61 protein-coding genes (1 of these 61 cut by a window edge) are annotated in these 57671 nt (G+C 37.9%); 54 read left to right on the top strand and 7 right to left on the bottom strand.

Annotation, left to right across the window (positions count from 1 at the left end):
• Together rpoE and WAX74_RS04545 are read left to right on the top strand one after the other, a co-directional pair.
• Nucleotides 1–385 carry the 3' portion of a DNA-directed RNA polymerase subunit delta gene (gene rpoE, locus WAX74_RS04550; protein WP_413788919.1) on the top strand. Its footprint begins 176 nt before the window's first position, so the window shows 385 of its 561 coding nt (coding positions 177–561); the start codon falls outside the window, past its left edge; its stop codon occupies nt 383–385.
• A 297-nt stretch (nt 386–682) separates the two neighbouring features.
• Nucleotides 683–2278 carry a CTP synthase gene (locus WAX74_RS04545; RefSeq protein ID WP_336496473.1) on the top strand — a complete coding sequence of 532 codons (1596 nt, stop codon included), beginning with the start codon at nt 683–685 and terminating at the stop codon, nt 2276–2278.
• 1261 nt (nt 2279–3539) lie between these two features.
• Here WAX74_RS04545 and WAX74_RS04540 read toward each other — a convergent pair.
• Nucleotides 3540–4058, bottom strand: coding sequence for a DUF2529 family protein (locus WAX74_RS04540; protein ID WP_336496472.1), 519 nt, complete (start codon nt 4056–4058; stop codon nt 3540–3542).
• Nucleotides 4059–4200: 142 nt separating this feature from the next.
• Here WAX74_RS04540 and WAX74_RS04535 point away from each other — a divergent pair, with 142 nt between their 5' ends.
• The 18 genes from WAX74_RS04535 (at nt 4201) to glyA (ending at nt 20717) form a co-directional block, all read left to right on the top strand.
• Nucleotides 4201–4560 (top strand): response regulator, encoded by a 360-nt coding sequence (locus WAX74_RS04535; protein WP_336496471.1) that lies wholly within the window; start codon nt 4201–4203, stop codon nt 4558–4560.
• 182 nt (nt 4561–4742) lie between these two features.
• The gene (locus WAX74_RS04530) at nt 4743–5600 is read left to right on the top strand and encodes a class II fructose-bisphosphate aldolase (protein WP_336496470.1); all 858 of its coding nucleotides are present in this window, start codon (nt 4743–4745) and stop codon (nt 5598–5600) included.
• A gap of 93 nt (nt 5601–5693) precedes the next feature.
• The gene (gene fsa, locus WAX74_RS04525) at nt 5694–6341 is read left to right on the top strand and encodes a fructose-6-phosphate aldolase (RefSeq protein ID WP_336496469.1); all 648 of its coding nucleotides are present in this window, start codon (nt 5694–5696) and stop codon (nt 6339–6341) included.
• A 19-nt stretch (nt 6342–6360) separates the two neighbouring features.
• Nucleotides 6361–7638 (top strand): UDP-N-acetylglucosamine 1-carboxyvinyltransferase, encoded by a 1278-nt coding sequence (locus WAX74_RS04520; RefSeq protein WP_336496468.1) that lies wholly within the window; start codon nt 6361–6363, stop codon nt 7636–7638.
• A 176-nt stretch (nt 7639–7814) separates the two neighbouring features.
• Entirely contained in the window at nt 7815–8777 is a 963-nt protein-coding gene (glpX, locus tag WAX74_RS04515; RefSeq protein ID WP_336496467.1) for a class II fructose-bisphosphatase, read from the top strand.
• A gap of 466 nt (nt 8778–9243) precedes the next feature.
• Complete coding sequence (gene rho / locus WAX74_RS04510) at nt 9244–10527, top strand: transcription termination factor Rho (protein WP_336496466.1); 1284 nt, start codon at nt 9244–9246, stop codon at nt 10525–10527.
• Nucleotides 10528–10686: 159 nt separating this feature from the next.
• Nucleotides 10687–10902, top strand: a complete 216-nt coding sequence (gene rpmE, locus WAX74_RS04505; RefSeq protein WP_336496734.1) for a 50S ribosomal protein L31 — start codon at nt 10687–10689, stop codon at nt 10900–10902.
• Nucleotides 10903–11035: 133 nt separating this feature from the next.
• Nucleotides 11036–11608: a thymidine kinase gene (locus WAX74_RS04500; RefSeq protein WP_336496465.1), complete on the top strand. Its 573-nt coding sequence runs from the start codon at nt 11036–11038 to the stop codon at nt 11606–11608.
• A 580-nt stretch (nt 11609–12188) separates the two neighbouring features.
• On the top strand, nt 12189–13268 hold the full coding sequence (prfA, locus tag WAX74_RS04495) for a peptide chain release factor 1 (RefSeq protein ID WP_336496464.1): 1080 nt from the start codon (nt 12189–12191) through the stop codon (nt 13266–13268).
• Nucleotides 13261–14118: a peptide chain release factor N(5)-glutamine methyltransferase gene (prmC, locus tag WAX74_RS04490; RefSeq protein WP_336496463.1), complete on the top strand. Its 858-nt coding sequence runs from the start codon at nt 13261–13263 to the stop codon at nt 14116–14118. The genes prfA and prmC overlap by 8 nt, the downstream gene beginning before the upstream one ends.
• A 45-nt stretch (nt 14119–14163) precedes the next feature.
• The gene (locus WAX74_RS04485) at nt 14164–14706 is read left to right on the top strand and encodes a stage II sporulation protein R (protein WP_336496462.1); all 543 of its coding nucleotides are present in this window, start codon (nt 14164–14166) and stop codon (nt 14704–14706) included.
• Nucleotides 14707–14774: 68 nt separating this feature from the next.
• The gene (locus WAX74_RS04480) at nt 14775–15806 is read left to right on the top strand and encodes an L-threonylcarbamoyladenylate synthase (RefSeq protein WP_336496461.1); all 1032 of its coding nucleotides are present in this window, start codon (nt 14775–14777) and stop codon (nt 15804–15806) included.
• 83 nt (nt 15807–15889) lie between these two features.
• Nucleotides 15890–16393 (top strand): manganese efflux pump MntP, encoded by a 504-nt coding sequence (locus tag WAX74_RS04475; RefSeq protein ID WP_336496460.1) that lies wholly within the window; start codon nt 15890–15892, stop codon nt 16391–16393.
• A gap of 92 nt (nt 16394–16485) precedes the next feature.
• Nucleotides 16486–16926 carry a low molecular weight protein arginine phosphatase gene (locus WAX74_RS04470; RefSeq protein WP_336496459.1) on the top strand — a complete coding sequence of 147 codons (441 nt, stop codon included), beginning with the start codon at nt 16486–16488 and terminating at the stop codon, nt 16924–16926.
• Nucleotides 16927–16928: 2 nt separating this feature from the next.
• Nucleotides 16929–18233, top strand: a complete 1305-nt coding sequence (locus tag WAX74_RS04465; protein WP_336496458.1) for a methyl-accepting chemotaxis protein — start codon at nt 16929–16931, stop codon at nt 18231–18233.
• 217 nt (nt 18234–18450) lie between these two features.
• The gene (gene rpiB / locus WAX74_RS04460) at nt 18451–18888 is read left to right on the top strand and encodes a ribose 5-phosphate isomerase B (RefSeq protein ID WP_336496457.1); all 438 of its coding nucleotides are present in this window, start codon (nt 18451–18453) and stop codon (nt 18886–18888) included.
• A 28-nt stretch (nt 18889–18916) separates the two neighbouring features.
• On the top strand, nt 18917–19462 hold the full coding sequence (locus WAX74_RS04455) for a TIGR01440 family protein (protein WP_336496456.1): 546 nt from the start codon (nt 18917–18919) through the stop codon (nt 19460–19462).
• Between the two features lie 19 nt (nt 19463–19481).
• Entirely contained in the window at nt 19482–20717 is a 1236-nt protein-coding gene (gene glyA / locus WAX74_RS04450; RefSeq protein ID WP_336496455.1) for a serine hydroxymethyltransferase, read from the top strand.
• Between the two features lie 237 nt (nt 20718–20954).
• Here the strand turns inward: glyA and WAX74_RS04445 are convergent, their stop codons facing one another.
• Nucleotides 20955–21359, bottom strand: coding sequence for a GNAT family N-acetyltransferase (locus WAX74_RS04445; RefSeq protein WP_336496454.1), 405 nt, complete (start codon nt 21357–21359; stop codon nt 20955–20957).
• Nucleotides 21360–22127: 768 nt separating this feature from the next.
• On the opposite strand from WAX74_RS04445, the gene upp reads away from it, so the two are divergent.
• From upp to murA, 12 genes are all read left to right on the top strand, one after another.
• Nucleotides 22128–22757: a uracil phosphoribosyltransferase gene (upp, locus tag WAX74_RS04440; protein WP_336496453.1), complete on the top strand. Its 630-nt coding sequence runs from the start codon at nt 22128–22130 to the stop codon at nt 22755–22757.
• Nucleotides 22758–23226: 469 nt separating this feature from the next.
• Nucleotides 23227–23595, top strand: coding sequence for an ATP synthase subunit I (locus WAX74_RS04435; RefSeq protein ID WP_336496452.1), 369 nt, complete (start codon nt 23227–23229; stop codon nt 23593–23595).
• 32 nt (nt 23596–23627) lie between these two features.
• The gene (gene atpB / locus WAX74_RS04430) at nt 23628–24341 is read left to right on the top strand and encodes a F0F1 ATP synthase subunit A (protein ID WP_336496451.1); all 714 of its coding nucleotides are present in this window, start codon (nt 23628–23630) and stop codon (nt 24339–24341) included.
• Nucleotides 24342–24408: 67 nt separating this feature from the next.
• On the top strand, nt 24409–24633 hold the full coding sequence (atpE, locus tag WAX74_RS04425) for a F0F1 ATP synthase subunit C (protein WP_142537926.1): 225 nt from the start codon (nt 24409–24411) through the stop codon (nt 24631–24633).
• Between the two features lie 128 nt (nt 24634–24761).
• Nucleotides 24762–25289: a F0F1 ATP synthase subunit B gene (atpF, locus tag WAX74_RS04420; RefSeq protein WP_336496450.1), complete on the top strand. Its 528-nt coding sequence runs from the start codon at nt 24762–24764 to the stop codon at nt 25287–25289.
• The gene (locus tag WAX74_RS04415) at nt 25286–25822 is read left to right on the top strand and encodes a F0F1 ATP synthase subunit delta (RefSeq protein WP_336496449.1); all 537 of its coding nucleotides are present in this window, start codon (nt 25286–25288) and stop codon (nt 25820–25822) included. Before atpF ends, WAX74_RS04415 begins: the two co-directional genes overlap by 4 nt.
• Before the next feature lie 27 nt (nt 25823–25849).
• Nucleotides 25850–27358, top strand: coding sequence for a F0F1 ATP synthase subunit alpha (gene atpA / locus WAX74_RS04410; protein WP_336496448.1), 1509 nt, complete (start codon nt 25850–25852; stop codon nt 27356–27358).
• A 44-nt stretch (nt 27359–27402) separates the two neighbouring features.
• Complete coding sequence (locus WAX74_RS04405) at nt 27403–28263, top strand: F0F1 ATP synthase subunit gamma (RefSeq protein ID WP_336496447.1); 861 nt, start codon at nt 27403–27405, stop codon at nt 28261–28263.
• Between the two features lie 34 nt (nt 28264–28297).
• The gene (gene atpD, locus WAX74_RS04400) at nt 28298–29713 is read left to right on the top strand and encodes a F0F1 ATP synthase subunit beta (RefSeq protein ID WP_336496446.1); all 1416 of its coding nucleotides are present in this window, start codon (nt 28298–28300) and stop codon (nt 29711–29713) included.
• Between the two features lie 24 nt (nt 29714–29737).
• Nucleotides 29738–30142 carry a F0F1 ATP synthase subunit epsilon gene (locus WAX74_RS04395; RefSeq protein ID WP_336496445.1) on the top strand — a complete coding sequence of 135 codons (405 nt, stop codon included), beginning with the start codon at nt 29738–29740 and terminating at the stop codon, nt 30140–30142.
• 169 nt (nt 30143–30311) lie between these two features.
• The gene (locus tag WAX74_RS04390; RefSeq protein WP_413788917.1) at nt 30312–30548 is read left to right on the top strand and encodes a DUF1146 family protein; all 237 of its coding nucleotides are present in this window, start codon (nt 30312–30314) and stop codon (nt 30546–30548) included.
• 333 nt (nt 30549–30881) lie between these two features.
• Nucleotides 30882–32177: a UDP-N-acetylglucosamine 1-carboxyvinyltransferase gene (gene murA / locus WAX74_RS04385; RefSeq protein WP_336496443.1), complete on the top strand. Its 1296-nt coding sequence runs from the start codon at nt 30882–30884 to the stop codon at nt 32175–32177.
• 172 nt (nt 32178–32349) lie between these two features.
• On the opposite strand, the gene WAX74_RS04380 is transcribed toward murA, so the two are convergent.
• Nucleotides 32350–33303 (bottom strand): nuclease-related domain-containing protein, encoded by a 954-nt coding sequence (locus tag WAX74_RS04380; RefSeq protein WP_336496442.1) that lies wholly within the window; start codon nt 33301–33303, stop codon nt 32350–32352.
• A 413-nt stretch (nt 33304–33716) separates the two neighbouring features.
• Here WAX74_RS04380 and spoIID point away from each other — a divergent pair, with 413 nt between their 5' ends.
• From spoIID to WAX74_RS04320, 12 genes are all read left to right on the top strand, one after another.
• Nucleotides 33717–34679 carry a stage II sporulation protein D gene (spoIID, locus tag WAX74_RS04375; RefSeq protein WP_336496441.1) on the top strand — a complete coding sequence of 321 codons (963 nt, stop codon included), beginning with the start codon at nt 33717–33719 and terminating at the stop codon, nt 34677–34679.
• On the top strand, nt 34660–35346 hold the full coding sequence (locus tag WAX74_RS04370; protein ID WP_336496440.1) for a M23 family metallopeptidase: 687 nt from the start codon (nt 34660–34662) through the stop codon (nt 35344–35346). Before spoIID ends, WAX74_RS04370 begins: the two co-directional genes overlap by 20 nt.
• Before the next feature lie 236 nt (nt 35347–35582).
• Nucleotides 35583–35858, top strand: a complete 276-nt coding sequence (locus WAX74_RS04365; protein ID WP_336496439.1) for a sporulation transcriptional regulator SpoIIID — start codon at nt 35583–35585, stop codon at nt 35856–35858.
• A 503-nt stretch (nt 35859–36361) separates the two neighbouring features.
• Complete coding sequence (mreB, locus tag WAX74_RS04360) at nt 36362–37354, top strand: rod shape-determining protein (protein WP_336496438.1); 993 nt, start codon at nt 36362–36364, stop codon at nt 37352–37354.
• A gap of 42 nt (nt 37355–37396) precedes the next feature.
• Nucleotides 37397–38236 (top strand): flagellar hook-basal body protein, encoded by an 840-nt coding sequence (locus WAX74_RS04355; protein WP_336496437.1) that lies wholly within the window; start codon nt 37397–37399, stop codon nt 38234–38236.
• A 121-nt stretch (nt 38237–38357) separates the two neighbouring features.
• Nucleotides 38358–39197 carry a flagellar hook-basal body protein gene (locus tag WAX74_RS04350; protein ID WP_336496436.1) on the top strand — a complete coding sequence of 280 codons (840 nt, stop codon included), beginning with the start codon at nt 38358–38360 and terminating at the stop codon, nt 39195–39197.
• Between the two features lie 24 nt (nt 39198–39221).
• Nucleotides 39222–39488, top strand: a complete 267-nt coding sequence (locus WAX74_RS04345) for a DNA-directed RNA polymerase subunit beta (protein ID WP_336496435.1) — start codon at nt 39222–39224, stop codon at nt 39486–39488.
• A 19-nt stretch (nt 39489–39507) separates the two neighbouring features.
• A complete protein-coding gene (gene fabZ / locus WAX74_RS04340) occupies nt 39508–39948 on the top strand; it encodes a 3-hydroxyacyl-ACP dehydratase FabZ (RefSeq protein ID WP_336496434.1) in 441 nt (146 codons plus the stop codon).
• Between the two features lie 150 nt (nt 39949–40098).
• Nucleotides 40099–40260, top strand: coding sequence for a hypothetical protein (locus WAX74_RS04335; RefSeq protein WP_336496433.1), 162 nt, complete (start codon nt 40099–40101; stop codon nt 40258–40260).
• Nucleotides 40261–40482: 222 nt separating this feature from the next.
• Complete coding sequence (locus WAX74_RS04330) at nt 40483–40836, top strand: hypothetical protein (RefSeq protein WP_336496432.1); 354 nt, start codon at nt 40483–40485, stop codon at nt 40834–40836.
• A gap of 103 nt (nt 40837–40939) precedes the next feature.
• A complete protein-coding gene (locus tag WAX74_RS04325; RefSeq protein WP_336496431.1) occupies nt 40940–41293 on the top strand; it encodes a hypothetical protein in 354 nt (117 codons plus the stop codon).
• 115 nt (nt 41294–41408) lie between these two features.
• On the top strand, nt 41409–41789 hold the full coding sequence (locus WAX74_RS04320) for a hypothetical protein (protein WP_336496430.1): 381 nt from the start codon (nt 41409–41411) through the stop codon (nt 41787–41789).
• A gap of 24 nt (nt 41790–41813) precedes the next feature.
• Here the strand turns inward: WAX74_RS04320 and WAX74_RS04315 are convergent, their stop codons facing one another.
• A complete protein-coding gene (locus tag WAX74_RS04315) occupies nt 41814–42254 on the bottom strand; it encodes a YwpF family protein (protein ID WP_336496429.1) in 441 nt (146 codons plus the stop codon).
• A 270-nt stretch (nt 42255–42524) separates the two neighbouring features.
• Here WAX74_RS04315 and WAX74_RS04310 point away from each other — a divergent pair, with 270 nt between their 5' ends.
• The gene (locus WAX74_RS04310; protein WP_336496428.1) at nt 42525–42923 is read left to right on the top strand and encodes a single-stranded DNA-binding protein; all 399 of its coding nucleotides are present in this window, start codon (nt 42525–42527) and stop codon (nt 42921–42923) included.
• Nucleotides 42924–43153: 230 nt separating this feature from the next.
• On the opposite strand, the gene WAX74_RS04305 is transcribed toward WAX74_RS04310, so the two are convergent.
• From WAX74_RS04305 to WAX74_RS04295, 3 genes are all read right to left on the bottom strand, one after another.
• Nucleotides 43154–45868: a DEAD/DEAH box helicase gene (locus WAX74_RS04305; protein WP_336496427.1), complete on the bottom strand. Its 2715-nt coding sequence runs from the start codon at nt 45866–45868 to the stop codon at nt 43154–43156.
• Nucleotides 45865–47445 (bottom strand): hypothetical protein, encoded by a 1581-nt coding sequence (locus tag WAX74_RS04300; RefSeq protein WP_336496426.1) that lies wholly within the window; start codon nt 47443–47445, stop codon nt 45865–45867. The genes WAX74_RS04305 and WAX74_RS04300 overlap by 4 nt, the downstream gene beginning before the upstream one ends.
• Nucleotides 47446–48157: 712 nt before the next feature.
• Nucleotides 48158–48550, bottom strand: a complete 393-nt coding sequence (locus WAX74_RS04295) for a helix-turn-helix domain-containing protein (RefSeq protein WP_336496425.1) — start codon at nt 48548–48550, stop codon at nt 48158–48160.
• Nucleotides 48551–48716: 166 nt separating this feature from the next.
• Between WAX74_RS04295 and WAX74_RS04290 the strand changes: the two genes are divergently transcribed.
• The 9 genes from WAX74_RS04290 to WAX74_RS04250 all read left to right on the top strand — a co-directional run bounded on the left by WAX74_RS04290 (nt 48717) and on the right by WAX74_RS04250 (nt 57546).
• On the top strand, nt 48717–49103 hold the full coding sequence (locus WAX74_RS04290; protein ID WP_336496424.1) for a hypothetical protein: 387 nt from the start codon (nt 48717–48719) through the stop codon (nt 49101–49103).
• A 128-nt stretch (nt 49104–49231) separates the two neighbouring features.
• On the top strand, nt 49232–49687 hold the full coding sequence (locus WAX74_RS04285; RefSeq protein WP_336496423.1) for a transcriptional regulator: 456 nt from the start codon (nt 49232–49234) through the stop codon (nt 49685–49687).
• Between the two features lie 438 nt (nt 49688–50125).
• Nucleotides 50126–50941 (top strand): flagellin N-terminal helical domain-containing protein, encoded by an 816-nt coding sequence (locus WAX74_RS04280; protein ID WP_336496422.1) that lies wholly within the window; start codon nt 50126–50128, stop codon nt 50939–50941.
• Nucleotides 50942–51263: 322 nt separating this feature from the next.
• A complete protein-coding gene (locus WAX74_RS04275; protein ID WP_336496421.1) occupies nt 51264–52646 on the top strand; it encodes a S41 family peptidase in 1383 nt (460 codons plus the stop codon).
• Nucleotides 52647–52661: 15 nt separating this feature from the next.
• The gene (locus tag WAX74_RS04270; protein ID WP_336496420.1) at nt 52662–53339 is read left to right on the top strand and encodes a hypothetical protein; all 678 of its coding nucleotides are present in this window, start codon (nt 52662–52664) and stop codon (nt 53337–53339) included.
• Nucleotides 53336–54595: an efflux RND transporter periplasmic adaptor subunit gene (locus WAX74_RS04265; RefSeq protein ID WP_336496419.1), complete on the top strand. Its 1260-nt coding sequence runs from the start codon at nt 53336–53338 to the stop codon at nt 54593–54595. Before WAX74_RS04270 ends, WAX74_RS04265 begins: the two co-directional genes overlap by 4 nt.
• A gap of 303 nt (nt 54596–54898) precedes the next feature.
• Nucleotides 54899–55159, top strand: a complete 261-nt coding sequence (locus tag WAX74_RS04260; protein WP_336496418.1) for a YhdT family protein — start codon at nt 54899–54901, stop codon at nt 55157–55159.
• Nucleotides 55156–56601 (top strand): sodium/pantothenate symporter, encoded by a 1446-nt coding sequence (gene panF, locus WAX74_RS04255; RefSeq protein WP_336496417.1) that lies wholly within the window; start codon nt 55156–55158, stop codon nt 56599–56601. The genes WAX74_RS04260 and panF overlap by 4 nt, the downstream gene beginning before the upstream one ends.
• A gap of 15 nt (nt 56602–56616) precedes the next feature.
• Nucleotides 56617–57546, top strand: coding sequence for a DMT family transporter (locus WAX74_RS04250; protein ID WP_336496416.1), 930 nt, complete (start codon nt 56617–56619; stop codon nt 57544–57546).
• Nucleotides 57547–57671: the final 125 nt, after the last annotated feature.

Genomic DNA, 57671 nt, shown 5'->3' with positions numbered 1-57671 from the left:
TACAGATATGAATATTGATGGGCGCTTTTTAGCTACTGCAGAAAACCAATGGGGTCTAAGAGAGTGGTACCCTGTAGAACAAATTGAAGAAGAGACTGCTCCTACTGTTAAAGTCCGTAAAAAGAAAGCTAAAGTTGCAGACGGTGACGATTTAGACGAACTGGAACTAGAAGAAGATGAAATTATCTTCGAAGAGGAATTCGATGAATTTATCGAAGAAGATGATGAAGATGACGACGAAGATGATGATGATCCAGTAATTGATTTCGTAGGAGAAATTGACGAAGTGCCCGAAGAGGACTTAATCGATGAGGAAGAAGAAGATTTTGATATCATCGATGACGAAGAGTTAGATGATGAAGAATTAGAAGACGAAGAAGAATAATTCTTGACTTCTATACGTAAACGCTATAAGATTTTATTGGGCTCTTTTTAAAGAGACATTACTCATGTGCATATGCGCTCCCCTGCCAAAAAGCAGGTGGAGCGCTTTTTGTTATTGTATAGCCTTATTCACCTAAGTCATACTGAATAAGGTTATTGCCTAAGGCGAATGCTACAGATTATGTAAAGAATTCATTGAGCTCGGTGCAATGTTCTGTGTAATAATCTTTACTCAAAAAGTAAATTCTGAGCTTAAAAAGACCAAGGCGAAATAGATATTATATTAGGAGGAACAAGCATGACTAAATTTATTTTTGTTACTGGTGGGGTTGTATCTTCATTAGGTAAAGGTATTACGGCTGCATCTCTAGGTCGTTTATTAAAAAATCGAGGATTGAATGTAACAATTCAAAAGTTTGATCCTTACATTAACTTAGATCCAGGGACTATGAGCCCATACCAACATGGAGAAGTTTTTGTAACTGACGATGGGGCAGAGACAGATTTAGATTTAGGTCATTACGAGCGTTTTATTGACATTAATTTAAATAAATACTCGAACATTACGACAGGGAAAGTCTATTCTTCCGTATTAAGAAAAGAACGCCGTGGCGATTACAATGGAGGAACTGTTCAAGTAATTCCGCATATTACAAATGAAATAAAAGACCGATTATTCTTGGCTGCAAAAGAAACGCATGCGGATATTGTTATCACTGAAATTGGCGGAACAGTAGGAGATATCGAATCTCTTCCTTTCTTAGAAACAATTCGTCAAATGAAACGTGACGTTGGTAGTAATAATGTAATGTACATTCACTGTACATTAGTTCCATTTATTAAAGCTGCCGGTGAAATGAAAACAAAACCAACACAACATAGTGTAAAAGAGCTACGCAGTCTAGGTATTCAACCAAATGTCATTGTTGTTCGTTCAGAAATGCCAGTTCCTCAAGATATGAAAGACAAAATTGCTCTTTTCTGTGACATTAAACCTGAGGAAGTAATCGAATGTATCGATGCGGATTCATTATACGAAATCCCATTAAATCTTCAAGCGCAACATTTAGATCAAATTGTTGTGGATCATTTCCAACTTACTACGAAAGAAGCAGATATGACAGATTGGCATGTACTTGTTGATCAAGTGAAATCTTTATCGAAAAAAGTTCGTATTGGCCTAGTTGGTAAATATGTAGAACTACAAGATGCATACATTTCTGTAGTAGAAGCAATGAAACACGCAGGATACAAATTTGATGCGGATGTAGAAGTGAAATGGGTTAATGCTGAGGAAGTAAATGATGCAAATGTTGCAGAAATTCTTTCAGATGTAGACGGAATTCTTGTTCCTGGTGGATTTGGAGACCGCGGAGTAGAAGGGAAAATTGCAGCGACACGATTTGCTCGTGAAAACAATGTTCCGTTCTTAGGTATTTGCTTAGGAATGCAACTAGCAACAGTTGAATTTGCTCGTAATATATTGGAACTTGATGGAGCACACTCAACAGAACTAGATCCAAAAACTCCACACTCTATTATCGATTTATTGCCAGAACAAAAAGACGTAGAAGATCTAGGAGGAACACTTCGCCTTGGATTATACCCATGTAAGTTAACTCCTGGTTCTAAAGCACACGAAGCATACGGTGAAGAACTTGTATACGAACGTCACCGTCATCGTTATGAATTCAATAACGAATACCGTGAGCAATTTGAAGCAGCTGGATTTATGTTCTCTGGTACAAGCCCAGATGGTCGTCTAATCGAAATCATCGAGCTTCCAGATCACCCATTCTTCCTAGCTTCTCAGTTCCATCCGGAATTTGTGTCACGTCCACAACGTCCACAACCATTATTCCGTGAGTTCATCAAAGCATCCGTTGGAGAATAAGAAAAGTAAAGTAGTTCGTCGAGGCGAACTGCTTTTTTTATGGGATTAAATGATGAGGGGATTAAGTGGGTAGAGCGTTTCATAGCTAGTGGCCATGGAATTAGGTATTAAATGGCAGAGCGAGACCAATTAAAGTGTGAAAGCGACCAATTTAAGCATAAGCGAGACCAATTCTATAGTGAAAGCGACCAATTTAAGCGTAAGCGAAACCAATTCTATAGTGAAAGCAACCAATTCAACGGTAAGAGCGACCATTTCCCAAAGTAAAGAGTTTACTTCATGTGGGAAATGGTAAGAGAATTAAAATTAGACATAAAATGGCAAAGCGAGATCAAATTTAGAGTGGAAGCGACCGATTTAAGCATAAGCGAGACCAATACTATAGTGAAAGCAACCAATTCGTCGGTAAGAGCGACCATTTCCCAAAGTAAAGAGATTACTTCATGTGAGAAATAGATTTCTGAGCTAGTTGCCAGGGCATTAGGTATTAAATGGCAGAGCGAGACCAATTCTAGTGTGAAAGCGACCAATTAGATTATAAGCGAGACCAATTCTATAGTGAAAGCAACCAATTCGTCGGTAAGAGCGACTATTTCTCATAGTAAAGAGATTACTTCATGTGAGAAATGGATTTCATAGCTAGTTGCCAGGGCATTAGGTATTAAATGGCAGAGCGAGACCAATTCTAGTGTGAAAGCGACCAATTAGATTATAAGCGAGACCAATTCTATAGTGAAAGCAACCAATTCGTCTGTAACAGCGACTAATTCTCATAGTAAAGAGTTTACTTGATGTGAGAAATAGATTTCCTAGTTAAAAGTCGAGGAATTAGGCATTAAATGGCAAATCGAGACTAATTCTATCGTGAGGGCGACCAATTAGATTATAAGCGAGACCAATTCTATAGTGAAAGCAACCAATTCGTCGGTATGAGCGACTATTTCCCAGAGTAAAGAGTTTACTTCATGTGAGAAATAGATTTCCTAGCTAGTTGCCATAAAATTAGGGATTAAATGGCAAAGAGAGACCAATTGTAGTGTGAAAGCACCCAATTTGTCACAAAGCGAGACCAATTCTATCGTGAAAGCAACCAATTCGTAGATAAGAGCGACCATTTCTCATAATAAAAAGTTAACATCGCTTTGAGATAGACTTGTAACTAATTCATAAAACCTACGACTAATCGTTAGATAGATACTCTTTGACAAACCAAAAATGCCCACGAAAGATTTTCTCTTCCATGGGCATGTCTATGGTAATTTTAATCTTCGCCTAAAAGCATCTCGTCTAGCTTCATTTTGACAGCCTCGTAGACGAACATTGCGCTTAGTGCATACGGTAAAACAATTCTACTACCATCCTCTGCAGGTAGTAAGCCTTTAGTAAGTTTCAGAGAAATATATGTATAGGCAAGATTCGCAAGTTTGTTTTCGTCATTTTGATTTTCAGCGGCAAGTGCACTGAAGGGTATGAAATCTGCACTTAGTTTTTCAGCAAGTGCTAGTGCTTCTTCATTTTCACTAGATCTTGTAATAATCCATACGCGATCTGCGCTTGTCAGCTTGGTATCTGGTGACCAAACTTTTATACTAGGGAATTTTTCTGCGGCATTTTGTGCATTTATCGTAATGCTTTCCATTTCACCGAATGCTGCGAAATAAATAAAGCCTTCTCTTGCAGCGGCTTGTGCGAGTAGTCTAGCAGTTTCTTCGATATTTTCTTCCTCCGAATTAACTATTCTTTGGAGAAGACCGGTAAGCTGCGTTGTTAACATTTTCATTCTTTTATTCACCTCATTTTTAATTATAATGTAGGAAAAGCTAAACGTAAAATGGGTAATTTTTAGAATCCTTAGAAGGAAAATGTATATTAATAGCGAATAGTATAGAAGGGGAAAATTTAATAAAAGGGGTTTGTACATCATGAAACACATTTTAATCGTAGACGATCAACTAGGAATACGAATGCTCTTAAAAGAAGTTTTTTCACAGGAAGGCTATGAAGTGAGCCTAGCCGCGAACGGCCCTGAAGCATTGGATATTGCTAGCGAGGAAAGTTTAGATGGTGTATTATTAGACATGAAAATTCCTGGGATGGATGGAATTAAAATCTTAACCTTGCTGAAAGAAAAGTATCCAAATTTACCTGTCATGATGATGACAGCATATGGAGAGTTAAACCTGATCCAAGAGGCAAAGGATTTAGGTGCTTCTCTTTACTTTACTAAGCCTTTTGATATATTCGAAGTGCGAGATGCAGTAAATAATATATTACAGAAGTAGTACATAGGCAGGCAGTGGAAAACATGGCCTTTTTTTGTTATGATTAAAAGTGAAGGACGCCGTTTAGTTATTACAACAACGTATTCCTGTAACTAGAATCGCAGGCGCCTACAACAGCTAAATCAGAAAGAGAAAAATGATGTACAAATGAGAGTGTATGATAATAGAGGAGGTCTATTGGAATGGCTTTAGTATCGATGAAAGAAATGCTTGAAAAAGGAAAAAAAGAAGGTTATGCAGTAGGACAATTCAATATTAATAACCTTGAATTTACTCAAGCTATTTTACAAGCGGCAGAAGAGGAAAAATCGCCAGTTATTTTGGGTGTATCCGAAGGTGCGGCAAAATATATGGGCGGCTTTACAACAGTTGTACATATGGTAAAAGGACTAATGGAAGACTATCAAACGTCAGTTCCAGTGGCAATTCACTTAGATCACGGCTCAAGCTTTGAAAAATGTAAAGCAGCAATCGATGCTGGATTCACGTCTGTCATGATTGATGCTTCTCATCATCCATTTGAAGAAAATGTAGAAATTACTTCTAAAGTGGTGGAATATGCACATGCACACAACGTTTCTGTAGAAGCAGAGCTTGGTACAGTTGGCGGCCAAGAAGACGACGTGATAGCAGATGGCGTTATTTATGCAGATCCTACGGAATGTGCGGAATTAGTGAAACGTACTGCTATTGATTGCTTAGCACCAGCACTTGGTTCTGTTCATGGACCTTATAAAGGTGAACCTAACTTAGGTTTTAACGAAATGGAAGAAATTTCGAAATTAGCGGACCTTCCATTAGTATTGCATGGTGGAACAGGTATTCCTACACATGATATTAAACGTTCAATCTCTTTAGGGACAGCAAAAATCAATGTAAACACGGAAAACCAAATTGCTGCTACTAAAGCGATTCGCGAATATTTTGAGGAAAACCCAAAACAATATGATCCACGTAAATACCTATCACCAGCACGTGATGCTATTAAAACGACAGTTATCGGTAAAATGCGTGAATTTGGAAGCTCTAATAAAGCATAATTCAGAAAGATAAAATAGAATGTGGGGAGAAGTCTTCTAGTTAAAATACTGAAGCTTCTCCTATTTTTCCATACTGAGGAGGATATTATTAAGATGAAATTTTTTATAGATACAGCTAATTTTGAGGAAATTAAAGAAGCACACGCATGGGGTATTTTATCCGGTGTTACGACGAATCCTTCGCTAGTAGCGAAAGAAAATATTTCTTTTCACGATCGTCTTCGTGAAATTACTGCTTTAGTAGACGGTTCTGTAAGTGCAGAAGTAATTGCATTAGATGCAGAGGGCATGATTAAAGAAGGTAGAGAACTTGCAGCAATTGCACCGAATATTACGGTGAAATTACCGATGACACCAGAAGGGCTAAAAGCTTGCGCTGTTTTTTATTCAGAAGGAATTAAAACAAATGTGACACTTATCTTTAGTGCAAACCAAGCGTTATTGGCAGCACGTGCAGGAGCAACTTATGTATCTCCGTTTTTAGGCCGCTTAGATGATATCGGCCATGATGGAATGGAATTGATTGCGAAAATAGCTCAAATCTTTGCTATTCACAATATTGATACAGAAATTATCGCAGCTTCAATCAGACACCCTCAGCATATTACGGATGCAGCTTTAAATGGTGCACATATTTCTACAACTCCATTTAAAGTATTAAAACAACTTTTCCATCATCCTTTAACAGATAAAGGAATTGAAGGATTTCTAGCGGATTGGAACAATCGTAAGAGCGAGTAACAAGACGAAGGAGAAACGTATGGAAGTTTATAAAATTAATGGAGCTAAGCGTTTACATGGTACGATTAAGGTAAGTGGGGCAAAGAATAGTGCAGTGGCGCTAATTCCTGCTTCCTTGTTAGCGAACTCTCCTGTAACTATTGAAGGCCTGCCAGAGATTTTAGATGTTTGGACATTGAAAGAAATTTTAGAAGAATTAGGAGCAGAAATCACATTTGAAGATGGAACAATGACAATTGATCCTACAAATGTGGTGGATATGCCTTTACCAAATGGCAATATTAAAAAGCTTCGAGCATCGTATTATTTAATGGGTGCACTTCTTGGGAAATTTAAGAAAGCAGCTATTGGATTACCAGGAGGATGCCACTTGGGACCTCGCCCAATAGATCAGCATATTAAAGGGTTTGAGGCTTTAGGGGCTAATGTTTCGAATGAGCATGGTGCCATTTATTTACGTGCAGATGGATTAGTTGGAACGAAAATTTATTTGGACGTAGTAAGTGTTGGCGCGACTATTAATATCATGCTGGCTGCAGTACTTGCAAAAGGTAGAACCATTATTGAAAATGCTGCAAAAGAACCAGAAATCATTGATGTTGCCACATTGTTATCAAATATGGGAGCAAATATAAAAGGTGCTGGGACGAATGTTATTCGTATCGACGGTGTCGAAGAATTGCACGGGACTAAGCATACAATTATTCCAGATCGAATTGAAGCCGGAACATTTATGATTATGGCTGCTGTAGCAGGCGATGGTATTACGATTGACAATGTGATTCCATTTCACGTAGAAGCTTTAACGGCAAAACTACGAGAAATGGGAGTAAAAGTGGAGGAATATGAAGAAAAGATTTTCATTCCGAAAGCACAAAATTTACAAGCAGTCGATGTGAAAACACTTGTGTATCCTGGGTTTCCAACGGATTTACAACAGCCATTTTCGGTTTTATTGACACAAGCAACAGGAACTTCCGTTATTACGGACACTATTTATTCAGCTCGATTCAAGCAAATTGATGAACTACGCCGTATGAATGCCAATGGTCGAGTGGATGGAAGAACCGCTATTGTTACCGGTCCTGCCAAGTTAGAAGCAGCTACAGTTCGTGCAAGTGATTTGCGGGCTGGAGCAGCGCTTATACTTGCTGGCTTAATCGCTGAGGGAGAAACAGAGATTCAAGATATATTCCATATTGAACGTGGATATAGCTCCATTATTGATAAGCTTCGAGGACTAGGAGCAGATATTAGAAGAGTGGAAATAAAAGAAATAGAAGTAAACGTAGAATAAAGTACATCCATTGAGATTATAGGCGCACTTCAGCACAAGGCGAAATGCCCATTTAAACGGATGCAGACTCGTCGCAAAGACGGTGCGCCTTACTTTTCTCATTGACAAATATGCTACAATGATACAGGAAGAAACACAGACCGGAATATAAACCGTAAAACGGGAGGCAATATTAAATGGAACGTAGTTTATCAATGGAATTAGTTCGTGTAACAGAAGCAGCAGCTATCGCATCTGCTCGCTGGATGGGACGCGGACTAAAAAATGAAGCAGATGACGCAGCAACTACTGCAATGCGCACAGTTTTTGACACAATTCCAATGGAAGGTGTCGTAGTAATTGGGGAAGGTGAAATGGACGAAGCACCGATGTTATATATCGGAGAAAAGCTTGGACATGGAACTGGTGGTCCTCAAGTTGACGTGGCAGTGGATCCGTTAGAAGGTACAAATATTGTAGCTTCAGGTGGATGGAATGCACTTGCAGTTCTTGCAATTGCTGATCGCGGAAATCTACTTCATGCTCCTGACATGTATATGGACAAACTTGCTGTAGGTCCAGAGTCTGTTGGTCAAGTTGATATTAACGCACCTGTTATTGATAACCTACGAGCAGTTGCACGTGCAAAAAACAAAGACATTCAAGACGTGGTGGCAACAATTTTAGGTCGCGACCGTCATCAAAAAATTATTGATGAAATTAGAGCCGCTGGCGCACGCATTAAGCTAATAACTGATGGTGATGTAGCTGGAGCTATTAATACTGCTTTCGATAATACCGGTGTAGACATTTTATTTGGAATGGGTGGAGCTCCTGAGGGAGTTATCTCAGCAGTTGGATTAAAATGTTTAGGTGGAGAAATTCAAGGTAAACTAGTGCCACAAAATGATGAAGAGCTTGCTCGTTGTATTAAAATGGGTCTAGATGTAAATAAAATTTTACGTATGGAAGACCTAGTAAAAGGCGACGACGCCATTTTTGCAGCAACTGGTGTAACAGACGGTGAACTTCTTCGTGGTGTACAATTCAAAGGTGCATTTGGTTCGACTCACTCAATCGTTATGAGAGCTAAATCAGGTACGATTCGTTTTGTTGAAGGAAGACACAGCTTAAATAAAAAACCGAATTTAGTTCTATAAGAATACGCTTGTGATAATTTAGACTCGGAGGAAGCTTACAAAGATGTTGCTTTGTCAACTTAGACTTTGTTTCGTTTCCTTCATAAGAGTCTTTCTAAAAAGCGCTATAAATTAAAACTTCTCACCTGTATACCCTTCATTACAGATTAGGTCTTATTATAGACAAATGCATAAAATTAGAAGGTCGGACCTCAAAAAGTCTTGAAAACGCTTGTCAGTCGAGGTATTCTAAGTTCACGACATCTAAAAACGCATTTGTTAACATTCTGATCAACCAATTTTGATTGGGTAGCCTCTTAACAAACTTCAATCCTATTAACCTTAATTAACAAATACAACTGGATAAATTCGGACAACCCATAAAACTAAATGGTGAAATCAACTTAATCCATATAGACAGTTTTGTATTTTGATTTCCAAAAATAAATAGGAACATAAAAATAAAATAAAGAGTGGTGCAATACCAATGACACAAACAACAATTAATGAGTTAGAAAGTATGACTCTAAAAGAGCTTTATACACTTGCAAGAAAGTTTAAAATTGCAGCGTATAGCAAGCTAACTAAGAAAGAACTTATTTTTGCTATTTTAAAATCTCGTGCAGAACAAGAAGGATTCTTCTTCATGGAAGGCGTTTTAGAGATTATTCAACAAGAGGGCTTTGGATTCTTACGTCCTATTAACTACTCTCCTAGCTCGGAGGATATTTATATTTCCGCTTCTCAAATTAGAAGATTTGACCTTCGTAACGGTGACAAAGTTACAGGAAAAGTTCGTCCTCCAAAAGAAAGTGAACGTTATTACGGCCTACTTCATGTGGAACTAGTAAACGGTGAAGATCCAGAAATAGCGAAAGAACGTGTTCATTTTCCTGCTCTAACACCTTTGTATCCAGACCGCCACATTAAATTAGAAACCGTTCCTGAAAAACTATCAACTCGAATTATGGATTTGGTAGCGCCTGTAGGTTATGGACAGCGTGGTTTGATTGTTGCACCTCCAAAGGCAGGGAAAACGTTATTAATTAAAGAAATTGCAAATGCAATTACTACGAATCATCCAAATGCGGAACTAATTGTTTTATTAATAGATGAGCGTCCAGAGGAAGTTACCGATATTGAACGTTCGGTAAAAGCGGATGTCGTGAGCTCTACTTTTGATGAAGTTCCAGAAAATCATGTGAAAGTAGCGGAACTTGTTTTAGAACGAGCAATGCGCTTGGTAGAGCATAAACGTGATGTTATCATATTAATGGATTCGATCACACGTCTTGCACGTGCCTACAATTTAGTAATTCCTCCAAGTGGACGTACGCTTTCCGGAGGTATTGACCCAGCTGCTTTCCATCGTCCAAAAAGATTTTTTGGAGCAGCCCGTAATATTGAAGAAGGCGGTAGCTTAACGATCCTTGCTACTGCATTAGTAGATACTGGTTCTCGTATGGATGAGGTAATATATGAGGAGTTCAAAGGAACAGGTAACTTAGAACTTCATTTAGATAGAAGTCTTGCAGAACGTCGTATTTTCCCAGCTATCGATATTCGTCGCTCTGGTACACGAAAAGAAGAGCTTTTAATTCCAAAAGATCAGTTGGATAAACTTTGGGCTATTCGCAAAACTTTCTCCGATTCAGGCGATTTTGCAGAGCGCTTCTTAAAGAAACTTCGTCAAACAAAAACAAACGAAGCATTTTTCGAGCAACTGGCAGTAGAAATGAAAGCGCATCGTAGTGGAAAAGTTACTTTATAAACTAAGAACTTGCAATTTAAAAACAGACATGCTATTATGTTCAATGTAAGTTTACAATTTTCTGCTACATATACGGTTGGCAATCAATCGGATCGTGTAAGGTATCAGTTTTATAACCAACTCTGTTCCAGATGGTTCAGGGCGAGAGGAGAGATAGAGATGAAAGCAGGAATTCATCCCGATTACAAAGAAGCAACAGTATCATGTTCATGTGGTAACACATTCACAACTGGTTCTGTAAAATCAGACATTAAAGTCGAGTTCTGTAACGAATGTCACCCATTCTATACTGGACGTCAAAAATTCGCAGCTGCGGATGGCCGTGTTGATCGCTTCAACAAAAAATATGGTATCAAAGAAGAAGCTAAAAACTAATTACCAAATACCTGCAAAGCACATTGTGTTTTGCAGGTATTTTTGATTTTTTGATTATTATCTATGTAGATGCCAGCCTCTTTATGATATAAATATATAGAGGAAAATTAGACGATTCACAAGGAGAATTCAAATGGCACAATTATTTTTTAAGTACGGTGCAATGAATAGCGGAAAATCTATTGAGATTTTGAAAGTTGCACATAATTATGAAGAACAAAATAAACCTGTTCTTATTTTTACACCTGGAATCGATACAAGAGATGAAGTAGGATATGTTTCTAGTAGAATAGGGTTAAAGAGAAAAGCAACAGCTACATATGACGATACGGATTTATATGAATTGGTAAAAGAACAATCACCAAAACCTTACTGTGTGTTAATCGACGAAGTGCAATTTTTGAAAAAAGAGCATGTTTTACAATTAACAAGAATTGTGGACGAGTTAGATATTCCTGTAATGGGCTTTGGATTAAAAAATGACTTTCAAAATGAGTTATTTGAAGGCAGCCGCTATATGCTCATTTATGCAGATAAAATCGAGGAAATGAAGACAATCTGCTGGTTCTGTCATAAAAAAGCAATTATGAATCTACGTGTGGATGAATCTGGAAAGCCTATATATACAGGAGAGCAAATTCAAATCGGCGGAAATGACACTTATTACCCAGTATGTAGAAAATGTCATGCCAATCCACCTTTATAAACAATGGATGCTAAAGAGTTATCTCACGTGAGATAACTCTTATTTTGAGAAATGGTCTCGATTTCTCTGGATTTAGTCTCGGTTAAGAGGGGAATGGTCTCGCATAGCCGTGAATTGGTCTCGGTTGCAACGTATTTAGTCTCGAAGTGCCGTTTTGTTACTTTAAAAGGTAAATAATTACACGCGCAATGTCTCAGAGATTTTTTTTGAGAAATGGTCTCGATTTCTCTGGATTTAGTCTCTGTTAAGAGGGGAATGGTATCGCTTAGCCGTGAAATGGTCTCGGTTGCAACGTATTTAGTCTCGAAGTGCCGTTTTGTTACTTTAAAAGGTAAATAATTACACACGCGCAATGTTTCAGAGGCTTATTTTGAGAAATGGTTGCTAATATAAGAGATTTGATTGCTTTCATTTTAATATGGTTGCTCTTCCAGATGAAATGGTCGCTCCCACAGACAAATTGGTCTCCCTTCGCCATTTTATGTTAAAAATAAACGCTATTCATTAGAAAAAGTAGCGAGGACGAGACTTTTTCTTTATAATAGGAATGATATAGACTTAAACGAACGAGGTGAGCTCGATGTTTGATCGATTACAATCGGTAGAAGATCGTTATAATAATTTAAATGAATTGCTTAGTGACCCAGACGTGGTCAATGATACTAAAAAGCTAAGAGAATATTCCAAAGAGCAATCAGATTTGCAGCATACAGTAGATGCGTACCGTGAATATAAGGATGTAAAAAGTCAATATAATGACGCAAAGCTGATGTTAGAGGAAAAGCTCGATGCGGATATGCGTGATATGGTAAAAGAAGAAGTAAATGATTTGGAGAACCAAATTGCAGAGCTTGAAGAACGTCTTAGAGTTTTATTGATTCCAAAAGATCCGAATGATGATAAAAACGTAATTATGGAGATTCGTGGAGCAGCTGGAGGAGATGAAGCGGCTTTATTTGCAGGGAATTTATTCCGTATGTACAGCAGGTATGCAGAAACTCAAGGCTGGAAAATTGATATTATGGAATCCTCTCCTACAGGACTTGGTGGGTATAAAGAGATTATTTTCATGATTAATGGAACGAGTGCCTTTTCAAAAATGAAATATGAAAATGGTGCCCATCGCGTACAACGCGTACCAGAAACAGAGTCTGGTGGCCGTATTCATACATCTACTGCAACAGTTGCTGTTCTTCCGGAGGCAGAGGAAGTGGATGTCGATATCCATGAAAAGGATGTTCGTGTTGATACATTTGCATCTTCAGGAGCGGGCGGACAATCGGTTAATACGACCATGTCTGCTGTTCGAATGACGCATTTACCAACTGGCATTACAGTTTCGATGCAAGATGAGAAATCGCAAATTAAAAATAGAGAAAAAGCTATGAAGATCCTTCGTGCTCGTGTTGCCGATAAATTCCGTCAAGAAGCACAAGCCGAATATGATGCTGTTCGTAAATCTGCAGTTGGTACTGGTGACCGCTCGGAGCGAATTCGCACATATAATTACCCCCAAAATCGTGTGACTGATCACCGAATTGGGTTAACAATTCAAAAACTAGACCAAATTTTAGAAGGTAAGTTGAATGAAATAGTGGATGCATTAATCTTGGAGGACCAAGCTGAAAAATTAGAAAGAATGAATGATACCAATGTGTAAAACAAATTATGAGGCCATAACCCGGGCTTCTTCTTTTTTAGAAGAGAATAATCGAGAAAAAGAAGTAGCTCGTTATTTGTTGCAGCATGTCCTGAAGAAAAATTATTCCGAATTAATGATGGCGATGTATGAAGAAATATCCCAAGATACGTTCCGAACTTTTTGGGCATATGTGGAGGAACATGCAACTGGCCGTCCTTTTCAATACATTATCGGACAGGAAACTTTTTATGGTAGAGACTTTCTAGTAAACGAAAATGTCTTAATTCCGCGCCCTGAAACAGAAGAATTAATAGAAGATGTAAAAAAACGGGCATTAAAATTGTTCGATGCCAATAAAACCCTTCAAGTCGCTGATATTGGAACTGGTAGCGGTGCGATCGCCATTTCCATAAAAAAAGAAATACCATCTACTATAGTGACAGCAACCGATATTTCAATTGAAGCACTCCAAGTAGCAAAGGAAAATGCGCAGCGTTTAGATGCTGAAATTCAGTTTATACAAGGTGATTTACTCGCACCTATAGCTAATCAAAAATGGGATATTATCTTATCTAATCCACCCTATATTGGGCAACATGAAGCAGAATCCCTTTCCGATACTGTGATAGAATATGAGCCACATCTAGCGTTGTTTGCAGATGAAGACGGTTTGCAATTGTACAGAAAAATGGCAGAAAAGCTTCCAACTATGATGAATATTCCTAGTTTCATAGGCTTTGAGATTGGCTATGAGCAAGGACCGGCTGTCCAAAAGATGCTGCAACATGCGTTTCCTAATGCTGTAGTAGAAGTAGTAAAGGATATTAATAAAAAAAATCGTTTTGTTTTTTGTACAATCAATGAATAAGTTATGAATCTATTGGTAACAATGTTCCTAAGGGAGGAATGTTATATGTTACCAGATTATGAGATAAAAAGAGCACCAAGCATTGGCAAACAAATTGATGCGTTTATTTTATTTGTATGGATGTTGCTACTTATTCAATTTTGTTTATTTATCCTATTTCAACCGATGGACCAAACGGATGGAACACGATTCCGTCTAATTGCAAATAGCAATTCGGTAGAAGATCAACAATTAAAAAATGAAGTAAAAAATAGCATTGAGCCTATTTTACGAACTTACGCAAGTAATCCAGAGAAAACTTATGCACAATTAGAACAAACTGTGGATAATTTATCAGAAAAATATGAAGAAAAAATTATTTTATCCACAGGACAAGCATTATTTCCACCAAAGGTATGGAATGATGGTATTTCAGCACAGACATACGTTGAATCTATCGTTATTACGATAGGAAGTGGTCGTGGGGATAATTGGTGGTGTGCGTTATTTCCAAAAGTTTGTTATAAAGAAGAAATAAAAGAAGAAAAGAAAAAAGAGAAACCTAAATTTTTTGTTTGGGAATGGTTAAAAAAGAAGTTTTCCACATAATAATCCACAAATAGTTGGTAGTTATGCACAAATTGTGGACAACTAATAGAGAAGGGAGTAAAAACGACATGAAAACACAAATTGTGAGTGTGGATAACTTATCCGCAAAAGAACAAAGTTATACACAGGCTGTGGATTTGTTAGAAGCTGGAGAAACAGTCGCATTTCCGACAGAGACAGTGTATGGTTTAGGTGCAGTTGCTACCAATGAAGTAGCTGTTAGAAAAATTTTTGAAGCAAAGGGAAGACCACAGGATAATCCGTTAATTGTACACATTGGTGAAAAAAATGATCTCGATTCATTCACGATGAATATACCAGAGCTGGCAAAAGAATGTATGGATGCATTTTGGCCAGGAGCACTCACATTAATTCTGCCGTTAAAACCAAATACTCTAGCTGTAAACGTTACAGCAGGACTAAATACAGTTGGTGTAAGAATGCCTGAGCATCCAGTTGCGCTTGAATTACTTAGACGTTTAAAACGACCAGTTGCTGCTCCAAGTGCGAATAGAAGCGGAAAACCTAGCCCAACACAAGCAGTCCACGTGCTACATGACTTAGATGGAAAGATTCCATTAATAGTCGACGGAGGTGCAACAGGGATTGGATTAGAATCTACTGTCTTGGATGTTTCAACTGACATACCGACTATTCTTCGTCCAGGCGGTGTTACAAGAGAAATGCTTGAAAAAGTTATTGGTCCGGTAAATGAAACAAAACTTACAGATCAAGTGGAAGCACCTCGAGCACCAGGAATGAAGTATGCGCATTACGCACCGGATGCTCCTGTCTATTTAATAGAAGCTTATATTGAAGAAGTTCAAAAAGCAGTGAAAAGCATACATAACGATAATAAAAAAGTGGCCCTAATTGCAAGTGATTCATATAGTGAATGTCCTGCAGATTACTTTTTTACATTAGGCAAAGAAAATCAACTGGAAGATGCTGCACACCTATTGTATGAAGCGCTGAGAAAATGTGATGAATCTGATGCGGATTTAGTCCTTGTTCCAGCTTTCCCAAAACAAGGAGTTGGAAATGCAATTATGAATAGATTAGAAAAGGCTGCAAAAGGTAATTGGTTCAACTTGGATTGAAAGTGTTTCTCTGACAGTCTGAGTGTATTCTCTCCTAATAGTTTGCATATAGTTAATTATGCAAATGGACGGGGGAGATTTTTTTGTGGCGTGAAATTTTGGCTGGTGTACTAATGTCTGTAGATGTATTAATATTGTTTTCTCTTGTATCTTATAGAAAACAAGTATTCACTCTTGCTGCATGGGTTGCAGCATTACATATGCTTTTTCCTTTAATCGGTTATTATGCCGGGATTATCGTGCAGAATTATTTACAGTATGCAAGCCCATATTTATCTGGAGTTCTTCTATCATTAGTGGGTTTACAAATGATTCTAACGCAATCTCCTAAACAAGCTCCTCTTTTCTCTCCGTTTCTTCTGGCCGTTGTAGCAAGTATTGATACCTTTTCAGTAAGTATTTCATTTGGTATGCTAAAAGTAGAGAAGTTGATATTCATACTCAGCTCTGGAATTTTTTCGTTTTTGGCTGTTTTTATTGCGCAAAATATTATATACAAGCATGCAATAATGAACCGAGCTTTTATCATGAGATTTGCGGGACTGATATTATTGATAATGGGAATTTTAACGTTACAAAATATTTAAAGCAGTTTCACACAATATAGTCAAAATTAATCACAAAATTTAAAACAATTATAGGACTTTTTATTATATAATAGAGATGGGGAATTAGTACGATGAATATATTATTTGTTTGCACAGGAAATACATGTCGAAGTCCAATAGCGGAGGCATTATTAAGAGCACGTCATTTAGATGGTGTGGAGGTTCGTTCTGCAGGTATTTATGCGATGGATGGAGGTAGTATGTCTTCGAATGGGCAAAAAGTATTAGAAAGTGAATCTATCCCATTTGAACATAAATCATCTGCATTAAATGAACAAATAGTTGACTGGGCGGATATCATATTAACGATGACGGCATCCCATAAACAAGCAATTATTTTTGCATTTCCACATGCGATATCAAAAGCCTATATGTACACAGAGTATGTAACTCCCCAAGATGTACATGACGTATCTGATCCATATGGTGGAGATTTACGTACATATGAAACCACATATCAAGAATTGAATACATTAACTGATGAACTAGTGAAAAAACTTCAGGGGGATTAGGGATGAAAGAACAAAAGAAGAAGTATGCTTTCGGGATACAAAAGAAAATTGTATTTTTTGTCACTGTTTTAGCTTTAATTACATACACGACAAGTGCGGTTTTTATTAATTTTATACAACCACTTATTTTTGAGCCTACTACCGAATCTTTACTTTTTGAGATTGCTATGTACGCTCTAGGTATTGTATGGTCGGGAATATTGGCTTACTTTTTTAGTGGATTAATTATTAAGCCTTTATTTAATTTAGAAAAAGTTGCGAATTTAGCTTCAGAAGGAAAAATTGGAGTGGACGTGGAAGTTCCAAAATCCCAAGATGAGATTCAATCCGTAGCAGTTGCATTCCAAGCAATGCTTGTGAATTTAAGAGAAATGGTTCAAAGTATTGAAAACAATTTTGAGAAGACAAATAATACAGTTCAACAACTATCATCACAATCATCGGTGGCATCTGAACAAGCAGAGGCAATTGCAAGTACAATTGCACAAATCTCGCAAGGTGCAGAACAATCAGCGATAGCGGTACAAGAAACAGCTGAATCTGTAGAAGATGTTAGAATGCTTGCTTCAGAAGTGAATAAACGTGCTGAAAAATCTTCCGTGCAATCACAAGAAATGATTCATGGACTAGCCCAAACTACACAAGCTATACAATCACTTGTCGATGGGATCCAGAAGATTGCTTCGGGTAGTGAGGCAGCACTAGGAAACGTGCATCAATTAGAAGAAAACGCTGGAAAAGTAGAAAGTATTATTCAGTTAGTTGGAAGTATCGCTGCTCAAACGAACCTGCTTGCATTGAATGCATCAATTGAAGCTGCACGTGCAGGAGAGCATGGAAAAGGATTTGCAGTGGTAGCCGAAGAAGTCCGCAAACTAGCGGATGAAAGTGCTAAGGCGGTTCAAGGGATCTCTGAGCTTATTCTAGCTATCCAGTCAGATGTACAAACAGTCGTACAACAAATGACGAATCAGGTAAGTTTTGCTGTAGGTGAAGCGAAGCGTGTTTCTGAGACAAACGAGGCGGTTGAAGGTATGTCCAATAAAATTCATGACATGGCCGAATCCGTTGAAGAAATTTCTTCACTTGTTGAAAAGCAGTTAATGAATATTGAAAGTACAGCACGACAATCTCAAGAGGTTGCTGCAATTGCTGAAGAAACATCCGCTGGAGCAGAAGAAGTAAGAAGTGCTACTGATGAACAAGCTCGTTCTATTGAAGAGATTGATCATTTATCAGTTGATCTTAAGAAGCAATCCGAAGAATTATATAAAGTGATTAGCCTGTTTGATTGCAATACAAAATAAATAGATACATTTTGCTTTAATGCAGAAAAAGCGAATAATGTTATTTATTTTTTATTTAATGTTCGGTTTTCAATGTTAACTATTTTGAAATAGCATGTTTTTTAATGAGAATAACAGAAATTCGTCAAAAAATACAATTCACATCGTGTGAATTGTATTTTTTAGTGTAGAATAATGGTATGATGAGTAGGAATATTAACAGAAAAGAGGGAACGAAGTGAAAATAGCGATTTCTTCCGATCACGGTGGTAATAATCTCCGTAAAGAAATTATTCAACAACTAGAAGAACTTGGACTTTCCTATGAGGATTTCGGTCCGAAAAATGATGATTCAGTAGATTATCCCGATTTTGCAATGCCAGTAGCAGAAGGAGTAACAAGCGGGAAATTTGATCGTGGTATATTGATTTGTGGTACAGGAATTGGTATGTCAATTGCAGCCAACAAAGTAAAAGGTATTCGATGTGCACTAGTACATGATGTATTTTCTGCGAAAGCAACAAGATGTCATAATGACTCTAACGTTCTTGCGATGGGTGAACGAGTAATAGGCCCGGGACTTGCAAGAGAGATTGTTGCAACTTGGCTTGCACAAGACTTTGAAGGTGGACGTCACGAGCGCCGTATAGAAAAAATCACAGCATTAGAGAAATAAATTATAAATAGAAGAAGGCGATTTTTAGATGGAAGCAAAAAATTTGTGGAAACAACAAATAGAACAGCTTCTACTCGAAGTTGAGCAGCAAGCGTTCTTAAAAGAGAATGATTTATTTGTTATTGGTTGTTCAACTTCGGAAATTATCGGCGAGAAAATTGGGACTGCTGGTGGCTTAGAGGTAGCAGAGGTTTTATTTGGACCATTGAAAGCTTTTGCGGATCGAAATAAAGTTCAATTAGCCTTTCAAGGCTGTGAACATATAAATCGATCAATAACAATGGAAAGAGAAACGCAACTTCTCTACAGATTACCAGAAGTTTCGGTTATTCCTGTTGTTCGTGCAGGTGGCTCTATGTCTGCCTATGCGTACACTCAATTTCAAGACCCTGTAGTTGTCGAGCATGTACAAGCACATGCCGGCATTGATATAGGACAAACCCTTATTGGCATGCAATTGAAACCTGTTGCTGTGCCGATTCGCGTGTCCACGAAACATATTGGGGAAGCAGTCGTTACGATTGCGAAAACACGTCCAAAGCTAATTGGCGGAGAACGTGCATTTTACGGATGATATTGGAGGAGGATTTAGAGTGGAAAAGATTTTAACACAAGATCCAGCGGTTTATGAAGCTATGCAAGCGGAGAAAAAGCGTCAACAAGCAAATATCGAGTTGATTGCATCAGAAAACTTTGTATCAGAAGCAGTTATGGAAGCACAAGGCTCTGTACTGACAAATAAATATGCAGAAGGCTACCCGGGAAAACGCTACTATGGTGGCTGTGAACATGTAGACGTAGTGGAAAATATTGCTCGTGATCGATTGAAAGAAATTTTTGGAGCTGAGCATGCAAATGTTCAACCTCATTCAGGTTCTCAAGCGAATATGGCGGTATACATGACTGCATTACAACAAGGTGACACAATTTTAGGGATGAATCTTTCACATGGTGGACATTTAACGCATGGTTCTCCAGTTAACTTTAGTGGAATTCAATATAATTTCATAGATTATGGAGTAGATAAAGAAACAGAATTGATCGACTATGAAAACGTTCGTGCAATTGCATTAGAACATAAACCTAAAATGATCGTAGCTGGAGCAAGTGCATATTCACGCACAATTGACTTCGCTAAGTTCCGTGAAATCGCTGATGAAGTAGGAGCATACTTATTCGTAGATATGGCTCATATCGCAGGTTTAGTAGCAGCTGGTCTTCATCCAAATCCAGTTCCACATGCACATTTCGTAACTTCAACAACACACAAAACATTACGTGGACCACGTGGTGGATTAATCTTAACAACAGAAGAGTTTGCCAAGAAAATTGATAAAACAATTTTCCCTGGAATTCAAGGTGGACCATTAATGCACGTAATCGCTGCGAAAGCAGTAGCATTTGGGGAAGCTCAAAAACCTGAATTCAAAGAATACCAAGCACAAGTGATTGCAAATGCTAAAACTCTTGCAGATAGCTTAACTGAAGAAGGCATTCGTATCGTTTCTGGTGGTACGGATAACCACGTAATGCTTTTAGACGTTTCTGCATTAGGCTTAACAGGTAAAGTAGCAGAGCACGTATTAGATGAGGTTGGTATTACAGTGAATAAAAATACAATTCCATTTGATACATCAAGTCCATTTATTACATCTGGAGTTCGTATTGGTACTCCAGCAGTTACATCTCGTGGATTTAAAGAAGAAGAAATGAAAGAAATCGCTTCAGTCATTGCAAAACTTCTGAAAAACCATGAAGATGAAGCCGTAATAAAAGAAGCTAAAGAGCGTGTTGCTGCTTTAACATCTAAATTCCCATTATATAATTAATAGATTACTAATATTAAAGAAGGCAGTTGGGATGAAAACTCATTCCGACTGCCTTTAAAATATTTCTTAAGAGTACTTATTCTCACTCTGTAAATGGACCGTGCCAATTCCGATTTGCCAACTACTTCAAATTTATGGTGGCAAACTAAATGTTTTTGCGAAACAAGTTGTCCAATTGTGACTATCTCTAATTGGTTGCGCTCATGAGTACATCTAATCTGATATTAGAATAAAAAATTACCGATTTATTTGCTTAGTCATTCCAATTGCAAATTTCTCGAATCCCAATTTTTTATAATAGGATTCCAAACTCTCCGTACACATAAGTTGAGGGATTACTCTATTTTGCTCACAATGTTCCACTATCAGTTTCAGCATTTCTTTCCCGACTCCTTTTGATTGATAGCTGGGTAGTACACCAACTCCACATATTATTCCTGTGATTACACCATCTGATATCACACGTCCCATACCTACTAGTTTTTGTTGATCAAAAGCATAAATTGTATACCAACTCTGTTTACACATTCGTTCTAACTCACTGATTGTTAAGTTAAGCGAATTCCATCCTAAAGATTCATATAAAGTTAGTAACTGCTCAAAGTTTTTAGGTGGTTCTATTGAATAATTAATATTTTCCATAATTAGACATCTCCTTATTTTGTATCTTATAAATCTTCACACTCAAATTTTACTGAGGAAACTTCCAAAGTTAGCTGCTTGAGTAACTCCTTCTTCAACAAACCTGCCCAGGTTGCTTAATAAAGTCCAGTTGTTGTTAATATTACTTTAAATTATACTTCCTGAGTATTTAGAAACTAATAAAGTGGCATTTTATTAGTTTGTAGAAGCGTCCGTTTGACTCCTGCGTGAAAAGCGAGACAGACGAAAGCCGGCAGGAGTGTTCTTTCTTCTAGATTAGTAGTATCTACTAACTGGTAAGCCTTTCCTACCTTTCCGTCCGTATAAAATTATTTCTAACCGAATAGATAAACTATGTGTCCGGATAAATGAATTTCTGTCCGTATAAAATTTTTTCTGTCCACATAAAAAGTTTTCTGACCATATAGCATTTTTTTACCATTTTGTACCATTCATTCTTCCGTACTATTACTCTTACTAATCGGTAGACTTCAGAAAGACTAATTTATGTTCAAGTCTTTCTACAGCCTATGGAAAATAGCTTCATACACCTATATTTTATTTTCAAATGAATGTATAAAAAGACTATTGGGCAGTATGTGAGGAGTACGAAATAAAGTTGTCGCATTCAGTCAAGGTCAATATTTTTACAAACCTATGTCAACGAAAAATAGACGCAATATTAAGAACGTAGGATTACTGTATGTAGTCAACTTTTTTTGGTATAATTAATAGAATTGCAAATAAATCGAGAAGGAGATACGCCATATGCCAAAAGTATTTGTATTTGATCACCCACTTATTCAACACAAACTTACATATATCCGTGATGTAAACACTGGAACAAAGGAGTTTCGTGAACTCGTAGACGAGGTTGCGACACTAATGGCGTTTGAGATAACACGTGATTTACCGTTAGAGGAGACAGAAGTAGAAACTCCTGTACAAAACACGACTTCTAAAGTACTTGCAGGAAAGAAAATAGGAATTGTTCCTATATTACGTGCAGGTATTGGGATGATAGATGGGATTTTAAAACTTATCCCAGCTGCTAAGGTTGGACATATCGGTCTTTATCGTGATCCAGAAACATTGCAACCAGTTGAATACTATGTGAAGCTTCCTGCAGATGTTGCAGAACGTGATTTCATATTAGTAGATCCTATGCTTGCAACAGGGGGGTCTGCAATTGAGGCAGTTAACTCTTTGAAAAAACGTGGTGCAACGAGCATTAAGTTTATGTGTTTGATTGCTGCTCCAGAGGGTGTAGATGCATTGAAGAAAGCTCATCCAGATGTAGATATTTACATTGCAGCATTAGATGAAAAACTAAATGATCATGGCTATATTGTTCCTGGATTAGGAGATGCGGGAGACAGATTGTTCGGCACGAAATAAATGGGTAAATCGATCCGATTAGTATTATTCTCAAATCTACTTTCTTTAAATTTGTCGATAAAATGTCAATTGTGAAGTATATGTGAAGAATTTCACTACATCTAATTGACATCATTTTTCCCCTATTGTATGCTTACAAAGGATAACAATGATAGGGGTTTCATGCTCGAAACACTTGTCGTATCAACTTTCTACTAGATTCACAGTTTTTACTTATAAAGGAAAAAACGTGAGGATTCTTTTATGCGTCCAAATAGACGTCCGTTACAAGGGATAGCAATGTATACTGCGATTCTCTCACAGCTTGTAGGTTCCATCTTAATAGGTATATTCACAGTGATGTGAATAGATGAAACCTACGGAACCACTCCGTTTTTTTTAGTAATATGTTTACTTACTGGCCTTTTTGGTTGGTGTGTTTGCTATCATTACTACCATTCGAAAATATGATTCAGGAGACTGAAGACCCATGAAGGAAATGCAACTTATTTTTACGAAGCAGAAAAAGTACATATTTTTTTTGCTCGTAGCATGTGCGCTAGGTTGGGGATTTACCCCATACTCAACAATATTTGCGGGCTTAGCAGTAGGTTCATTATTTGGTCTGTATAATTTCTGGATTCTATTACGTAGAATGGAGAAATTTGATCGAGTGTTGACAAATGGAAAAGGACGAGCAAGTCTCGGTTCAACTATTCGCTTCGCTTCAGGCGTTGCGGTTGCTGCAATCGCTATTTCATTTCCAGAATATATCCATCTTGTCAGCGCAGTTATCGGATTAATGATTCCCTATATTCTACTATTAGTAGAAAGAATTGTGTTTCATGCAAGATATTAACTATGAGATTGTGAAAGAGAGGTGAATGAATCGTGGAACATGCAAATCCAACGTTCAAGTTTTTAGGACTCTATGGAAACTGGTCAAACATTTTAATGCTTGCGATAACTACACTTATCGTATTCTTAATTGCTTATATTGCGACAAGAAACTTGAAAATGAGACCGACTGGTATGCAGAACTTCATGGAGTGGATTATGGATTTCGTCAAGGGCATTATTAAGAGCAACTTTGACTGGAAAACAGGTGGGCGTTTCCATGTACTTGGGATCACGCTAATTATGTTTATTGCAGTAGCAAACGTTTTAGGTCTTCCATTTGCCATCACGTATGATGGGGTTCTTTGGTGGAAATCACCAACAGCAGATCCAACGGTTGCAATGACATTATCCGTAATGATTATCGTTTTAACGCACTACTATGGAATTCAAATGAAAGGTTTTAAACAATATAATGTAGATACATATTTAAAACCACTTCCGTTTTTATTTCCATTAAAGATTATAGAAGAATTTGCAAATACGTTGACACTCGGTCTTCGTCTATACGGTAACATCTATGCGGGGGAAGTTCTTTTAGGACTGATCGCAGGATTAGCAACTTCTAGTATTTTCGGCTTTGTTGGAGCAATTCTCCCAGCAATGGCATGGCAAGGTTTCTCCCTATTCATAGGCGGAATCCAAGCGTTCATTTTCGTTATGTTAACAATGGTTTATATGTCACATAAAGTGTCGTCTGACCATTAATATAACTGTTTAGGAAACTAGGCAGAAATAAATAAAAAAAACAACATTCCAAGGAGGAAATTACACAATGGTAGGTTCAGTTGGTCTTTTAGCAGCAGCTATAGCAATCGGTTTAGGTGCACTTGGTGCAGGTATTGGTAACGGTTTAATCGTTTCAAAAACAGTAGAAGGTATCGCTCGTCAACCAGAAGCACGTGGAGCGTTACAAACAGTTATGTTCATCGGGGTAGCATTAGTTGAGGCGATTCCAATCATCGCTGCAGTTATCGCGTTCATCGTATTAAATCAATAGTATTTACAATAAATCTATAATGGCGGGTACTTATCCGCCATTCTCTTTATGAATTAGAAAACAATGAATAGATGTATAAATTATAAAAGCAAGTTCTCTTATTAGTGTTTGAAAGGAGTGAAACAATCGTGTCTTTTGATTACCTTGTACTGGGTGCTGAAGCTGCCCATAGTGGTTTTAACACTTGGGATATCTTTGCTACATTATTCTTCTTTATTTTACTTCTTGTACTTTTAAAGAAAGTAGCTTGGGGTCCATTAATGGGGATTATGACTCAGCGTGAAGAATTAATCGCAAGTGAAATTGAAGCAGCTGAATCTAGCCGCCAAGAATCAGAGCGATTACTGGAAGAACAACGTGACTTACTTAAAGAAGCACGCACGGAAGCACTAGCGATTGTAGAAAATGCGAAAAAGCAAGGCGAAGCGTCTCGTGAAGAAATTATCACAACTGCTCGTACTGAAGCAACGCGTTTAAAAGAATCTGCTATCCGTGAAATCGATACAGAAAAAGAAAGAGCGATTGCGGCAGTACGACAAGAAGTAGTTTCACTTTCTGTACTTGCAGCGTCCAAAGTTCTTGAAAAAGAAGTTTCGGAAGAAGATAATCGTGCGCTAATCGAGGCAACGATTGCGAAGGCAGGCGAAGTTAATTGAGTAATTCAACTGCAGCAAAGCGTTACGCAATCGCATTGTTCGAACTAGCACAACAAAAAAACGAGCTTCAATCAGTAGAAAATGATTTACGTGAACTTAAAGTTGTCTGGAATGGTAATAAAGATTTGAAAACACTATTCACATCTCCAAAGCTTTCATTAGACAAGAAAAAAGAGTTAATCCGTGAAATTTTCTCAAATGCTAATCCTATTGTTATCAATACACTTTTAGTGCTTATTGATAAAAAGAGATTAGGGGAAGTCTCAAACATTATTTCTGAATTTATGGCACTTTCGAATGAAGCACAAGGTATTGCAGAAGCGAAAGTATATACTACACGTGAATTAACTGAAGAGGAACGTGCAAGCGTTTCATCTGTATTTGCAAAAAATGTAGGTAAACAATCTTTACGTATTCAAAACATTGTAGATCCATCTATTATTGGTGGAATTCGTGTTCAAATCGGAAACCGCATTTACGATAGCACTCTAAGTACTAAATTAGATCGCTTAAAACGTAACTTGATCGGTTAATATTATGAATTTTGAGAGGTGACATACATGAGCATCAAAGCTGAAGAAATCAGTGTCTTGATTAAACAGCAGATTGAGAATTATGAATCTGAGATGAAAGTTAGCGACGTTGGTACAGTAATCACAATTGGTGACGGTATCGCGCGTGCTCATGGCCTCGACAACGTCATGGCTGGAGAGCTTTTAGAATTCTCAACTGGTGTTTTAGGTATGGCACAAAACTTGGAAGCGAACAACGTTGGTATCGTTATCCTTGGACCATACACAGACATCAAAGAAGGCGATGAAGTACGTCGAACAGGCCGTATTATGGAAGTACCTGTTGGTAAAGAATTGATTGGCCGCGTTGTCAATCCACTTGGCCAACCAGTTGACGGACAAGGTCCTATTGCAACTACAAAATCTCGTCCAATCGAAAGTCCTGCACAAGGGGTTATGGCACGTAAATCTGTACATGAGCCACTTCAAACAGGTATTAAAGCGATTGACGCTCTTGTACCAATCGGGCGTGGACAACGTGAGTTAATCATCGGTGACCGTCAAACAGGTAAAACATCTGTTGCGATTGATACAATCCTTAACCAAGCAGACCAAGATATGATTTGTATCTATGTTGCTATCGGTCAAAAAGAATCGACTGTACGTAACGTAGTAGAGACACTTCGTAAAAAAGGTGCTTTAGATTACACAATCGTTGTAACTGCATCTGCATCTGCGCCAGCTCCATTATTATACTTAGCGCCTTATGCTGGTGTAACTATGGCAGAAGAATTCATGTTCGAAGGTAAGCACGTACTAATCGTTTATGATGATCTATCTAAACAAGCTGCTGCATACCGCGAACTTTCATTACTTCTTAAACGTCCTCCAGGTCGTGAAGCATATCCAGGGGATGTATTCTACTTACACAGCCGTCTACTTGAGCGAGCTGCGAAGTTAAATGAAACTTTAGGTGCAGGTTCAATCACTGCATTACCATTCGTTGAAACACAAGCGGGAGATATCTCTGCTTACATTCCAACAAACGTAATCTCGATTACAGATGGTCAAATTTTCTTACAATCTGATTTATTCTTCTCTGGTGTACGTCCAGCGATCAACGCTGGTTTATCCGTATCCCGTGTAGGTGGATCAGCTCAAATTAAAGCAATGAAGAGTGTTGCGGGTACACTACGTCTTGACTTAGCTGCATACCGTGAGCTTGAAGCATTTGCCCAATTCGGTTCAGACCTTGACGCTGCAACTCAAGCGAAACTTAACCGTGGTGTTCGTACAGTAGAAGTATTAAAACAAGACTTGAACTCTCCTATTAAGGTAGAAAAACAAGTTATGATTTTATATGCTCTAACACGTGGCCATTTAGATGATATCCCAGTTAAAGATATCACTCGCTTTGAAGCAGAATTAGGTAGCTGGTTAGATACAAACCACACAAACGTTTTAGATCATATTCGCACGACTAAAGCTCTTCCTTCAGATGAAGATATGAACAATGCTATTTCTGCATTCAAAAAAACTTTCGCAAAATCTGAATAATATCTTTGTCGATGTGAAAAAAACAAAAAGGTGGTGAAATACCAGTGGCATCATTACGCGACATTAAAAGCAAAATTACGTCAACTAAGAAAACAAGTCAAATTACAAAAGCTATGCAAATGGTTTCTGCTTCTAAGTTGAACCGTGCGGAGGAGAATGCAAAAGCATATGTTCCTTACATGGGTAAAATTCAAGAGGTAGTCGGTGCAATTGCTTCAGGTACAAGTGATAGTGGACATCCAATGTTAACTACCCGTCCTGTAAAAAAGACTGCATATCTTGTCATCACTTCTGATCGTGGTTTAGCTGGAGCTTACAACAGTAACGTTATTCGCGCTGTTTCCAATGCAATAGCACAACGTCACGCTACAAAAGATGAGTATGTAATTCTGGCAATTGGTCGTATGGGACGTGACTTCTTCGTAAAACGTGGTTCTAATGTAATCGGGGAAGTTATAGGTTTACCTGACCAACCAGCTTTTTCTGATATTAAAGAAATTGCGCGCAGAGCTGTTGGTATGTTCACGGATGGTTCATATGATGAACTTTATATGTACTATAACCACTTTGTCAGTGCCATCTCCAGTGAAGTAACGGAGAAAAAGGTACTGCCACTTACGGATATTGCAGTAGAAAAAGGCACAACTGCTTCTTATGAATTTGAACCTTCAAGTGAGGCAATTCTAGAAGTGTTACTTCCTCAATATGCGGAAAGCCTAATTTTCGGTGCATTACTCGACGGTAAAGCAAGTGAACATGCTTCGCGTATGTCTGCGATGAAATCCGCGACAGACAACGCATCTGATTTGATTAGTAACTTAACATTAGTATATAACCGAGCACGTCAAGCTGCGATTACGCAAGAAATTACGGAAATTGTCGGCGGTGCATCGGCTCTAGAATAGGTAAAGAAAGTAAGTAAGACAGGAGGGAACAGTAGTGAACAAAGGACAAGTACTACAAGTAATGGGTCCAGTTGTTGACGTAAAGTTTGACAACGGCCAATTACCAGCAATCTATAATGCATTAACTGTAGGGATTGAACGTCCAAACGAAGCACCAACTACGTTAACGTTAGAAGTAGCTTTACACTTAGGAGATGATTCTGTTCGCACAATCGCAATGTCATCTACTGACGGACTTAAACGTGGTACAGAGGTAATAGATGCTGGTGCAGCAATTTCTGTTCCGGTTGGTAATGTAACTTTAGGACGCGTATTTAACGTTCTTGGTGAGGTAATTGACTTAGGAGAAGAAATTCCGACTGAAGAACGTCGTGACCCAATTCACCGTCAAGCACCAACATTTGAAAATCTTTCAACAGAAGTTGAAATTCTTGAAACAGGTATCAAAGTAGTAGACCTTTTAGCTCCATATATCAAAGGTGGTAAAATCGGTCTATTCGGTGGTGCCGGAGTAGGGAAAACAGTTCTTATCCAAGAACTTATCAACAACATTGCTCAAGAACATGGTGGTATTTCGGTATTCGCTGGTGTTGGTGAGCGTACACGTGAAGGAAATGACTTATTCCACGAGATGAGCGATTCTGGCGTTATTAAGAAAACGGCAATGGTATTCGGTCAAATGAATGAGCCACCTGGTGCACGTATGCGTGTAGCTTTAACTGGTCTTACAATGGCTGAATATTTCCGTGATGAGCAAGGTGCAGACGTACTTTTATTCATCGACAATATCTTCCGTTTCACTCAAGCGGGTTCTGAGGTTTCGGCTCTATTAGGTCGTATGCCATCAGCAGCTGGTTACCAACCAACGCTTGCTACTGAAATGGGTCAATTACAAGAGCGTATCACGTCTACAAATACTGGTTCTGTTACATCTATCCAAGCGATTTATGTACCAGCCGATGACTATACGGATCCAGCTCCAGCAACAACTTTCGCTCACTTAGATGCGACAACAAACTTAGAACGTAAATTATCTGAGATGGGTATTTACCCAGCGGTTGATCCTTTAGCTTCTTCTTCTCGTGCGCTTTCACCTGAAATCGTAGGACAAGAGCATTATGATGTAGCACGTCAAGTGCAATATACATTACAACGCTACAGAGAGCTTCAAGATATTATCGCAATCTTAGGTATGGATGAATTAGGGGACGAAGACAAGTTGGTAGTAAACCGCGCACGTCGTATTCAGTTCTACCTATCTCAAAACTTCCATGTTGCAGAACAATTTACAGGTCAAAAAGGTTCTTATGTTCCAGTTAAAGAAACTGTTGAAGGATTCAAACAAATTCTTGAAGGAAAATATGACCATTTACCAGAAGATGCTTTCCGTTTAGTGGGACGCATTGAAGAAGTTGTAGAAAAAGCGAAAAGCATGGGCGTAGAAGTATAATAATTCGGACCAGGAGGAAAAAATATGAAGACACTTATAGTCAATATTGTCACTCCCGACGGCCCGGTATACGATTCTGAAGTAGACATGATTATCGCTAAAACAGCATCTGGTGAAATCGGTATTTTACCTGGCCATATTCCAATGGTTGCGCCACTTGTAATTGGTGCAGTTAAATTGAAAAAAGATGGAAAATCAGAGTACGTAGCAGTAAACGGTGGATTCGTTGAAGTTCGACCTGAAAAGGTAACGATTTTAGCTCAATCTGCTGAAGTTGCTTCAAATATCGATGTAACTCGTGCAAAAGAAGCGGTGAAGCGTGCTGAAGAACGTCTTCAACATAAGCAAGATTCAACTGATTTTAATCGTGCTGAACTTGCCTTGAAACGTGCGATGAATCGTATCAACGTTTATGAGGGTAACATTTAACCTTATTATCCAAGTGATCAATAAGGTCTACTCCGCATGGATTTTGTGGGGAGTCTATCGTGCAGGCGATTGATTTTAAAGATTAAACAAACGGGCAGAACTGTTTCTGCCCGTTTTTATCTTATAAGGCACTTTGCTACTATTCTAGTTTATATGTAGGAGGATGGAAATGTTTTTATTAGATGGCCAACAGGCGATCGTTGCTATTTTAGCAAATGTATTTTTTATTGGAATTTCCTTTTATGCACTTCAGGCAATGATGATTGAAAAAGTAATTAAAAAAAATAAAGTTTTTCAAGCACAGTTACTATTTATTTTAATTAGTATAATGATCGGTTCAACTGTTGCAAATTTTTTCTTAAATCTAACGAATTGGTCAAATCAATTACCATTTTTATTTAATTAATGGTAAAAGATTCTTTATGCTCATGCAAATAATGGAGTAGTTTGTATGAGCATGTAGAATCTCCTCTTATTTCCTGGGAAATTTTTTGTCGATTAGGTTTTATGTGAAACATACTGGGGTAGTTTAAGATTATCTACACGAAAAGTCTGGGTATTACGTATACTATAGCAATTAAATTGAACTAAATTAGCAGTTGAAAATAGTGTTTTTGATGCTTGTATATACGCGAAATTCGTTGTATGATGTATATTGTTTTGTAATTCCTAATGATGACATCATACATATTTTCGATTATATAAGAGCAAATGAGGATAAGAACGTGGAGGGAACGAAGTGGATAAAATCGTTGTTAAGGGCGGTCAAACTTTAAAAGGAAATGTGAGAGTGGAAGGCGCGAAAAATGCTGTTCTACCAGTTCTTGCTGCTGCTTTACTTGCCACCAAAGGACAAAATATAATTAAAGACGTACCTACATTAGCAGATGTTTTGACAATAAATGAAGTATTAAAAAGTTTAAATACACAAGTTATATACAATCCAGAACTAAATCAAGTAATTATTGATTCTCAAGAGAGACTTTCAAGCGAAGCACAATTTGAGTATGTGCGTAAAATGCGTGCTTCTATACTTGTGATGGGTCCAATATTAGCGCGCAATGGATTTGCACGTGTTGCACTTCCAGGTGGCTGTGCAATAGGTTCACGTCCAATTGATCAGCATTTAAAAGGCTTTGAGGCTATGGGTGCAGAAATTTCGTTCGGACATGGCTTTGTAGAAGCAAAAACTAATGGACGCTTACAAGGTGCAAAAATTTATTTGGACGTACCTAGCGTAGGGGCAACAGAAAATATTATGACTGCCGCAGCACTTGCTGAAGGCATCACATTTATTGAAAATGCAGCAAAAGAACCGGAAATTGTCGATTTAGCGAACTTCATCAATGAAATGGGTGGATCCGTGAAAGGTGCCGGAACGGATACAATCCGTATTGAAGGTGTTTCCGAATTACACGGTACAGAGCACCATATCATCCCTGATCGTATTGAAGCAGGAACATTCATGGTTGCAGCTGCAATTACTAAAGGCGATGTACTAATCGAAAATGCTGTACCAGAGCATATGACTGCTCTAATTTCAAAAATGCAAGAAATGGGCGTAGAAGTAACGGAAGAAAATCATGGTCTGCGTATACGCTCATCAGTACCATTAAAATCAGTTGATATTAAAACAATGCCACATCCTGGTTTTCCAACGGATATGCAATCTCAAATGATGGCATTGATGATGACTGCTCATGGAACAGGAATCATCACAGAAACTGTATTTGAAAATCGTTTTATGCATGTGGAAGAATTCAGACGTATGAACGGCAACATGAAGATTGAGGGACGTTCCGTAATTATGGAGTCTCCATCTAATTTACAAGGTGCAGAAGTTGCAGCAACAGATTTACGCGCAGCAGCAGCACTTATTATCGCTGGTCTTGTAGCTGAAGGTATAACACGTGTAACTGAACTTTATCATTTAGACCGCGGCTACGTTGATTTCGACAAAAAACTTGCAGCACTTGGTGCAGATATTGAAAGAATCGGTAGCGAAAGCCCAGAGAAAGCAATTCAACTCGTATAATATATGTAAAGCACTGTGCATTCATACATGCATGGTGCTTTTTTTGTCGAAGGAATTTTTTGGTCTCGATTACTCAGGAAATGGTTGCTATTATGCTAGGAATGGTCTCGACCTTAGGATAATTGGTCTTGGTTTGGAGTTGTATTGTCTCGAAGTGCTATATAATGGAATTTTATTGAGGAGATCTGATATTATATTTTGTATTTCTAGATCGACCAGTCTTTACGAGCATAGTGTTTTTTAAAATTCTTGTAGCTTGATGTTTGTTGTCGAGTTTTAAAAAGTGTTGGCATTCTATGTTAGACATCGTGTTCTTGTAAATTAAGAAATAATCTATCAAAGTTTTTTCATGAGCATTCCTTTGATAGTTTTTACATTTTGGGCAAAACCAGTTGTGTTGGACCTTTTTCATTCCAATTAAGCTACAATAACTGCATTCGACTCCCTGGATAATCGAATCAGGATTAATAGAAATGTAACTTATTAATGGAAAAGGTTGAAATTCCTTATGTGCCTTTAAAATATAGTTCTTGAGATTATCTAGTTCATTATTTGTAAGGAGTGGTTTTCCAGTCTTCATTTTTCTAAGGAATGGTTTGATTTGTTTTCTTGTTAATATAGTTGTTTTTAATGGAGAGGCTTTTATGTAGCTTGTTGAAAATGCGAATGTAATTGCTCCGAAGATTGGCAGGGGAATATTATTTTTCTGGAAAAGAAGGTTTAGTTGGTATTCATATTCCTCTAATTGTATTACAGGACTATCAAATACATTAATTTCGCCATTTTCTAGCTGACGAATGAGTTGCGAAGGGTTTGTTGTGAATGTTAATTCTCCTCTTATGTTTTTAACTTCAAGAATCAATGCATAATAAGGTGTAATAATAAGAACGTCCATTTGAATTAGAGATTCGGAAAATAGTGAAATATTGTGGAATACGTAGAACCTATATGGCAATTTTACTTGTTCTAGGATACGCATCACTGCTTCTTCTCCTATGTCTCCCGCAGTTTTTTGCCGTATTTCTTCTTTAATATCAAGGTACCTTGGATGATTTCTGTTCAATCTCTTTATTAGAACTTTTAATGCTTCCGTGTAGGGTGTTGTGGAATATTTTTTTACTATCATATGATCACCTCAAATTTAGATTATCATATTTTCTTTAAAGTGCATAATTCCCATTTTAGTGCGTGTTTTTGGGCATTTTAGGCCTTTTTAGGCTCCAAAATTTAATTGTTGATTAAAATATCGTTCTAAAATCAAATTCTTGGTTAGCTTAATAATAAAAATATTTTTTTATTGCATTATCTATCTCACTTTAAGCCAACTCTTTACTTAGAGAAATGGTCTCGGCTTTATCCAAATTGGTCTTGGTTCGTGTCGAAATGGTCTCGAACATTTGATAAATAGTCTCGGTTTGCTTTCAATTGGTCTTGAAGTGCCACATTACGTTATTTAATGTTAAATATTTCCTCATCGGATTATATCACCTTTAATACAGCTTGTTCATTTTCCCTCTAGCTCCCGCATATAGTACCTCTATGAAACAAAACATACTCTTATTATTCATTGTCATATGCCTCTTGTTATTACCGTTCTTATTAATCAAAGAAAAGCATGACGCAAAATCACCACCTGCATTGGAACTAGATTTTGAAATTGAATGTCCAATACTAATCGAAGTGAAAGGGGAACAACAGAAAATTCCTCTCGAAACGTACGTTTTAGGAGTTGTAGCTGCGGAGATGCCAATTTCCTTTCATGAAGAGGCTTTAAAAGCACAATCTATTGCTGCTCGGACGTATGTGTTGCGCGAGACGAATTATGGGGAAACACCTATTGACAAAACGGTTCAGAAGCAAGTGTATGCAAGCGAAGAAGAGCGTAAGAAAAAATGGGGAGCATCCTTCGAAGAATATGAGGAAAAACTCCGTGATGTTGTCGCTTCTACTGAAGGAGAAATTATTGTTTATAAGGACCAGCTAATCACTGCAATGTTCTTTTCGACTAGTAATGGACAAACAGAGAGCGCAGAAAATTATAGCGGATATACGATTCCGTATTTAGTTTCTGTTCCTAGTAAAGAGGAAGAGCTATTTGCACCAAATGTAAATAAGCAGTTTGAGTATACAAAGAGTGAATGGGCAAATGCTTTTGGATTGCAATGGTCTGAAAGTATAGTGAAAACATTTCAAGTGACGAAGACGGATTCTGATCGAGTAGAGTCTGTTCAAATGAATGGCAAAACATGGACAGGTCGTGAAGTTCGTACATTATTGGGATTACCATCAACGGATTTCGAAGTTACTTTTAAGAATGATAAAGTGATAGTAGATACGGTCGGATATGGACATGGAGTTGGAATGAGCCAGTATGGCGCAGAGGTACTGGCCCACAATTCAGTAGGTGCTCACGACATTCTCCTTCACTATTATAAAGGAACAAAAATAAAAAGTTTTTTAACATGTTTAAAATCTCCTTCAAATGCAAAGAATAGCAATTGAGGTGATGAAAATGAGAGAAGAACAATCAAACAAGCCTTCTCAGAAGAATAAAAATCCGAAGAAACCGTGGTTTTGGCCACTAATTTATGCGGGGTTTTCGGTAGCATTCGTTGGAATGATTTGGGGGTACAACGTGTTTGTTGACACGGATACAGCAGGGGAGTCTAAATGGACCGATGCTGGTAAAGACAAAGTAACTATCGAAACGAATGCACAAGCAGAATCTATGAAATATCCTTTCAAAGAAACTTTGTTGGATAGCATGGAAATCGTACAGCACTATTATGACATGGAAGCAGACGAAGCGACACGTGAAAAATCATTACTCGTGTTCAATCAAACATACGTAGCAAATACGGGTGTATCCCTGTCGATGAATGGAGAACCATTCGAAGTTGTTGCAGCTATGAGTGGAAAAGTTGAAGAAGTCAATGTAGATCCTTTTGTAGGAGATGAAATCGTCTTATCTCATGCAAATGGTATGCAAACAAAATATCGCTCTGTCACTGGCATTCTAGTAAAAGTAGGAGATGTTGTGGAGCAAGGACAAGCACTTGCAACTTCATCTGAAAATGAATGGAACCCTACTGCAGGTGTTCACTTGCAATTTGAAGTTTATAACGAAGAGGGTATCCTCATCAATCCGGAATCATTACTAGCGTTTTAAATCTTATGTGAGAAAAGTATTTTATTGGGGAACTCTGGCGACGCCTGAGTACTAAGCATCTTGGTTGGCTAGAGCCTTCAGAGGATGATCGTTGGGACTACATTGAATAAATTCGATGTAGTCTTTTCTGCGTTTTGCTGAAGTAAATTCCCCAGGTCGAATTTGGAATTCATAAAAACCTTTACGAATGCATAAAGTGATGGAAAGTGTTCCTTTACTAACGAAAGGAAGAGTTAGTGCACGAAACGATACGTCATAGATGCATACGTTTAGGTGAAATGGTAATTGAAACAAAGAAAACTGTCCGTGCCATCGCGAGCACGACCGGACACTCTAAAAGCACTGTTCATAAGGACTTGACGGAGAGGCTCCATTTAGTGGATCCTCAAATGGCAAAAGAGGTCAAAGAAATACTTGCGTATCATAAATCGGTCAGGCATTTACGCGGTGGAGAGGCAACGAAACGAAAATGGAAAACTAAAAAGGAAGATGGGAAAGGTCGTGATTTGTAACAATCACGGCTTTTTTCTTTGAATGAAATAAAGAAGTGTTCCTGTTTAATATAGAAGTAGATTCTTTATTGTGAGAAATGGTCTTGGTTAGCATGGAAATGGTCTTGGTTAAAATGAAATTGATCTCGGTTAGGCTGTGATTGGTCTCGCTTGTCACTGAACTGGTCTCGTTCTGACAATTCGTAACATATTGAGTAAAATAATTCCAAACAAAACTAGCTAACTCATAATAATAATCACTGCTAGAACATTTTTAATCACTCTTCCGAACGGACTGTTTAACTAGAAATTAATTCCGTTACTCAATTGATATAGAACTAGTCACAAGGAACTATTAAATTACTTCGAAAAATGTATAAATAACAAAAACAGGGAGAATAGTAGGGGTTTATTTGTCAATAAAAAAAGTGTTTTTATGTCAAAACTGTGTTAAAATTATAAGTTAGAGACGTATGGAATTATACATATAAAAAGGTTTAGGCAGGGAAGGAGAAACATTGGTAATGTTTGCGAAGGATATAGGAATTGACTTAGGTACAGCGAACGTATTAATTCATGTAAAAGGTAAAGGGATTGTTTTAAACGAACCATCCGTTGTTGCTATAGATAAAAGTTCAAACAGAGTGCTTGCAGTTGGAGAAGAAGCACGTCAAATGGTAGGTAGAACACCAGGAAATATCGTAGCTATTCGTCCACTAAAAGATGGAGTAATTGCTGATTTTGATGTGACAGAAGCCATGCTAAAGCATTTTATTAACAAATTAAACGTAAAAGGATTTCTATCTAAGCCTCGCATTTTAATTTGTTGTCCTACAAACATTACAAGTGTAGAACAGAAAGCAATTCGAGAAGCAGCAGAAAAATCGGGCGGTAAAAAAGTGTATTTGGAAGAGGAACCTAAAGTTGCTGCAATTGGAGCAGGGATGGATATTTTCCAACCAAGCGGTAATATGGTTGTCGATATCGGTGGGGGTACAACTGATGTAGCTGTACTTTCGATGGGAGACATCGTTACTTCTGAATCTATTAAAATTGCCGGAGATGTTTTCGATAATGACATCCTTCAATACATTAAAAAAGAGTACAAGCTCTTAATAGGGGAACGTACAGCGGAAAACATTAAAATTACGATCGGTACAGTATTCCCAAATAGCCGTCATGAAGAGATGGATATTCGTGGCCGTGATATGGTGACTGGTCTTCCAAGAACGATTACCATTCGTTCAGAAGAAATTGAAAAAGCGTTACGCGAATCAGTTTCAGTTATTGTACAAGCTGCAAAAAATGTTCTAGAAAAGACTCCGCCTGAATTATCGGCCGATATAATTGACCGTGGCGTAATCATTACTGGTGGGGGAGCACTTTTACATGGAATGGATCATCTTCTAGTAGAAGAATTGAAAGTTCCAGTATTTGTAGCTGAGCACCCTATGGATTGTGTAGCAATAGGCACGGGAATCATGTTAGATAATATTGATAAAATCTCAAGAAGATAACTAGCTGTTGTTGCAGCTGGACAAAAGAGTGGAGGCCTTCTAATGTTTCGTGGATTTCATACAGTTGCATCCGGAATGATTGCGCAACAGCGTAGAACGGAATTACTTACAAATAATATGGCAAATGCAAATACGCCTGGATATAAAGCCGATCAATCCGTAATTAGATCTTTCCCAGAAATGTTTTTATCCAAATTAGGACCTTCTAATATACCAACTGAAGCCCCTATCAACGGGAAGTATGCAACAGGTGTTGGAGCAGTAAGCACTGGAGTATATATGCAAGAAACAATCGCTTTAATGCAGCAAGGTCAGCTTCAAGAAACTGGCTTAAATACGGATATTTCATTGATTGATGGTTTACTACCTGAAGATGCAGAAACGGGGCAAACAGGTGCCATTTTTTATCGTTTACAGCATCCAGTGGAAGGAGAAGCGTACACTCGTAATGGGAGCTTCACATTAGATGCAGAAGGATTTTTAACAAATCCTCAAGGGTTATATATTCTCGATTCAAACGGGCAACGTATTCAGCTTCAAAATGATGATTTCCGGGTTGCAGGTGATGGGCAGATTTATGTGAATGATGCGGCTATCGGGCAAATCGGTGTTTCCTTTGCTTCTCAGCCTGAAACTTTGATCAAACAAGACAATGGTTTATTTAAAACAGCGGACGGCACAAACTTGCCTTCTGCTTACGATACGGAAAACGTTAGTTTTTCGATGCAACAAGGATATATCGAACGTTCCAATGTAGATTCTGCTAAAACGATGACGGAAATGTTAACAGCATACCGTGCTTTTGAAGCAAATCAAAAAGTACTGCAAGCATACGACCAAAGTATGCAAAAAGCAGTGAATGAAGTAGGACGCGTGAATTAGAAATGCGGCAGTAGAAAGTTTGCCGTGGCAAAGTTCTTCTGCGACGAGCTTTCCGTAGGAGCCTAAAGCTAGACAAGTAAAATTCATTCTTCTTTCTAATTTTTAGAGGAGGCACTCATAAATGCTACGTACAATGGTTACAGCTACGAACACAATGTCACAGCTTCAAAGTCAAATAGATATTATCGGAAACAATCTTGCGAACTCCAATACCCATGGCTATAAAGCAAAAGATGTTAAATTTCAAGAGCTTCTATACCAACAATTTAATAATGACAAATTAGACAAAGTGGACCGACAATCTCCAGTGGGAATCCGTTATGGTGTCGGAGCGTCGCTTGCACAGGCGTCGATGAACTGGAAGCAAGGAAGTCTCCAATCGACAGGTCGTGATTTAGATTTTGCTTTTCAGGAACCAAAGCAATATTTTAATGTTTTAATGCCAAATGGTGAAGATGGGCAGCAAACGGCTTATACCCGTCAAGGTGCATTTTATGTTTCTCCTATGGAAAATGGTAACTTAATGCTTGTTACAGGAGATGGTTATCCAGTTGCGGATGCAGAAGGACAAGCAATTACGATTCCAGAGAACGTATCAAGCTTTTCGGTAAACGAATCTGGTGTACTAACAGCAAATTATCCAGATGGTACTACTGTCCAAAGAGAATTAGCGGTTTCGGTTTTACAAAAACCTCAGCTAATGGAGCAGCTTTCTGAAACGTACATTGCTTTGCCAAATAATTTGGCCGAGTTAGGTGTAAATGCACAAGATGTGATAACTGATCTTCAAGGTGCTGGTCGTGGGGAGATAGCGTTAACGAATCAAGTATTGGAAATGTCCAATGTGGATATGTCAAAAGAGATGACCGAGTTGATGACAGCTCAACGTTCATATCAGTTCAGTGCAAGATCAATAACGATTGCAGACCAAATGCTTGGATTAATAAATGGGATAAGATAGTCTTATCCGTAAGGAGTTGGACTCATGACAGAAGAAGTTAAAATTTCTGGCAGACAACAACGAAAGATAGAAAAAGCTAAAGAAGCCGAAACTGAAACGAAAAAATTCAATTGGGTTCAAATTCGCATGTTCCCTATATGGCTGCGTATACTAATAGTCATCGCTCTCCTTGGTGGAGCAGCTGCAGCTGGTTTAATGGTAGGGTACGGGGTTCTTGGAGAAGGATCAGCGAAAGATGCACTTAAATGGGAAACGTATCAGCATATTTTTGATATAAAAGACGGCAAATAGTGAATACCGGAGGGAAACCATGTTAACAACAGAGCAAGTACAAGCAATTTTACCTCATCGTTATCCATTTTTAATGATTGATCGAATTCTTGAAGTAGAAGAAGGAAAACGAGCAGTTGGTCTTAAAAATGTGACAATCAATGAAGAATTTTTTAATGGGCATTTCCCGGGGTACCCAGTAATGCCAGGAGTATTAATAGTAGAGGCTTTAGCACAAGTTGGAGCAGTAGCAGTTCTACAAATTCCTGAAAATAAAGGAAGACTCGCTTTTTTCACTGGTATCGATAATTGCAGATTTAAACGCCAAGTTAAACCGGGTGATCAATTAAAATTAGAAGTAGAACTAGTTAAACTACGTGGAGCGATGGGTAAAGGACACGGAATCGCAACAGTAGACGGTGAACTTGTTTGTGAAGCTGACATCCTTTTCGCTTTAGGACCAGTAGTAGAGAATCAATAATAGTATCCCGCTTTAAGAGAGGGATATACTTCTTTCATATTTCAATGAAAAAACGGCATTAATGCCACGGAATACTTCCTTCCTTTCCTGGACAATCTATCGTAAATCACCATGTGTGATGAACATAATCCAGAAAGGAGGATTTTTTTTATGTGGAAAAAAGTCGTTCTTACATTAGCAATGAGTTCCTTCTTATTGGTTGGTTGTAATTACAATAATAATGCAGCTCCGAATAATAACGAAACACCGATGGAAGAATTTCATGAGAATGTAAACGACCTCACACATGATGTGTATGATAACAATGGTTAAGGTATCAATGAAGACTTAGTTCCGAATGTAAATAACGATTCAGGTCAAATGTATAAACAAAAGATAAAAGAAATAACGAAGTAATACCTTCTGAAAGGTGTAGGTCATTAAAGAAATGAAAAAACAGGTTTTATTGCCATAGGATACTTCTTTCCTTTCCGGAGCAATCTATTGTTAGTCACCATAGTGTGATGAACATAATCCAGAAAGGAGGAATTTTTAATGTGGAAAAAAGCTGTTCCAGTTGTAGCATTAAGCTCATTTTTATTGGTGGGATGTAATAATAACGATAATGCAGCTCCGAATAAAACTGAAACACCTATGCAAGAAGTTCGAGAAGGTGTGAATGACCTTACACCAAATATGAACAATAACAATCGCAACGGAATAAATGGAACAGGTGGAACTAATGCCAACGACAATTACAATAATAATGGCCTAAACAACAATCCGGCTGGCTATAATGGTGGTGCGGGTACCGGTACTAATAATGGAGTAAATGACGAGACTGTTCCGAACGCAAACAACTATAATGGTCAAACGACAAAACAAAAAGTAAAAGAAATAACGAAGTAAAAAACAGGCATTATTGCCATAGGATAGTTCCTTCCTTTCCTGGATAACCTATTGTAAGTCACCATAGTGTGATGAACAATATCCAGAAAGGAGGAATTTTTTTATGTGGAAAAAAGCCGTTCCTGCTGTAGCATTGAGTGCATTATTATTAGTTGGATGTAATAACAATAATGGAGTTCCAAACGATAATGAAACTCCAATGCAAGAAGTTCGAGAGGGAGTGAACAATGTCACACCTGGCGGGAATAATAACAATTATAATGGTACAAACGGACATGGTATGGGTGGAACAAATACTAATAACCGTAACGATTTAGACCTTAATGATAACGTTGACCACGGTAACGATGGCAAAATCGGAGACAACGACAACAACAGAAACAATGGCATCAACGGAAATAATGGCATTAACAACAATAACAACAATAACATGGATGGAACAATCAACGGAAAATGATTAACTAAATAAAAAAATATCTTAAAAAGTAATGTTTTACCCAGCCAATATTGCCATGGGATAGTCTCTCCCATCTTGTAACCTTGTGATGAACATAAAAAGGAGGAATTCATTTATGTGGAGAAAAGCCGTTCCTGCAGTAGCAATGAGTGCTCTCTTATTAGTTGGATGTAATAACCGAAATGAAGGTGCTGCTCCTAACTATAATAACACACCATTAGAAGATGTTCAGCGAGGTGGGGACAACTTGACACCTAACTGGAATAACAATGGTACTAACGGTTATGGTGGGACAACAGGACCAAACGGAATGAATGGGACAGGTGGAACAAATGGGACAAACAATGGTTACCAAGATACAGTTCCAAACCACACGAATGGTTTTAATGGTGTTAATGAAACTGTAGTTCCTGAAACTGTAGTTCCTGAAATGAAAGGTGCAAACAACGAAGCAAGGCAAACGATTAAGCAAGACATAAAGGAGAAAAACTATTAATTAAAAAGTGCTGACTCCATTGAGTCAGCCTTTTTTTATTTGATCCTTCTTAAGGTTTGGTCTTATTTTCATATCTTTTTCAAATTTGGCTAAAAGCTCTTCTCCAGTTAGCCCTTCTTGTATCAATTCTGAAAGTAGCGACTCCGCATATTTTCTTCGGCCATGCTTCAATGTTCCTTTTAATAATACCGAAATATGTTGTCCAATTTCTTTCACTGAGTAGGTAACGACTTCAAAATTAGCTGGCTCGTTTTCAGGATAAGAAATAATAACCTGCACATTCAGGAGCTCATTCGTTGATTGCAATTCTTGAAAAATATTTTCATATTTTTTATCAATAAAAAGTTCCAATATCCAAGAACGGCTTGTATTTTCTTGATTGATCACAATACCATCCTCAAGAGGAATTGAAACTACCTCATCTTCGCGAATAAGATCAATCGAAATCATTTTAAATGTTTTCATCTGCATTCTCCTTATGAAGGATTTAATTAAACCATATTATAACATACGAAGGAGACACGGATAGTCTGAACTCATTTGAAAAAGAAATTAAGAAAATACGAAATTTCCATTTTTGATTTTGACAAAGCGCGTATTAAGAAGGTTTCGAGAAAATTAATTGATCAATAATCGCATTTTGAATGAAAAAACGAGCTTAAAATGCCATTTTCGACTTTTGCTAACAATTTGGAATAGCTTTATGATGGAGCTAATCAAATAGAAGGAGGTGAAATGGTGAATACAGTTTCATTAATCGGACGAATGACAAAAGCTCCACAGCTCAAATATTTAACTGAAGGAAGACTACAAACTAGTTTTGTTATTGCAGTAAATAAGGGATATAAAACAGATGAAGCGGACTTTGTGCTATGCACGATTTGGGGAAAGCTCGCGGAAACGACCGTAAAGTATTGTGGGAAAGGCTCACTTGTCGGGATAACAGGTAGGCTTAATACAAGGTCATATGAAAAAGGAGAAGGGAGGGTATTCGTAACAGAAGTAGTTGTGGAGGACATCCGATTTTTAGTAACGAAGAAACGGGATGATCAAGAACCAATTCCGCAACACGAAAAGAAAGTAGAATCAGACTTCGAATTTCCAACATCACATACAAATCAACTTCCAGTATAAATACTTAACAGACCGCACGCATTATCGCTGAATCAAGAGAGAAAAACCTGACCGAAGAAGCGCGGTCAGGTTTTAGTTTTTCAAAAATTTAAGAAGCATTTAACCAATAAATGGCACTTCGAGACCAATTAAGTGATAACCGAGACCAACAATTAAGAAACCGAGACTATTTTCAAAAAGTCGAGACCAATTTATGAAAAATCGAGACCAATGTGAACTTTCACTCCCAGTTAAATCGATAACGTCAATAAATCCTGTATATCCGAATCTGACATTTCGGTAATCCATTGGCTCGAATGGATTAATTCTTCCGACAATGCTTGCTTCTCAACAAGCAGCTTGTCAATTTTTTCTTCAATTGTACCGATGGTTATAAATTTATGCACATGGACAAAGTTCGTTTGGCCAATACGGTATGCACGGTCCGTTGCTTGATTTTCAACAGCAGGATTCCACCAGCGATCGGCATGTAATACATGGCTTGCCGCGGTTAAATTTAATCCGGTTCCACCTGCTTTTAATGATAATAGGAAGACTGGAAACTCTTTGGCTTGGAAAGCTTCAACAAGATGATCTCGTTGATTTTTTGGCATACTACCTGTTAAGAATGGAGCATCAATATCATAGAGCTCTGTTAGGCAATGCTGTATCAAGTGGCCCATTCCAATATATTGCGTAAAGATTAAACACTGTTCTCCACTAGCTGCGATTTCTCCCGCCATCGTTACGATACGTGCGAGTTTCTCCGATCGATCGAGCATATCTTCTGCATTATCAAATGGCTCCTTTAAATAAAGGGAAGGGTGATTACAAAGCTGTTTAAGCTTGCTTAACATTTTCAATATAAGTCCTTTTTTCTCGAAACCGCTAAGTGTATCGAGTTTACTAACCGTTTCTTGTATAAGTGATTCATATAGAGCAGCCTGCTCGGTTGTTAGCGCACAATATTCTCGTTGTTCCAGTTTTTCAGGCAAATTAAGAAGTAGCTCTGGATCTTGCTTCGTTCTTCTTAATAAGAATGGCTGAATTTTTACACGTAGTTTGTGCTTAATGGATTCTGAATTATCACGTTCAATCGGTACAATGTAATTTTCCTGGAACTTACGGAAAGAGCCTAAATATCCTTTATGAATAAAATCAAAAATTGACCATAACTCAGACAATCTGTTTTCAACAGGTGTCCCAGTTAGCGCAATATGGTGTGCACCATTTAGTTTACGAATAGCACGTGATTGTTTTGTATGCATATTTTTAATATTTTGAGCTTCATCCAATGTGACGCTAGCCCAAACTATTTCTTCCAAAGACTCGATATCTTGCATTGCAGTACCAAAAGTGGTGATGACAACATCAGCTGTCATATCAATTTCTTTCGTACGGCCAGATCCATAATGTGTCTGTACTTTTAAAGAGGGTGCAAACTTTACAAGCTCTTTTTGCCAGTTTCCAAGAACAGAAGTAGGACAGATTATTAAAGATGGAGTAGGCTGTTCTTCTTTTTCATGCACATGTAACAAATAAGATATTAACTGAACTGTTTTCCCAAGTCCCATATCATCTGCCAAACAAGCTCCAAATTTTTCATTTCGCATAAATACTAGCCAGTCAAGACCTAGTTGTTGATAAGGACGCAATGTTGTCAACAAATTAGGGGAGATTGGGATTTCTGGAAATCCTTTTTTCTCAGATAACTGATCCATCAATGACTTCAAAGATTTTTGCATTTCAAATTCGAATAGAGGATCTTCATTCGCTTGATCATTATCATCATCTAAAGCGAGCGCTATTTCTTCTGGAATCTCTCGGAATAAAAGCTCCTTGACGGTCCAGTTTTCATCTTCTGATTTCTTCATTAATTCTCTTATTTCATGCATCCATGCAGCATCAATACGGAACCATTCATTGCCTGCTTGAATATATGAACGGTTTTCATTCACAAGCGTTTGGAAATCCTCTGGAGAAATTTCTTGACCATTTAAAGAAAAGCTCCAGTTAAATTTTAATATCTCATTAAGACCAGCAGCTGTTTTGTACGTATTTGCTGTTTGAGCAATCGTTTTAACACGCATTTTCGTTTCTTTCACTGCCTTCAACCAAGCAGGAAGAATGACCTCGAATCCAAGCGCCTGTAATTTCACTAAGTCATCTCTAAGAAAGACACGTACTTCCTCATCTGCCAATGGAGAAGTAAAGAAAATGTCTAGGTTGGATGGATCAATAGAAGAAATTAGCGAGAAGATTTTCGCTTGTGTCTCAGCAATATATTCACTAAAAGTATTCCATTTATCCGGCAAAGCATCCTTAATTGGTAAAGACTTTTTCCGAAAAGAAGGTGTCCAGTAAACACTGCTCTTTTTTCCACGAACAACGGTTTCCAACAACCAAGTATCATCAAATTCTTCTGGCTCGGATAAACGTATTGCAACCATTAAACTTGGATGAGTTGCCTGTGATTTAATCGGCCATCCACCTTGCTGGAAGAAGGGAACAAGGGATGGGACATCCTCCATTGCAAGACCTGCTTGAAAAAGCTTTTGTTTGACAGCATTTGCAATAAGTATTTTTCCTTTTTCTTCGAGTGGTGCATTAACTTCAATGTTAACTCCATCTATATTAAGCTGGTTCCATAAATCAGGAGAAGACCAAGTAGTTGCCGCTTCTTTAAAAGTTCGAAGCCACTCATTAGAATCATGATTTTCACCTGTAAATGATATAAAAGGATGGGCCTTTCCTGAGAAAATCTCCATCATCTCCACGGGAGTTGCAATCAGAGCATTCTCTTCGATTTGTGCTTGCAGTCCAAAAAAACTTTGGCGGTGATCGATGTATAAGGAAGGAACCCACTGTTCAGCTGATGTACCGATAGACATTAAGCGGAAGTTCCCATTTTCTGTCACATTAATTTTCAAGGGAAGCTCTTTTGTAATAGATAAAGGCTGTATCATAAAGGCAAGTTTCCTTTCTCTATTTCTTGTTGTAATGCACGTAGACGACGATATTTTTCACGAATAGTATCTACATATTGGTTCCAATAATCCGTGGCATTTGTTTTTTTCGCTATTTGCTTCATTTTCTTCCAAATTCGAACCGCTTGTTTATAGCTATAACGGTTTTTTTCCAATAGGAAACGCATCGCATAATGATGGTAGAGAGGCAATAATACCTCAGGCGCTTCTTCTTTTACAATGAGAAGTCCACATGCTTCGGCATACTCCAGTGACGAATTAGCAGAATGATGCAGAGCCATCCAGTCCTGATAGCGTTTTTCTTTTATTAATAAATTTGAATACGCCTGAACTCCATAAAGGCCAAATGATTGATAAAGCGTCTCCATTTCATTTGTGTCTAATTGAATCGCATCAAAAAGCAATTCCAATCTACGAATTAACATCACTCTTGATGGATTTTGGGCATATTCATTTAAATAAGAAGGTATGTGTGGCAATAACTTTCGAGCAAGCTGATAAGCGAGTTCTTTATTGGAAGAATGTAGTGCCTTCTCGCACACTTCGACCCATTCCAACAGCTGAACAGTTTCCATTTGTTCAGCCGCTTTTATTAAATCGTCCATTCGGGACAAAGTGAGATAAAAATAAGGAAGGACCATATTTAAAGGAATATCATCTTCTGTTTTATCAAGTGCCTGCAAATAAGCTACTTCCTTTTCACGAGTCACCTTATCTACCACCAGGGCATCCCAAAATGACAAATAGACATGCTTTCGATAACTCATCAGTGTCTCCATCTCAAAATAGAAATGACGTACACGCTTCATTAATTCATCGTAAAATGCATCGGCAGCAAATAATCTTGGCTTTGAAGCAAGTTGAGACAATGAATCATCTAAGTCCTCTACATATTCGTTTAGAAAATGAAGCACGCGATTGCGCATATTGGACTCAGCAAAAGGTTCCAGATATGGCCACACCTTCATTAAGACGACAAAGTTTACATACACATCGAAGATTGGCTGCCATTCCCGTTCAAAAGGTCGCGACTTACGAATTTGTGCTTGTAAATCATGCACCGCAAACTCCAATAAATAAAAGCTATTCGGTGGATAACTGGAAATAAATTTACGGAAAAAGTTCTCAATCATAATATCCCAGCTTCTCGGACTTCGCTCGTCTCTGAGTAGCTTCAATTGGGCCTGATCCGTAGTAGAACGCCAATTGGAAATCCAATTAGACAATGAATCATTTTGCTGATACAAATAAAAAACTGCCGCTACAATATGTCGACATGGCTTATGCATGGGACACGGACAGTGAAAAGTATTTTCTAAAATATTGTAAGAAACCTCTATACTGCTGACATCTCGCACGATAAAATCCACCCGATGATCCTGCGGATAAAAATTCGTCACAAGCACAGCATTGTTACGTACAAAAAAGGCAGCACGACGAATGAGCTCCTCATCCTCTAAAATGGCGGGATGAAACTTCTTCTCAAACGTCTGCATGGACTCCTCAATATTCTTTTTATAATGACTTGCTAGTTTTTGGGAAGAAGTAAGGTTCAAATAAATCTCTCCTAAGAAAAAAGGCTTTCCTTCCATTATACGTATAAATGGCCATTATTAAAAGGCATAGCTCAAAAGCTATCCAAAAAGATGAGATAATTGAAGTTGTGATTGAGTTGGAGAGGAGAAAGCGGAGTACCAGAGTTAACTTCTTCATGTGAGATATCCACTGACTAAAATAACTGTAATAATTTTCTTTAATGAGACATTATCCGGCAGAACGAGACCAATTCCTCCGTGAGCGAGACCAATTTACCATTAAGCGAGACTAATCAAGGTGGGAGCGAGACCAATTCAGTGAGAACCGAGACCATTTCTTATAATAAAGAGTTAACTTCATATGAGATAGCCACTGACTAAAATGACTGGAATAAATTTCAATAATTAAACATTATCCGGCAGAACGAGACCAATTCCTATGCGTGCGAGACCAATTTGCCGCTAAGCGAGACTATTCTTGGTAGAAGCGAGACCAATTTAGTGCGAACAGCGACCATTTCTTATAATAAAGAGATAACTTCACATGAGATAGCCACTGACTAGAATGACAGACTTTATCCGGCAAAGAGAGACCAATTCCTCAGTGAACGAGACCAATTTCCAATAAACAATTTATACCTTATGTAGGACACCTAATTATTCAACAATATCAGCAAAAAAAGCTTATGCTATTATAATTCCACAATTGCAGAATGCTTAGCATAAGCTTTAATTATTTTTTATTGACTTCAGTTAAAAGTTTCTTTGCAGCTTTTTTGTCTAGAGCATTTAATTTAGACATAAAAAGGCGAAACTCCTTTGAATTGATAATATAAGGCATGTATTCATTTTGTAGTGCTGCAGCATAACGAATCTTGTTTTCTCTAGCCTCTAAGCCAGGATTTTTACTTTTACTACGGTTGTCTTCCAGCATATCAACAAATTTTTCTTTAGGAATGGCGTAGACTCTTCGAATGTCTGGCAATAAATCTAGGGGAATCGCTAACTTACCTAATTCATATTTAGATAAAACCGAGTGATCAATGTTTAAACGATCAGCTGCCTCGATTTGTGTTATCTCTAATTGTTCCCGATATTCACGAATATGTTCATGAAAAGGCATCATTATACCCCCTTATCATTGAACCTAGAATATCTAATTAATGAAAGAGAGATAGAAAAATCGCCAAATTAGCGATATTAATAAAACGATGCAATTAATAAGGTATAAAGATGACATACATCCTATTACAATGATGTTAATATTAGGTAAAAATACATAGAGGAAGGAAGTGAGTGGTGTAAATAAAATACAGTTTTACATACCTTCATTGCTTGATTTTCTAGATCATGAACGACCAAAGTGGTTAGAGGAAGTAAAAATAGTCGGTGTTAAAACAAGAAATATTAAGTATTTTATCGGTTATCCTACTCAAGAAACGACACGTATAGAACAAATAGTAGCAGAAGATTTTACAATTTATGATTTACATCTAAACTTCAAAACTAAAATACTTTCCTTTTACTTAGAAAGTGAAGAAATACCTCCAGAATCAGTTATTCTTCAAAAAGTATTTCAAACATTTGCTGTTCACTTTAATGAACGAAAAGTAGGCTACTTACTCTATGGGTCGGGAAAAAATAGACCTAAGCCTGCAAAGGTCTTATCATTTAAATAAAATCAAAAAATAGGAAGTGCGAATACATAATAATGTGTTCGCTTTTTGTGTTTTGAACTACACGTAAATTCAAAAATATGATAAACTAATAGTAATCAGAAAATTCTAAACATGAGGGAGGGGATGTAATGTTACTAGTACAGTTAATGAAACCATTTTATACAAAGCACGAGGCTGGAAGAATTAAATTAGTGTTTGCCTATCAATACTTTTCCATTCGAAAAGAGGAAGAATTATTTCACTTTATACCTGTAGAAGGAAAAGAAATAATTGTAAATGCTACGTCGATGCAAGTAGAGAATTTGGCCGAAGTATTTGTTTTCCAAAAAGGAAACCGATTCATACGTCTTCCACTTTATCAGCTATTACTTGTTTCTGATATTCACATACACCTACTATCGATCATTGAAGCCACAAATAAAGACTCTGCCTCAACTACAATAGCGGGTGCTGAAGAAATCATCCAACAACTAGAGCAAGAAAACTATGAAAGAATGATTGATTACTCTTTGCTCCATAGAAATGAAGCATTATTCCATGAAATCCAAGAAATAAAGAACATTGATGGAGGAGGCTTCCTTTGAACCTAATAGTCAAATAAAAAACACCTAACGAAACAAGGTAATTTCGATAGGTGTTTTTATGTGGTTAAAAAAGTTAAATAGAAGTAAAAAAGTAGAGAAATAATACGAAAGCGCTCGAACCAAATAATCCAAACAAAATATCCCCCCAGCTTAAGCCGAAGAACTTGTCGTTTTTCATGTCATTTGTCCCCCATTTTTGTTGATTTCCCGGGAAATATCGCTAATTTATAAATGCGAAAATAATATAAATATAATTTTCAATAGTCTACCCAATAAAAGTTAAATATAATCCTCAAAACTAAACATTATCTCGGGTTTATTACAGGTTTGTTACTGGTGCCAGGCACCAGTAACAAACCTGTAATAAATTCACTAGAAAACTTGAAAATATTTGGAAGAAGACGATATTTACAAAAAGGGGCTTTGGGGGATGGTCAGATGCTTGGAATGTGGAACTCTACTGGATTGTCTATAATCAGAAACATGAACGCCCAGTGGGCAATTGCAAATAAGTCCATGGAGCGAATAACTTCTGGATACCGTATTAATCGTGCTGCAGATGATCCAGCAGGTTTAGCCATATCCGAGAAAATGTGGGCACAGATTCGTGGTCTCGGACAAGCAGCGAGAAATATTCAAGATGGGATATCACTTGTGCAAACAGCAGAGGGTGCGTTAAATGAAACCCACTCCATCTTACAAAGAATGCGAGAGCTTAGTGTCCAAGCTGCTAATGATACTTTAACAGACAATGATCGAGAACAACTAGGCATCGAGTTTGAGGAATTAAAAAAAGAAATTACTAGAATATCTACAGATACCGAATTTAATACGAAAAAACTACTCGATGGCTCCCAAGGTTCATTAAAAATTCAAGCAGGAGCAAATGCAGGACAACACATCGAACTAACAGTTGGAAATATGGGAGCAGTGAGCATAGGAGTTAGTGATCTTTCGATTTCAACGAGAGAAAAAGCAGATGAAGCGATTGGAGAACTAGATAAAGCGATTAATAAAGTTTCTAGTGAACGTTCGCGCATGGGTGCTTATACGAATCGACTGGAACATGCATATAATAACGCAGTAAATATGGAAGAAAATTTAACAGCAGCAGAGTCTCGTATACGAGATGCGGACATTGCAAAAGAAATGATGGCGTTAACAAAAGCTAATATCTTAATGCAAGCTGGCCAATATGTTCTAAGACTCCACATGCAACAAGCCCAATCTATCTTGCAATTATTAAAACAATAGACCACCTCGCTTCTAAGCAAAACCTAAAATCACATAACACACTAAACAATCGTGAAGAACAACATTTCACGATTGTTTTTATTTCTATAGATACTTAGGTTTTGAGGCTCATTTATTATTACAGGGATGTTACTAGTGCCAGGCACCAGTAACATCCCTGTAATAAACACTGATAATTTGGAATATGTTGTATCTTGTGTGCTTCTATTGAGTGGATTTCTTATATCAAATGTTTTTTCCGTAATATATCTGTAATAATTTAGGGCAAGATGGTAGATTTTCGGTTATGATAGGTTTATAAGCTTTAAAAGGGGGAAATGAAATGAAGAGGTTTTCTGGTTTTGCAATTATTCTAATGGTTATTAGTATGTTAGTTGCTCCAGTTTCCGCTCTTGGTGCTCCACTCGATGAAGTGAAGCAAATTGTGCGTGAGGAATATAAGGGAGAAATTCCTGCTAATCTGCAAAGTGCCACTTCAATTGATGACATAATGAATCAATTGGATCCTTATTCTACATATTTTACAAAGGAAGAATTTGAAGCGTTTTCGAACTCGATCAATAATACGACCACTGGAATCGGTGTTGTCATTGAAGAGCATGAAATTGGGATTCATGTTGTCAACACGTTTGATGGAGGAGCCGCTAGTGGCGCAGGTATTGTATCGGGGGACATTATTTTAGAGGTAGACGGTACTTCTACTGAGAAAATGTCTATTCAACAAGCTTCATCACTCATAACAGGTAAAGAAGGAACTACGGTTCATTTAGTCGTTTTAAAAGAAACGAATAAAAAAGAATCGTATACGTTAACACGCAAAAAATTCCATGTTCCTGTTGTGACAAAGAAATTACTTTATGGAAATACTGGTTATATCGCAATTAATTCTTTCTCCGAAAATGGAGCGAAACTCGTTCAAGATGCAAAGAATGCTTTGCAAAAGCAAGGGGCTACTTCTTTTATTCTAGATTTAACAAATAATGGCGGGGGGTATGTGCCTACTGCTGAGGAACTTATTGGTTTGTTCCCAAATAGTCCGCATGCATATTATCTTGAAACAAGGGGTCAGTCTGGTATTGTGGAATCTGTAGAGCACGCTTCTTTATTTCCCAAAAATACAAAGGTTCTTGTAAATGGCTATAGTGCAAGTGCTTCAGAAATGACGGCAGCAGCTTTACTTGATCAAAAATCAGCAATACTTTATGGTCAAAAAACTTATGGAAAAGGAACAATGCAGACATTTTATGAATTGTCGGATGGATCTTTTTTAAAGCTGACAGTGGCAACTTTTACTGGACCAAAAGGAACAATTATCAATAAAACAGGTGTCACTCCAAATGTAGTGACGGAAGCGGAGAAAGAGCTTACCAAAGCACACTTAGACACCATTTTAGAAACGAATAAAACATATAAAAAAATTCGCACTTTATCAAACATACCAGCATCAAAAGAATTTACAGTTACATTTTCAAAGGAAATAAAAGCTAATAAGGACCAAAAAAATATGGAGTTAGTAAAGCTCGGTGAAACAAACGGAGTGCCTATAACGATTAGTCAAAAATCACCAAAGCAGTTCGTTGTAAAACCAAATGCACCATTAGAAAAAGGAGCAGCATACTTACTACTCATCCATCCTACTTTTCAACCGAAAAATGGGACTGCGATGAAAAACGGTGCTTATGTGGAAGTAACTGTTCAACCATAGAGGGGGAACAAAGGAATGTTTTTTGAATTTCGGTTTTGGAAATATCTTTTCAACAGAAATGAATTAATAGAATCTCTCAAGACTACAACGATGCGTAACTTTGAGAAAAGAGTTTGGTTTGTCGCACTTTTAGGTGTTCTCCTGTTCGCACTTCGAGATATATGGGGAATGCATACGGAAGCACTCACCTCCATTTTCGCGAACGGATACGAGGACACCTACTCGGTGGCGAGAATAATTTCCTTAATTGGTGTAATCATTTGGTCGATTCTATATATGGCGTTTCACTTTTTTGGAATCGCTTTTCTCTTACATAAAATAACTAGTATTGATTTATCTAAAGTGGCGGTTTTGCAATTGTTCGTCGTCGCATTATTATTACTCGAAAAAGCACTTAACTTTTTCATTTATGCTATCGTTGGCTACACAACTGATTTCTCCATTTTATCATTCGGACCATTGGCAGCAACGTTCCTAGATAATGAATTTTTCATTCATTTCTTTAATCATCTAACGCTAATCACTGGACTGATCATTGCGATTCAGTTCCATTTTCTGCGTGCATTTACAGAAATGTCGACTCGTAAACTATTAATTATTATAATAGCGATACAAATCGTACTTGCCCTCATTTCAGCAGGGTTCAGTGTAATCCCATTTGAAACTTTTTTTGAAGGGGGGCAATCCGCATGAGTAAGGGATTTACAATAGGTATAGCGATAATTGTCTCAACTTTCATTGCAGCAAATGCCATTCTTTTATTTTCAAATAAAAGTCAATTAGCTCGAAGCTATTATATAGAGGAATACGATAGAGCCCAGGCAAATACGTATGCGCAAGAAATGGAAAAGGAATCGGTCATAGTTCCGGCGAAAGAAACGATTGTTACAATTGAAGCAGAGGCAGTCAGTGATTTCACGGTTGCTGAAGGTGATATAGTTCAACAAGGAGTAGAACTGGCGAAATTAAAAACAGAATCTGCTGATAACCAGCGTGCTCTTTGGGAAGCAGAACAGCAAGCATATATGCAGGAACAATCTCAACTTCAACAAATTATCAGCTCACTTGAATCCGAACGTGCTGGATCGGACGCTACTTCTTTTGGAGAAGGCTCCACAACTGGGACGACGGCCGATGACGTAATTGATGTCAATGTACAAGTAGATGTGAATGTTCCTCAAGATGGGAATTTTGCACAAGCAATCGCAGAAGCCGAACAAAAACTCGCGGAAGTTGATCGCAAGCTACAAATTGTCAATACACAACTGAGTCAAGAAACAGGGGATCTCGCATTACTAAGTCCAATAGATGGAAACGTTGCGAGCATAGAAGAGCGAGATGGACTTTATTTCATTAGTATTTATCCGAATGAAAAGTCGGTGCTCACATTCGTAAATGAAGAAGAATGGCACGAGATCATGGAAGGCCAAAAAGTTATGAACTACTCTACTCATCAAGAAGGCATGGCAGAAGGTAGCATACTTACGAAATCCGCAGTGCCAGCCAACAAATCAGAGTGGCTAAAAGCATACAAACAATTTGAAAATAAAACTCAAGAACCACTATACGAAGTACGTATTCAATTAAATGAACAGCCGAAAGAATTGCCATTCGCTGCAAACATAAACTCCGTCATCACCACGGATGAAGTAGAAAATGCAGTGAAAGTAAAATCCACATGGCTACTAAACAAAGCGAAGCAAAAAGCAGAAATATACACATTAACAAACGAAGGTCGTATCGTGCGTACTCCAGTAACAATACCTTTTGATTTAAAACAATATGCTATTCTATCAGAAGGATTAGAGAATAACGTGGTGTTATTGAATGCGGAACCAAAACGAGACGAATCAACCGCATTCTTGCCATTCCCAATGGAACTTCCAACATGGAACAGCATCAAAGCAGTCAGTTGGAAAGATTATCTCAGATACTTGACCTATAAGTAAATAGAGATATATGACAAGTATGTTGCAGGTGCCTGGCACCCAAACATTCATGTTAGTTCAAACAATCGTGAAAGTTTCAACTTTCACGATTGTTTTATTTTTTGTGTTATATTTGACTGGCTCGTAGTGTTACAGGAATGTTACTGGAGTGTTACTGGTGCCTGGCACCAGTAACACTCCAGGCACCATCCACACACCTGTAATAGTTAGTGAGGCTAAGTTTATGGTGTTTACTTGTTAACAAGTTCGTTTAACTTCGCTATACTAAAGTAATGATTCGATATTATAGGGGTGGATGGGAAGATGGATCCTAGATTTAAAATTGCACATCGGGAAGCACTAATAGGGGTAGGGCTTGCAATCGCTCACTTTATATGGTGGTTTGGCTTTGCTTATGGGCTTGGGTCACGACCAGTGGAAGAGTATACATATATTCTTGGTTTCCCGGATTGGTTTTTCTATAGCTGTATTGTCGGTTTTATTCTTATATGTCTGACGGTTATAGTGTTGGCGAAATTCGTTTTGAAGGATGTTTCGTTTGAAGAAGAGGGGGATGAGCTATGAATCTTGGCGTCATTATTCCTCTTATTGTTTTTCTCGCAATCATTTTTTTCATCGGATTTTGGTCTAGCAAAAAGATTGAATCGTCTACGGGAGGATTTCTGCAGGAGTACTTTTTAGGTGGACGAGAGCTTGGTGGCTTTGTGCTGGCAATGACGATGGTCGCTACGTATGGAAGTGCTTCGAGTTTTCTTGGGGGACCAGGAACGGCATATACGATGGGCTTTGGTTGGGTTTTACTTGCGATGACGCAGGTCGTTACAGGTTATTTTGTACTGTTAATTTTAGGGAAGAAGTTTGCGATTTTAGCTCGTCGGTATAATGCCATCACGTTGATTGATTTTCTAAAAGTTCGTTATAACAGCACAGCTGTTGTGTTGCTTGCTGCAATCAGTATGATTATCTTTTTATTTTCAGCAATGACAGCACAATGGGTCGGTGGTGGTCGCTTAATCGAATCATTGACTGGTATGAAATATACAACAGCATTATTTATTTTTGCGGTGTCCGTACTCGTTTATGTCGTAATCGGAGGTTTCCGTGCAGTGGCGGTGACCGACGCTGTGCAAGGCGGGGTAATGGTTATTGGGACGTTGATTTTATTAATTGCCGTTATCATCGCTGGAGGCGGTGTACCAAATATTATGCAGGACCTACTAGCTGAAAATCCAAATCTGGTGACGCCATACGGCAATGAAGGAAATTTATCCGCTGCGTATGTGTCCTCCTTTTGGATACTTGTTGGAGTAGGAGTAGTTGGCCTCCCACAAATGGCAGTGCGTGCAATGTCATATAAAAACACTCGCTCCATGCACAGAGCACTTGTCATTGGAACGATTGTTACTGGATTTATTATGTTAAATATGCATTTAATCGGCATTTTTTCACGCACTATTTTACCTGGTGTAGAAGTTCCAGATACGGTGATCCCGCTTGTGGCACTAAAGGTCCTTCCCGCTTGGCTTGCAGGGATTGTTTTGGCTGCACCACTTGCAGCAATCATGTCGACGGTTGACTCCCTACTTATATTAGTGAGTTCTTCTATAGTAAAGGATGTTTATATCAACTATATGAATCCGAATGCAAGTGAGAAAATGGTCAAAAATCTAAGCTTTGGAGTGACGACTCTTTTAGGATCAGTTGTGTTTTTATTAGCATTGAACCCTCCCGAATTACTTATTTTCTTGAATCTCTTCGCGTTCGGTGGTTTGGAAGCTGCCTTTATTTGGCCGGTCGTACTCGGTCTTTATTGGTCTTACGGTAATAAATACGGAGCGATTGCATCGATGATTACAGGAATTGTTTCTTATATTGCGTTACATTTTTATAATCAAGCAAACGGCAATCTATTCGGTGTACACACGGTCGTCGTACCAGTTATCTTATCGCTATTCGCTTATGTAGCATGCAGTTTACTAATTAAGAAAACAAAATACCAATTTTAAAAAGGAGTTCCTCAAATGAAGCAATTGAATATATACTTAATGCTCGTGTTCGTCATGTTCGTTTGGGGAGCAAACCTACCGATACTTAAATATTTAGTAACAGTAGTACCCCCAGTCACACTGACGGCTTTTCGAGTTCTAACAGCAGGACTAGTAGTGGTAGTTATTTTATGGAAAATGAATCTCCTGCGATTACCAACGAAACTAGAATGGAAATATATATTAATCGGGGCGCTCACAAATGTCGTGCTTCATCATTATTTTTTAAACATGGGTCTCGCCATCACAAGTGGAACTCACGGAGGTCTGATCTTGGGGACAGGACCAATGCTGACAGCCATTTCAGGGGCGATTATACTAAAGTATTTCCCATCAAGATTTCAGTGGCTTGGTCTCTTACTAGGTCTAGCTGGCGTAACTGTTTCCATCCTAGTAGGAGGGGGCCAATCAAGCGGAGCTAATCTTGGAGATTTCTATGTCTTCCTCGCTATTTTAGCGCAAGTGCTAAGCTATATGGTCGTAAGCAAAGCTGCGAGAACGCTCGATCCAAGATTGCTGACCGCCTATATGTTACTGATTGGTGCAGTTGTTTTAACCGCCATCAGCTTAGTGCAAGAACCAAGAGGCTTCTACGCATTTGCAGATACAACACCTTTATTTTGGTGGTTGTTTTTAGCTTCTGCAGTTGTCAGTACAGCAATTGGACACCTTATGTACAACTACGCAGTAGGTAAAGCAGGTGCAACAAAGGCTGCTATATTTATGAATTTAAATCCGTTATTTTCATTGATATTATCGGCTATCTTCCTAAATGAAATACTAAACTACCGTCATTTCCTAGGACTCATCCTTATCGTAGCTGGAGTAATTCTAGGATCCGGAGCAGCCGAAGACATGTGGAAAAAACACAAAAAGAAAAAAGCAGCATCCTTAAAAGAGACTTAATACAGTCCCAAAAAAAGTTCTAAAAACAAGTTCTAAAAAACAAGTTCTGAAAAGTATTACAGTTGTGGTTGTGGTGGGCGGCCCCCCTCACACACAAGAAATAAAGATTTTTTTTGTTTAACACC

Source organism: Psychrobacillus mangrovi (genome assembly GCF_037104765.1).
In the GTDB taxonomy this organism is placed as follows: domain Bacteria; phylum Bacillota; class Bacilli; order Bacillales_A; family Planococcaceae; genus Psychrobacillus; species Psychrobacillus mangrovi.
This window is presented reverse-complemented; position numbering and strand designations above follow the sequence as displayed.

What these genes read in the sequence shown, in the direction of transcription:
- WAX74_RS04545 (WP_336496473.1), top strand. Translation starts at nt 683, where the DNA reads ATGACTAAATTTATTTTTGTTACTGGTGGGGTTGTATCTTCATTAGGT.
- WAX74_RS04540 (WP_336496472.1), bottom strand. Translation starts at nt 4,058, where the DNA reads ATGAAAATGTTAACAACGCAGCTTACCGGTCTTCTCCAAAGAATAGTT.
- WAX74_RS04535 (WP_336496471.1), top strand. Translation starts at nt 4,201, where the DNA reads ATGAAACACATTTTAATCGTAGACGATCAACTAGGAATACGAATGCTC.
- WAX74_RS04530 (WP_336496470.1), top strand. Translation starts at nt 4,743, where the DNA reads ATGGCTTTAGTATCGATGAAAGAAATGCTTGAAAAAGGAAAAAAAGAA.
- fsa (WP_336496469.1), top strand. Translation starts at nt 5,694, where the DNA reads ATGAAATTTTTTATAGATACAGCTAATTTTGAGGAAATTAAAGAAGCA.
- WAX74_RS04520 (WP_336496468.1), top strand. Translation starts at nt 6,361, where the DNA reads ATGGAAGTTTATAAAATTAATGGAGCTAAGCGTTTACATGGTACGATT.
- glpX (WP_336496467.1), top strand. Translation starts at nt 7,815, where the DNA reads ATGGAACGTAGTTTATCAATGGAATTAGTTCGTGTAACAGAAGCAGCA.
- rho (WP_336496466.1), top strand. Translation starts at nt 9,244, where the DNA reads ATGACACAAACAACAATTAATGAGTTAGAAAGTATGACTCTAAAAGAG.
- rpmE (WP_336496734.1), top strand. Translation starts at nt 10,687, where the DNA reads ATGAAAGCAGGAATTCATCCCGATTACAAAGAAGCAACAGTATCATGT.
- WAX74_RS04500 (WP_336496465.1), top strand. Translation starts at nt 11,036, where the DNA reads ATGGCACAATTATTTTTTAAGTACGGTGCAATGAATAGCGGAAAATCT.
- prfA (WP_336496464.1), top strand. Translation starts at nt 12,189, where the DNA reads ATGTTTGATCGATTACAATCGGTAGAAGATCGTTATAATAATTTAAAT.
- prmC (WP_336496463.1), top strand. Translation starts at nt 13,261, where the DNA reads ATGTGTAAAACAAATTATGAGGCCATAACCCGGGCTTCTTCTTTTTTA.
- WAX74_RS04485 (WP_336496462.1), top strand. Translation starts at nt 14,164, where the DNA reads ATGTTACCAGATTATGAGATAAAAAGAGCACCAAGCATTGGCAAACAA.
- WAX74_RS04480 (WP_336496461.1), top strand. Translation starts at nt 14,775, where the DNA reads ATGAAAACACAAATTGTGAGTGTGGATAACTTATCCGCAAAAGAACAA.
- WAX74_RS04470 (WP_336496459.1), top strand. Translation starts at nt 16,486, where the DNA reads ATGAATATATTATTTGTTTGCACAGGAAATACATGTCGAAGTCCAATA.
- WAX74_RS04465 (WP_336496458.1), top strand. Translation starts at nt 16,929, where the DNA reads ATGAAAGAACAAAAGAAGAAGTATGCTTTCGGGATACAAAAGAAAATT.
- WAX74_RS04455 (WP_336496456.1), top strand. Translation starts at nt 18,917, where the DNA reads ATGGAAGCAAAAAATTTGTGGAAACAACAAATAGAACAGCTTCTACTC.
- WAX74_RS04445 (WP_336496454.1), bottom strand. Translation starts at nt 21,359, where the DNA reads ATGGAAAATATTAATTATTCAATAGAACCACCTAAAAACTTTGAGCAG.
- upp (WP_336496453.1), top strand. Translation starts at nt 22,128, where the DNA reads ATGCCAAAAGTATTTGTATTTGATCACCCACTTATTCAACACAAACTT.
- WAX74_RS04435 (WP_336496452.1), top strand. Translation starts at nt 23,227, where the DNA reads ATGAAGGAAATGCAACTTATTTTTACGAAGCAGAAAAAGTACATATTT.
- atpE (WP_142537926.1), top strand. Translation starts at nt 24,409, where the DNA reads ATGGTAGGTTCAGTTGGTCTTTTAGCAGCAGCTATAGCAATCGGTTTA.
- atpA (WP_336496448.1), top strand. Translation starts at nt 25,850, where the DNA reads ATGAGCATCAAAGCTGAAGAAATCAGTGTCTTGATTAAACAGCAGATT.
- WAX74_RS04395 (WP_336496445.1), top strand. Translation starts at nt 29,738, where the DNA reads ATGAAGACACTTATAGTCAATATTGTCACTCCCGACGGCCCGGTATAC.
- WAX74_RS04390 (WP_413788917.1), top strand. Translation starts at nt 30,312, where the DNA reads ATGTTTTTATTAGATGGCCAACAGGCGATCGTTGCTATTTTAGCAAAT.
- WAX74_RS04380 (WP_336496442.1), bottom strand. Translation starts at nt 33,303, where the DNA reads ATGATAGTAAAAAAATATTCCACAACACCCTACACGGAAGCATTAAAA.
- spoIID (WP_336496441.1), top strand. Translation starts at nt 33,717, where the DNA reads ATGAAACAAAACATACTCTTATTATTCATTGTCATATGCCTCTTGTTA.
- WAX74_RS04370 (WP_336496440.1), top strand. Translation starts at nt 34,660, where the DNA reads ATGCAAAGAATAGCAATTGAGGTGATGAAAATGAGAGAAGAACAATCA.
- mreB (WP_336496438.1), top strand. Translation starts at nt 36,362, where the DNA reads ATGTTTGCGAAGGATATAGGAATTGACTTAGGTACAGCGAACGTATTA.
- WAX74_RS04355 (WP_336496437.1), top strand. Translation starts at nt 37,397, where the DNA reads ATGTTTCGTGGATTTCATACAGTTGCATCCGGAATGATTGCGCAACAG.
- WAX74_RS04350 (WP_336496436.1), top strand. Translation starts at nt 38,358, where the DNA reads ATGCTACGTACAATGGTTACAGCTACGAACACAATGTCACAGCTTCAA.
- WAX74_RS04345 (WP_336496435.1), top strand. Translation starts at nt 39,222, where the DNA reads ATGACAGAAGAAGTTAAAATTTCTGGCAGACAACAACGAAAGATAGAA.
- fabZ (WP_336496434.1), top strand. Translation starts at nt 39,508, where the DNA reads ATGTTAACAACAGAGCAAGTACAAGCAATTTTACCTCATCGTTATCCA.
- WAX74_RS04335 (WP_336496433.1), top strand. Translation starts at nt 40,099, where the DNA reads ATGTGGAAAAAAGTCGTTCTTACATTAGCAATGAGTTCCTTCTTATTG.
- WAX74_RS04330 (WP_336496432.1), top strand. Translation starts at nt 40,483, where the DNA reads ATGTGGAAAAAAGCTGTTCCAGTTGTAGCATTAAGCTCATTTTTATTG.
- WAX74_RS04325 (WP_336496431.1), top strand. Translation starts at nt 40,940, where the DNA reads ATGTGGAAAAAAGCCGTTCCTGCTGTAGCATTGAGTGCATTATTATTA.
- WAX74_RS04320 (WP_336496430.1), top strand. Translation starts at nt 41,409, where the DNA reads ATGTGGAGAAAAGCCGTTCCTGCAGTAGCAATGAGTGCTCTCTTATTA.
- WAX74_RS04315 (WP_336496429.1), bottom strand. Translation starts at nt 42,254, where the DNA reads ATGAAAACATTTAAAATGATTTCGATTGATCTTATTCGCGAAGATGAG.
- WAX74_RS04310 (WP_336496428.1), top strand. Translation starts at nt 42,525, where the DNA reads ATGGTGAATACAGTTTCATTAATCGGACGAATGACAAAAGCTCCACAG.
- WAX74_RS04305 (WP_336496427.1), bottom strand. Translation starts at nt 45,868, where the DNA reads ATGATACAGCCTTTATCTATTACAAAAGAGCTTCCCTTGAAAATTAAT.
- WAX74_RS04295 (WP_336496425.1), bottom strand. Translation starts at nt 48,550, where the DNA reads ATGATGCCTTTTCATGAACATATTCGTGAATATCGGGAACAATTAGAG.
- WAX74_RS04285 (WP_336496423.1), top strand. Translation starts at nt 49,232, where the DNA reads ATGTTACTAGTACAGTTAATGAAACCATTTTATACAAAGCACGAGGCT.
- WAX74_RS04280 (WP_336496422.1), top strand. Translation starts at nt 50,126, where the DNA reads ATGCTTGGAATGTGGAACTCTACTGGATTGTCTATAATCAGAAACATG.
- WAX74_RS04275 (WP_336496421.1), top strand. Translation starts at nt 51,264, where the DNA reads ATGAAGAGGTTTTCTGGTTTTGCAATTATTCTAATGGTTATTAGTATG.
- WAX74_RS04270 (WP_336496420.1), top strand. Translation starts at nt 52,662, where the DNA reads ATGTTTTTTGAATTTCGGTTTTGGAAATATCTTTTCAACAGAAATGAA.
- WAX74_RS04265 (WP_336496419.1), top strand. Translation starts at nt 53,336, where the DNA reads ATGAGTAAGGGATTTACAATAGGTATAGCGATAATTGTCTCAACTTTC.
- WAX74_RS04260 (WP_336496418.1), top strand. Translation starts at nt 54,899, where the DNA reads ATGGATCCTAGATTTAAAATTGCACATCGGGAAGCACTAATAGGGGTA.
- panF (WP_336496417.1), top strand. Translation starts at nt 55,156, where the DNA reads ATGAATCTTGGCGTCATTATTCCTCTTATTGTTTTTCTCGCAATCATT.
- WAX74_RS04250 (WP_336496416.1), top strand. Translation starts at nt 56,617, where the DNA reads ATGAAGCAATTGAATATATACTTAATGCTCGTGTTCGTCATGTTCGTT.